Source organism: Tamilnaduibacter salinus, from assembly GCF_003096655.1.
In the GTDB taxonomy this organism is placed as follows: Bacteria; Pseudomonadota; Gammaproteobacteria; order Pseudomonadales; family Oleiphilaceae; genus Tamilnaduibacter; species Tamilnaduibacter salinus.
In genome coordinates this window covers 227,879-276,941 of sequence record NZ_QEKQ01000003.1, presented here as the reverse complement: position 1 = coordinate 276,941, position 49,063 = coordinate 227,879, and the positions used below count along the sequence as shown (strand labels likewise).

48 protein-coding genes and 1 pseudogene (1 of these 49 only partly in view) are annotated in these 49,063 nt (G+C 62.5%); 23 read left to right on the top strand and 26 right to left on the bottom strand.

Features of this window, described 5'->3' with window-relative positions:
• Positions 1-1,064, bottom strand: a 1,064-nt coding sequence (locus tag C8D92_RS15655) for a COG1361 family protein (protein WP_165819239.1), incomplete at its 3' end; no start/stop codon positions are given.
• A 348-nt stretch (positions 1,065-1,412) separates the two neighbouring features.
• On the opposite strand from C8D92_RS15655, the gene C8D92_RS06315 reads away from it, so the two are divergent.
• Entirely contained in the window at positions 1,413-2,126 is a 714-nt protein-coding gene (locus C8D92_RS06315) for a hypothetical protein (RefSeq protein ID WP_116918770.1), read from the top strand.
• 44 nt (positions 2,127-2,170) lie between these two features.
• Here C8D92_RS06315 and C8D92_RS06310 read toward each other — a convergent pair whose 3' ends face one another.
• Positions 2,171-2,914 carry a dienelactone hydrolase family protein gene (locus tag C8D92_RS06310; RefSeq protein WP_116918769.1) on the bottom strand — a complete coding sequence of 248 codons (744 nt, stop codon included), beginning with the start codon at positions 2,912-2,914 and terminating at the stop codon, positions 2,171-2,173.
• Between the two features lie 224 nt (positions 2,915-3,138).
• Here C8D92_RS06310 and dbpA point away from each other — a divergent pair, with 224 nt between their 5' ends.
• Positions 3,139-4,521 (top strand): ATP-dependent RNA helicase DbpA, encoded by a 1,383-nt coding sequence (gene dbpA, locus C8D92_RS06305; protein ID WP_116918843.1) that lies wholly within the window; start codon positions 3,139-3,141, stop codon positions 4,519-4,521.
• A gap of 170 nt (positions 4,522-4,691) precedes the next feature.
• Positions 4,692-5,300 (top strand): PEP-CTERM sorting domain-containing protein, encoded by a 609-nt coding sequence (locus tag C8D92_RS06300; RefSeq protein ID WP_116918768.1) that lies wholly within the window; start codon positions 4,692-4,694, stop codon positions 5,298-5,300.
• Positions 5,301-5,359: 59 nt separating this feature from the next.
• Here the strand turns inward: C8D92_RS06300 and C8D92_RS06295 are convergent, their stop codons facing one another.
• Positions 5,360-5,857: a MarR family winged helix-turn-helix transcriptional regulator gene (locus C8D92_RS06295; protein ID WP_116918767.1), complete on the bottom strand. Its 498-nt coding sequence runs from the start codon at positions 5,855-5,857 to the stop codon at positions 5,360-5,362.
• 109 nt (positions 5,858-5,966) lie between these two features.
• Between C8D92_RS06295 and C8D92_RS06290 the strand changes: the two genes are divergently transcribed.
• From C8D92_RS06290 to C8D92_RS06280, 3 genes are all read left to right on the top strand, one after another.
• Positions 5,967-6,923, top strand: coding sequence for a DMT family transporter (locus tag C8D92_RS06290; protein ID WP_116918766.1), 957 nt, complete (start codon positions 5,967-5,969; stop codon positions 6,921-6,923).
• Positions 6,907-7,542 carry an NAD(P)H-dependent oxidoreductase gene (locus C8D92_RS06285; RefSeq protein ID WP_116918765.1) on the top strand — a complete coding sequence of 212 codons (636 nt, stop codon included), beginning with the start codon at positions 6,907-6,909 and terminating at the stop codon, positions 7,540-7,542. Before C8D92_RS06290 ends, C8D92_RS06285 begins: the two co-directional genes overlap by 17 nt.
• Positions 7,543-7,745: 203 nt before the next feature.
• Positions 7,746-9,335, top strand: coding sequence for a sensor histidine kinase (locus tag C8D92_RS06280; RefSeq protein WP_116918764.1), 1,590 nt, complete (start codon positions 7,746-7,748; stop codon positions 9,333-9,335).
• Positions 9,336-9,357: 22 nt separating this feature from the next.
• On the opposite strand, the gene C8D92_RS06275 is transcribed toward C8D92_RS06280, so the two are convergent.
• The 4 genes from C8D92_RS06275 to C8D92_RS06260 all read right to left on the bottom strand — a co-directional run bounded on the left by C8D92_RS06275 (position 9,358) and on the right by C8D92_RS06260 (position 13,974).
• Entirely contained in the window at positions 9,358-11,493 is a 2,136-nt protein-coding gene (locus C8D92_RS06275; protein ID WP_116918763.1) for a hypothetical protein, read from the bottom strand.
• Positions 11,493-11,999: a hypothetical protein gene (locus tag C8D92_RS06270; protein ID WP_116918762.1), complete on the bottom strand. Its 507-nt coding sequence runs from the start codon at positions 11,997-11,999 to the stop codon at positions 11,493-11,495. Before C8D92_RS06270 ends, C8D92_RS06275 begins: the two co-directional genes overlap by 1 nt.
• Complete coding sequence (locus C8D92_RS06265) at positions 11,996-13,192, bottom strand: hypothetical protein (protein ID WP_133243111.1); 1,197 nt, start codon at positions 13,190-13,192, stop codon at positions 11,996-11,998. Before C8D92_RS06265 ends, C8D92_RS06270 begins: the two co-directional genes overlap by 4 nt.
• A gap of 149 nt (positions 13,193-13,341) precedes the next feature.
• On the bottom strand, positions 13,342-13,974 hold the full coding sequence (locus tag C8D92_RS06260) for a hypothetical protein (protein ID WP_165819238.1): 633 nt from the start codon (positions 13,972-13,974) through the stop codon (positions 13,342-13,344).
• A 531-nt stretch (positions 13,975-14,505) separates the two neighbouring features.
• Between C8D92_RS06260 and C8D92_RS06255 the strand changes: the two genes are divergently transcribed.
• Positions 14,506-15,306, top strand: a complete 801-nt coding sequence (locus C8D92_RS06255) for a substrate-binding periplasmic protein (protein ID WP_095609954.1) — start codon at positions 14,506-14,508, stop codon at positions 15,304-15,306.
• Between the two features lie 25 nt (positions 15,307-15,331).
• On the opposite strand, the gene C8D92_RS06250 is transcribed toward C8D92_RS06255, so the two are convergent.
• Both C8D92_RS06250 and C8D92_RS06245 read right to left on the bottom strand, forming a co-directional pair.
• Positions 15,332-15,898, bottom strand: a complete 567-nt coding sequence (locus tag C8D92_RS06250; protein WP_116918759.1) for a Mut7-C RNAse domain-containing protein — start codon at positions 15,896-15,898, stop codon at positions 15,332-15,334.
• Positions 15,865-16,362, bottom strand: a complete 498-nt coding sequence (locus C8D92_RS06245) for a zinc ribbon-containing protein (protein ID WP_116918758.1) — start codon at positions 16,360-16,362, stop codon at positions 15,865-15,867. The genes C8D92_RS06250 and C8D92_RS06245 overlap by 34 nt, the downstream gene beginning before the upstream one ends.
• 190 nt (positions 16,363-16,552) lie before the next feature.
• On the opposite strand from C8D92_RS06245, the gene C8D92_RS06240 reads away from it, so the two are divergent.
• Both C8D92_RS06240 and C8D92_RS06235 read left to right on the top strand, forming a co-directional pair.
• Complete coding sequence (locus C8D92_RS06240; RefSeq protein ID WP_116918757.1) at positions 16,553-16,774, top strand: TA system antitoxin ParD family protein; 222 nt, start codon at positions 16,553-16,555, stop codon at positions 16,772-16,774.
• Positions 16,767-17,057 (top strand): type II toxin-antitoxin system RelE/ParE family toxin, encoded by a 291-nt coding sequence (locus tag C8D92_RS06235; protein WP_116918756.1) that lies wholly within the window; start codon positions 16,767-16,769, stop codon positions 17,055-17,057. The genes C8D92_RS06240 and C8D92_RS06235 overlap by 8 nt, the downstream gene beginning before the upstream one ends.
• A 12-nt stretch (positions 17,058-17,069) precedes the next feature.
• On the opposite strand, the gene C8D92_RS06230 is transcribed toward C8D92_RS06235, so the two are convergent.
• Together C8D92_RS06230 and C8D92_RS06225 are read right to left on the bottom strand one after the other, a co-directional pair.
• A complete protein-coding gene (locus C8D92_RS06230) occupies positions 17,070-17,573 on the bottom strand; it encodes a GNAT family N-acetyltransferase (RefSeq protein ID WP_116918755.1) in 504 nt (167 codons plus the stop codon).
• Positions 17,527-18,519, bottom strand: coding sequence for a fatty acid desaturase (locus C8D92_RS06225; protein WP_207775125.1), 993 nt, complete (start codon positions 18,517-18,519; stop codon positions 17,527-17,529). Before C8D92_RS06225 ends, C8D92_RS06230 begins: the two co-directional genes overlap by 47 nt.
• A gap of 299 nt (positions 18,520-18,818) precedes the next feature.
• Here C8D92_RS06225 and C8D92_RS06220 point away from each other — a divergent pair, with 299 nt between their 5' ends.
• The 4 genes and pseudogenes from C8D92_RS06220 to C8D92_RS06205 all read left to right on the top strand — a co-directional run bounded on the left by C8D92_RS06220 (position 18,819) and on the right by C8D92_RS06205 (position 22,822).
• Positions 18,819-19,871, top strand: coding sequence for an AraC family transcriptional regulator (locus tag C8D92_RS06220; protein ID WP_116918754.1), 1,053 nt, complete (start codon positions 18,819-18,821; stop codon positions 19,869-19,871).
• A gap of 437 nt (positions 19,872-20,308) precedes the next feature.
• The gene (locus C8D92_RS06215) at positions 20,309-21,019 is read left to right on the top strand and encodes a PAS domain-containing protein (RefSeq protein WP_116918753.1); all 711 of its coding nucleotides are present in this window, start codon (positions 20,309-20,311) and stop codon (positions 21,017-21,019) included.
• Positions 20,980-21,136 (top strand): annotated as a pseudogene (locus tag C8D92_RS06210) (methyl-accepting chemotaxis protein); the annotation flags it as partial. The gene C8D92_RS06215 and the pseudogene C8D92_RS06210, both read left to right, overlap by 40 nt.
• 378 nt (positions 21,137-21,514) lie before the next feature.
• Positions 21,515-22,822 carry an MATE family efflux transporter gene (locus tag C8D92_RS06205; RefSeq protein WP_243402386.1) on the top strand — a complete coding sequence of 436 codons (1,308 nt, stop codon included), beginning with the start codon at positions 21,515-21,517 and terminating at the stop codon, positions 22,820-22,822.
• Here C8D92_RS06205 and C8D92_RS06200 read toward each other — a convergent pair.
• Positions 22,812-23,240, bottom strand: coding sequence for a thioesterase family protein (locus C8D92_RS06200; RefSeq protein WP_095610308.1), 429 nt, complete (start codon positions 23,238-23,240; stop codon positions 22,812-22,814). The two genes, C8D92_RS06205 and C8D92_RS06200, sit on opposite strands and share 11 nt — an antisense overlap.
• 141 nt (positions 23,241-23,381) lie before the next feature.
• Between C8D92_RS06200 and C8D92_RS06195 the strand changes: the two genes are divergently transcribed.
• From C8D92_RS06195 to C8D92_RS06185, 3 genes are read left to right on the top strand one after another with little or no spacing between them, the layout of a single operon-like run.
• Positions 23,382-24,995, top strand: a complete 1,614-nt coding sequence (locus C8D92_RS06195; RefSeq protein WP_116918751.1) for an FAD-binding oxidoreductase — start codon at positions 23,382-23,384, stop codon at positions 24,993-24,995.
• A complete protein-coding gene (locus C8D92_RS06190; RefSeq protein WP_116918750.1) occupies positions 24,992-26,569 on the top strand; it encodes a glycerol-3-phosphate dehydrogenase/oxidase in 1,578 nt (525 codons plus the stop codon). The genes C8D92_RS06195 and C8D92_RS06190 overlap by 4 nt, the downstream gene beginning before the upstream one ends.
• Positions 26,566-28,122 (top strand): FGGY-family carbohydrate kinase, encoded by a 1,557-nt coding sequence (locus C8D92_RS06185; protein ID WP_116918749.1) that lies wholly within the window; start codon positions 26,566-26,568, stop codon positions 28,120-28,122. Before C8D92_RS06190 ends, C8D92_RS06185 begins: the two co-directional genes overlap by 4 nt.
• Positions 28,123-28,263: 141 nt before the next feature.
• On the opposite strand, the gene C8D92_RS06180 is transcribed toward C8D92_RS06185, so the two are convergent.
• Together C8D92_RS06180 and C8D92_RS06175 are read right to left on the bottom strand one after the other, a co-directional pair.
• Positions 28,264-28,743, bottom strand: a complete 480-nt coding sequence (locus C8D92_RS06180; protein ID WP_116918748.1) for a group III truncated hemoglobin — start codon at positions 28,741-28,743, stop codon at positions 28,264-28,266.
• A 40-nt stretch (positions 28,744-28,783) separates the two neighbouring features.
• Positions 28,784-29,329 (bottom strand): macro domain-containing protein, encoded by a 546-nt coding sequence (locus C8D92_RS06175; protein ID WP_116918747.1) that lies wholly within the window; start codon positions 29,327-29,329, stop codon positions 28,784-28,786.
• 43 nt (positions 29,330-29,372) lie between these two features.
• On the opposite strand from C8D92_RS06175, the gene C8D92_RS06170 reads away from it, so the two are divergent.
• The gene (locus C8D92_RS06170; protein ID WP_095610303.1) at positions 29,373-29,747 is read left to right on the top strand and encodes a DUF2784 domain-containing protein; all 375 of its coding nucleotides are present in this window, start codon (positions 29,373-29,375) and stop codon (positions 29,745-29,747) included.
• Positions 29,748-30,035: 288 nt separating this feature from the next.
• Here C8D92_RS06170 and C8D92_RS06165 read toward each other — a convergent pair whose 3' ends face one another.
• Complete coding sequence (locus C8D92_RS06165; protein ID WP_116918746.1) at positions 30,036-32,267, bottom strand: NADP-dependent isocitrate dehydrogenase; 2,232 nt, start codon at positions 32,265-32,267, stop codon at positions 30,036-30,038.
• A gap of 379 nt (positions 32,268-32,646) precedes the next feature.
• On the opposite strand from C8D92_RS06165, the gene C8D92_RS06160 reads away from it, so the two are divergent.
• Positions 32,647-34,065 (top strand): succinylglutamate desuccinylase/aspartoacylase family protein, encoded by a 1,419-nt coding sequence (locus C8D92_RS06160; protein ID WP_116918840.1) that lies wholly within the window; start codon positions 32,647-32,649, stop codon positions 34,063-34,065.
• Between the two features lie 231 nt (positions 34,066-34,296).
• Here C8D92_RS06160 and C8D92_RS06155 read toward each other — a convergent pair whose 3' ends face one another.
• The 4 genes from C8D92_RS06155 to C8D92_RS06140 all read right to left on the bottom strand — a co-directional run bounded on the left by C8D92_RS06155 (position 34,297) and on the right by C8D92_RS06140 (position 37,392).
• Positions 34,297-34,638, bottom strand: coding sequence for a hypothetical protein (locus tag C8D92_RS06155; protein ID WP_116918745.1), 342 nt, complete (start codon positions 34,636-34,638; stop codon positions 34,297-34,299).
• Positions 34,639-34,640: 2 nt separating this feature from the next.
• Entirely contained in the window at positions 34,641-35,207 is a 567-nt protein-coding gene (locus C8D92_RS06150; RefSeq protein ID WP_133243110.1) for a hypothetical protein, read from the bottom strand.
• Positions 35,208-35,338: 131 nt separating this feature from the next.
• Positions 35,339-35,671 carry a DMT family transporter gene (locus C8D92_RS06145; RefSeq protein ID WP_116918744.1) on the bottom strand — a complete coding sequence of 111 codons (333 nt, stop codon included), beginning with the start codon at positions 35,669-35,671 and terminating at the stop codon, positions 35,339-35,341.
• 134 nt (positions 35,672-35,805) lie between these two features.
• On the bottom strand, positions 35,806-37,392 hold the full coding sequence (locus tag C8D92_RS06140; protein ID WP_116918743.1) for a flavin-containing monooxygenase: 1,587 nt from the start codon (positions 37,390-37,392) through the stop codon (positions 35,806-35,808).
• 176 nt (positions 37,393-37,568) lie between these two features.
• On the opposite strand from C8D92_RS06140, the gene C8D92_RS06135 reads away from it, so the two are divergent.
• Positions 37,569-38,204, top strand: a complete 636-nt coding sequence (locus tag C8D92_RS06135; protein ID WP_116918742.1) for a TetR family transcriptional regulator — start codon at positions 37,569-37,571, stop codon at positions 38,202-38,204.
• Complete coding sequence (locus C8D92_RS06130; RefSeq protein WP_095612153.1) at positions 38,191-38,634, top strand: hypothetical protein; 444 nt, start codon at positions 38,191-38,193, stop codon at positions 38,632-38,634. Before C8D92_RS06135 ends, C8D92_RS06130 begins: the two co-directional genes overlap by 14 nt.
• Before the next feature lie 136 nt (positions 38,635-38,770).
• On the opposite strand, the gene C8D92_RS06125 is transcribed toward C8D92_RS06130, so the two are convergent.
• The gene (locus tag C8D92_RS06125) at positions 38,771-39,883 is read right to left on the bottom strand and encodes an NADH:flavin oxidoreductase (RefSeq protein ID WP_116918741.1); all 1,113 of its coding nucleotides are present in this window, start codon (positions 39,881-39,883) and stop codon (positions 38,771-38,773) included.
• 126 nt (positions 39,884-40,009) lie between these two features.
• Here C8D92_RS06125 and C8D92_RS06120 point away from each other — a divergent pair, with 126 nt between their 5' ends.
• Positions 40,010-40,474: a winged helix-turn-helix transcriptional regulator gene (locus tag C8D92_RS06120; RefSeq protein ID WP_116918740.1), complete on the top strand. Its 465-nt coding sequence runs from the start codon at positions 40,010-40,012 to the stop codon at positions 40,472-40,474.
• Between the two features lie 150 nt (positions 40,475-40,624).
• Positions 40,625-41,413: a hypothetical protein gene (locus tag C8D92_RS06115; protein ID WP_133243109.1), complete on the top strand. Its 789-nt coding sequence runs from the start codon at positions 40,625-40,627 to the stop codon at positions 41,411-41,413.
• Here the strand turns inward: C8D92_RS06115 and C8D92_RS06110 are convergent, their stop codons facing one another.
• Positions 41,414-42,748, bottom strand: coding sequence for a Na+/H+ antiporter family protein (locus tag C8D92_RS06110; RefSeq protein WP_116918739.1), 1,335 nt, complete (start codon positions 42,746-42,748; stop codon positions 41,414-41,416).
• Positions 42,749-42,894: 146 nt separating this feature from the next.
• Between C8D92_RS06110 and C8D92_RS06105 the strand changes: the two genes are divergently transcribed.
• Positions 42,895-43,578: a hypothetical protein gene (locus C8D92_RS06105; protein WP_095612158.1), complete on the top strand. Its 684-nt coding sequence runs from the start codon at positions 42,895-42,897 to the stop codon at positions 43,576-43,578.
• 1 nt (position 43,579) lies between these two features.
• Here C8D92_RS06105 and C8D92_RS06100 read toward each other — a convergent pair whose 3' ends face one another.
• From C8D92_RS06100 to C8D92_RS06080, 5 genes are all read right to left on the bottom strand, one after another.
• Positions 43,580-44,875: a DEAD/DEAH box helicase gene (locus tag C8D92_RS06100; RefSeq protein WP_116918839.1), complete on the bottom strand. Its 1,296-nt coding sequence runs from the start codon at positions 44,873-44,875 to the stop codon at positions 43,580-43,582.
• 239 nt (positions 44,876-45,114) lie between these two features.
• Positions 45,115-46,104, bottom strand: coding sequence for a GlxA family transcriptional regulator (locus C8D92_RS06095; protein ID WP_116918738.1), 990 nt, complete (start codon positions 46,102-46,104; stop codon positions 45,115-45,117).
• 8 nt (positions 46,105-46,112) lie between these two features.
• Positions 46,113-46,850 carry a class II aldolase/adducin family protein gene (locus C8D92_RS06090; RefSeq protein WP_207775124.1) on the bottom strand — a complete coding sequence of 246 codons (738 nt, stop codon included), beginning with the start codon at positions 46,848-46,850 and terminating at the stop codon, positions 46,113-46,115.
• Positions 46,851-46,867: 17 nt separating this feature from the next.
• Positions 46,868-48,352 (bottom strand): aldehyde dehydrogenase, encoded by a 1,485-nt coding sequence (locus tag C8D92_RS06085; RefSeq protein WP_095610886.1) that lies wholly within the window; start codon positions 48,350-48,352, stop codon positions 46,868-46,870.
• Between the two features lie 75 nt (positions 48,353-48,427).
• Positions 48,428-49,063, bottom strand: the 3' end of a protein-coding gene (locus tag C8D92_RS06080) for a choline dehydrogenase (protein ID WP_116918737.1). It continues 1,029 nt past the right edge of the window; 636 of the gene's 1,665 nt are visible here — the last part of the coding sequence; its start codon lies beyond the right edge, outside the window; the stop codon is at positions 48,428-48,430.

The following is a 49,063-nucleotide window of genomic DNA, read 5'->3' as shown; positions in this document are numbered from 1 at the left end:
CCAATGGCGAAAGATCCCCACTCGCCCGGCTGGCAGGTGCTGATCGAACAACTCGACGTCGTCACCGGGGCGGTACGAGCCTCCTGGAAGACGGTCCGTTCGGACACCATCATATCCAGCGTGACGTCCGCCAGGTCGGTCACCCCCTTGTTGGCCACAACGTAGCGGTAGTAAATCAGGTCGTCCGGCTGCGAGCGGTCGCCGATCGTGGTGACATCCAGTGTGAGGCCCACATTATTTCTGACAACATTGGACTCCTTCGCCTGGGCCACATCGGAGCCCTCACTGCGCAATACGCTGCTGAAAGCCAGGACAGCGCCATCCTCAAGACCGCCATCGGACGTCACAGTGAAAAAACGTTTGCCCCCGGCATTCGCACTGAGATTGGATAAATCCCAGGTGATCGTGTTCCCGGATAATGTTCCGCCATCACTGGCACTCGCAAAGGTAACGTCTGCGGGCAGCGTGACCGCCACCTCGGCATCCAGCAACGTTGAAGCGCTGATATTGCCAAAACTCACTTCGTATCGTGAGGTCGCTCCGGATTCGATCACCTGCTTCTTCGACGATAGCGAAACCCGAGCGACGGGATCCACTTTCACCGTGGTTGTATAGGTCGCCGACTGGCCAACGCTATCGCCGTCATGAGTCACCGTTGCCGTCAGGGCCAGCTCGGCATCCGCCGGGGCACTGGAAGCCACCCTGAAAGGCACGGTGATGACTTTGCTGTCGCCGTCCGACAGATTACCGAGGTTCCACACGGCCGTTTCGCCAAACTGGCAGGAACTGACGCTGCATGACCCATCCGTCGCCGGCAGGGCATTGGCTTCTGAAAAGAAGCTGTGTTCCGGAACGGGGGCCGTCACCATCACATTGGTGCGATCAGCACCGTCTGTGTTGCCAACAACAATGCGATAGTAAGTAAACCCGTTGGGCGCGACCGGGTTATTAATACCCGAAACATCAATGGATAACGCAAATAGAGGGGTCGAAAAGAGGCACAGCAGCACGAACCACACAAATCTCAAGCGCAAAGACCTCTTCCGTGAAGAAAAAGAAACCATGACATAGCTCCTTTTGTCAGGTTCGGAAGGGATGTGACTGCGCCGCAGATTCAGGCACGAATCGTTCCCCCGCTCCTGGCATGGCACGCTTTCAAGCGGTTACCCGATGACAGCTCCGACGCTCCGGGGTCCGTGTGTAAAGAACATCGACGCACCCACTTGAGGGTCATGTGCTTTAGACGGGCCGATCGAGTTCATGATTGCCATTGCTGAGGCCATCAGCGGGTATACCCCCCAGCCACCAAGCTGACCTTTCGGACTGGCATTCCTTGTCATAGAGCCAAGGATTCAATAGCGTCAGGCCGCTACCATGCGGGCTCTGCCCGCTTCCGTTTTTTGGATAGGCCCATGACCCACGACACTTCGCTCACCGCATTTCTGACGTCCGTAATCCGTGACCAGACGCCCCAGGAAGTCCTCCAGGTCGGCCTCGGCGATTTCGACCTGACGCTGTCGGCCTGTCAGACACTGAACACACTGGACGATGCGGCGATGACGTTGCTGACGGGCACTCGCCTTCAACACGCGGAATTTCTGAAGGCGGTCCGCCAGCGCAATGTGGACGCGTTGATGGACGTGGTGGAGCTGAACTGGACCCCAGCGGATGAGGTGCTGCCGGATCTGTATTTCCAGAACCGGTCCGTGGATCTGGCGATCATCAACGAAGTGGGCCCATACGATCAGGCGTTGGTGTCGCTGTATTACGTGGACAAGATGCTCGCCTCCCGGGGCACTCTGGTGATCCACAACGCCGACACACCGGTGATGAAAACGCTCTGCCAATACCTGGTCAACGAGCGGGAGTACACGGTTCAGCACACATTGGGTGGCAAGCCGGACGACGCCCTCATCCCCCGGCTTCTGCGCCGCCAGTTCCACCGTGCACCCGGGTTTGTGAAGAACACCGTAAAGACCGTGATCCACCCGGACCTGCTCCGGCTGGATGAGGACCCGAGACTACAGGGTTCCATGGTGGTTCTGACCGGACCGGTGGCCGAGGGCGATATCGATATGGATTTCGATACGCTGCTGGAATCGATTCTGGAGGAGGAGCGCCAGTAACGGCCGGACGAGCGTTCGAATGACGCCTCCAGAAAACGCATCGGTTACCCCAACGCATCCGCCAGCAACCGGAATAACTGCCGGTAGTGACGTGCGTCGGCGGTCGCATCATAGGACGGTGCATCGGTGGCGGTGTAGCCGTGGGCCGCGCCCTTGTAGAGCTCGGTGGTGAAGTGCACGCCTGCTGTCGCCAGTGCCTGGTCCATCGCGCCGACCTGCTCGGGCGGCATCAGCTCATCCCGATCCGCGTGCCCGAGATAGACCTGGCCGCGAATGGAATGGACGATGTGGACCGGGCTGTCGGGGTTTTCCGTATCCGCCAGCCGGGCCGAGTGAAAGCCGGCGGCTGCGGCAATCCGGTCCGGATGAGACGCCGCCATCCGCAGGGCGAACCCACCGGTCATGCAGTAGCCGGTGACGCCCAGCGGGCCATCGGCGAAGACCGTCTCATCGTCGATGCCGGCCAACAACGCCTCAAAGTCCCGGGCCTGCGCCTCCGGCGTCAGCTTGCCGGCGTATCCGAGCAGGATTTCGCGCACGTCCTCGTCCCGGAACGACCGGCCTTCAGGCACCACCCGCCCCACTGAATCCCGGTAGTAGATGTTCGGCATCAGGACCGCGTAGCCGCCGTCGGCGATGGTCTGGGCCTTCTCGTGGTAGCAGGGCCGAAGTCCACCGATGTCGGTGAACAGCACCACGCCCGGGAGGAGGCCGGTGGCGTTGTCCGGCGTGTGGATATGGGCGTCGATCACGCCGTCAGCGGACGGAATCTCGATTGCTCGATGCATGGTGGCCTCCCGATTGGTTGCGCCGGGGTATCAAGGCCATGATGTCAGAATTTTCCGGGGCATTGGGCGGTGCGCCCGGGAAGTGTCGGTGCCTGCGTCAGCGCCAGGCGACATCCCGGAATTGATGAATTTGTATCCATCGGCCCCGTTGTGCTTTATCCTTGGCACCCGATCGTCAAGACCCCATTCCCCGGTCATACCCCCTGAATTCCGAGGATCTGATTGTGAGTCACGCCCCGTTTTCGTCTCTGGCAATGCAGCCAGCGCTGCTGGAGAACCTTGCGTCACTGGGTTACACCGCCATGACGCCCATCCAGGCCAGGAGCCTGCCACCCATGCTGGCCGGTCGGGATGTGATCGGTCAGGGCCGCACGGGCTCGGGTAAAACGGCGGCGTTTGGGCTGGGCCTGCTCAACCGGCTCGAACCGTCGCGGTTCCGGGTGCAGACGCTGGTGCTGTGCCCGACGCGGGAACTGGCCGATCAGGTCGCGCGGGAGATTCGCCGGCTGGCCCGGGCCATTGCCAACATCAAGGTGCTGACGCTGTGCGGCGGTCTGCCCATCGGCCCACAGATCGGCTCGCTGGAACATGGCGCCCATGTGGTTGTCGGCACCCCCGGGCGGATTGAGGATCATCTGCGCAAGCGGACGCTGGACCTGAGCCAGGTCGGCACGCTGGTGCTGGACGAGGCGGACCGCATGCTGGAGATGGGGTTTCAGGAGGCGCTCGACGCCATCGTCGAGCAGCTGCCGACACGTCGCCAGACCCTGCTGTTCAGCGCGACCTTCCCCGAGTCGATTCAGACGATGGCCGGGCAGCTCATGGATGACCCGGAGCACATCCACATTCAGGGCGGGCACGATCACAGCAGCATCCGCCAGCACTTCTTCCGGCTGCAGGACAACAAACAACGGCTGGTTGCCGTGCGGCTGCTCCTACTCCAGCAGCGCCCCGAATCCACGGTGGTGTTCTGCAACACCAAGCGTGAGAGCCAGGAAGTGGCCGATGAGCTGTGCGCACACGGCTTTACCGCCCTCGCCCTGCATGGGGATCTCGACCAGAAGCAGCGGGATGAGACGCTGGTGCGCTTCGCCAATAAGAGCGCCTCGGTGCTGGTGGCCACGGACGTCGCAGCACGAGGGCTGGACATCGACGCACTGGATGCGGTGATCAACTACCACATCGGCCGGGACAGCGATGTGCACACCCACCGCATCGGACGCACCGGTCGCGCGGGCAGCAAGGGCGCCGCCTACACGCTCTATACGGGCAAGGAAGAACACAAGGCCGTACGGCTGGAAGCGGATCTGGATCTGAGCATCGAACCCGAGGCGCTGCCGCCGTTCCGCCTTCTGGAACGCCCGGCCGAGCCGCCCGCCATGGTGACGCTGCAGATCGACGGCGGCCGCAAGGAAAAAGTCCGCCCCGGCGACATCCTCGGCGCGCTGACCGGCGAAAACGGCATCGCGGGCAAACAGGTGGGCAAGATCGATCTGTTCGACCACTGCGCCTACGTCGCCGTCGAGCGCAATGCGGCCAAACCGGCCCTGCGCAAACTGCGGGATGGCAAGCTCAAGGGGCGCCGGTTCCGGGTGCGTCGGCTCTGACACATCCACGTCGACATCACGGAGACATACGTCGAAATAATTTACAGATCAGGAATTCAAGACTTTCCGGCAATCGCTAACTGACTCTCTCAAAGGCATTATTTCAACCTGGCACACTCTCTGCTTTAAATCCCAAAGATTCACCACATTCTGCGAAGAGAGAGAGCGTTATGTTGTCCTTCCGTTGTTTCGCCAAGAACAGCCTGCTCGTTGGCGCCCTGGTCTTTAGCGCCGGCTCCGCCCATGCCAACCTCATCACCAATGGCAGTTTTGAGAACCCCGACGTCGATTCCGGCAGCTGGGAGTACTTCACCTCCAGCCAAGTGCCTGGATGGGATGGCGACAACATCGAGATCTGGGACAGCTTCAACGGTGTCAATGCCGTTGACGGTGACCAGTTCGCCGAGCTGAATGCCCACCCGGACCAGATTGATCCCTTCGGCATCTATCAGGACATCACCACCGTCGCCGACCAGTGGTACAACGTGGCATTCGCTTACCGCGCCCGTGCCAACGACAGCGAAGTGTTTGAGTTCGCCGCAGCCGACGAGTCCTGGACGCTGAACGACCACACGACCGGTGAATGGAGCCTGTTCTCCGGTATGTTCAAGGCGGAATCCAACCTGTCACGCATCCAGTTCAAGAGCCTAAGTCCAGACGGCACCATCGGCAACTTCGTGGACGATGTCCGGGTAACCGCCAAGGTTCCGGAGCCCGGCACCCTCGCCCTGCTCGGACTGGGCCTTGCGGGTCTGGGCCTGTCCCGCCGCCGGCGCTAAGCGCCCGCACCGGTCCCATCGCCCCCCGGCCCTGCGCCGGGTGCCGGCGATCTTAACGCTCAGCCGTCACGCTCCACCCACCCGTCGATCAACTTGCCCAGCAGTTCGTTGAGCTGCGCCTGCTCGGACCGGGTCAGGCCGGACAATGCCTGTGCTTCGTTTTCCACATGCAGGGGCACGATGCGGTTGATCAGTGCCAGTCCATCATCGCTGAGCGTCACCATCGTGCTGCGCCGGTCCTCCGGGTGGGGCGAACGGACGATCAGCCCGGCCTTTTCCAGGCGGTCCAACCGATTGGTCATTCCACCGGACGAGACCATCAGCGCTTCAAAAAGCTGCGTCGGCCCCAGCGAATAGGGCTCGCCGGATCGTCTCAGCGTGGCCAGCACATCGAACTCCCCCTGATGCAGGCCATGTGACTTGAAGAACGGCTCCAGATAGTCCCGCGTGACCTGCCGGGCCGCGCTGCCCAGCCGCCCCAGCACTTCCATCGGGAGCAGATCCAGCTCCGGCATTTCCTGCTGCCACTGCTCTGTCGCGAGCTTGACTCGACTCATTGCGCCTCTTTTTATCTTGATGCTAAGATACTTTTATCTTTACGTTAAGATACTTTTTGAAAAGATACTCGCTCAATTTCATCTTGGTGCCAAGAGACAGGAGCCCATCATGGCGAAGCGCATTCCATCGCACAAGGCGACTGGCCGGGAGAAACTCTACGCCCTTGGCTGCCTGTTACTCGTAGGCACCTTTCTGGCGCTATCGCTGATCATGGCCAAACTGGCCGACCAGGCCGGCGCGCCAAGGCTGACGTTCCTGATGACCGGGCTGGCCGGGGCGGGCATCATTCTGGCGTTGCTCACCACCGGAGAGGGCCGTGCCACGCCCCTCAACCGGCGCACCGTGGAGTACGCCCTGGTATCGGGCGTTCTGATGGCCGTTCCGAATGCCATGGGCTTTCTCGCCGTGCGGCACGTCGGGGCGGGGTTCATTTCCCTGAGCTTTGCCTTTCCGATCCTGGTCACCTGGGTGATGGCGGTCGTCCTGGGCATGGAGCGGTTCCAGGGCCTTCGGCTGCTGGGCGTTCTGCTGGCGCTGGCGGGCGGTGTCATCCTGGCCGTTTCCAAGGCGGGCAGCAGTCCCGGTGATCCAATATGGGCGGCACTGGTCCTGGCCATGCCGATCGCGTTGGCGGCAGGCAACATTTACCGGACCTGGCGATGGCCAGCAAACACGTCCCCGATGTTCCTCGCGGCGCTCATGATGTTCGGGGCCGCCCTGAGTCTGCTGCCGCTGTCCCTGATCACTGAAGACGGTGGGGTCCCGGCGCTGTTCCGCTCCCCGACCCTCGTGGGTCTGGTGGGTCTGGAGGTCCTGATCTTCGCCACCCTCTATCACTTCTTCTTCGTTCTTCAGGCCCTGGCCGGTCCGGTCTACCTCAGCCAGATCGGCACGGTGGCCGCTGTGGTGGGGACCGTCATTGCGGTCTTTGCGCTGGGTGAGCCGACACCTCCGAACCTCTCACTGGCCGGCACCCTGGTGGCCGCCGGTCTGATTGTCTTCCATCGATCCGCAAAAACGCATGTCACCAACACGGAGGAACCTCGACATGTCCGTACTGAATGACGCCCTCAACTGGCGCTACGCGGCCAAGCGCATGAACGGCGACACGGTGCCGGCCGACAGGATCGAACGCATCCTGGACGCCATCCACCTCGCCCCATCGTCCTTCGGGCTGCAGCCGTACACGGTTCTGGTCATCGACAGCCCGGCCCTGCGCCAGCGCATTCAGGACCAGGCAGCACAGCAACCCCAGATCACAGAGTGCTCCCACCTGCTGATCTTTGCCGCGTGGGACCCGGTGGAGGAGAGCGCCGTGGACGAATTGATCGGCCGCATTGCGGCGGAACGCGGCGTGCCGTCGGAAGAGCTTGCTGCCTACCGGGACACGATCAAGGGCACGGTGCGAGGCAAAACACCGGAACAGCGGGTGGAATGGGCCGCGCGACAGGCCTACATCGGCCTTGGTCATGCCCTCAGCGCCGCCGCCCTGGAGCAGGTGGATGCCTCCCCCATGGAGGGCTTTGACCCGGCGGAGCTGGACCATCTGCTGGATCTCCAGTCACAAGGGCTGCGCAGCGTCGTGCTGGTGGCACTGGGTTACCGGGATACCGACACGGACTGGCTGGCCGGACTGAAGAAAGTCCGCTGGCCCCGGGAGCGGACGATCCAGTCCGTCGGCTGAATTGCCGGAACCAACGGGATACCGGCAGTCAGGAACATGTAGGCTGTGATGTGCCGAGCTGGCCGCACCCGAAGAGTCGGCGCTGGGCCACGAGAGGGAGGAGGCCGGCGGGCACGCTTCTGCCACGGAATGGCAAGGCGCTCCGCCAGGCTCTGCTAGACTGATGCCAGCCTTGCACAGACTGCGTCAGGACCCCGGAGCCCGTGGCGATACTCTCTTCACTTCGCAACAAACTGCTGGTAGCGGCCCTGATCGGGGTCCTCATCGTCGAGGCCATCATGTGGCCGCTGACGAACGCCATCGAGCACCGGGTTCAGCGTGAGCTTCTGGATGAAGGCGCCAAAATCCGGGCGGAACTCGAAAGCAGCCTGACCCAGGCCATTTACCTTTCCGTCGGCCTCGTTTCGTACATCCAGAGCCAGAACGGTCAACTCGAAGAGGACCGAATCAAGGCATGGCTGAAACGGATGCGGGCCAACTCCAATGCGATCATCAATATCGGCATCGCACCGAACAACCGCATCCAGTTCATCTTCCCCGAGAAAGGCAATGAGTCGGCGCTGGGGTTGTACTACCCGGACCTGCCCACTCAGTGGCCCGACGTCCGGCGCATGATCGAGTCCCAAAAACCGGTGCTCGCCGGTCCGCTGGCGCTGATTCAAGGGGGCAATGGACTGATCTACCGCCACCCGATCTTCATTGACGGCGCGTATTGGGGACTGATCAGCACCGTCATGGACTCCGGGGAATTGCTGGCGCCGTTGACCATGGAGGCCCGGCAGGAAGCACTCAATATCGCGCTCGCCAGGCGAACGGGCGATGGTGACGGGTCGGTCGAACGTATCTGGGGCGAAGCCATTGATGAAGACGGACCTCAGCAGACGATGGGCCTCGAACTCCCCGGAGCCACCTGGCGGCTGACGGTCCAGGGAGAACCCAGCCGTGACATCCTGACCTTCCGGCTGGGACTGTATGCCGCACTCTTCATCATACTTCTGATGATTGCGGCCCTGCTCCGCCACAACGAACGGGAGCGGGCCCGTCGCGACACCATTCGCGCCGAAACCGACCGACTCAAGGACGAGTTCATCGCCACGGTCAGCCATGAGCTTCGCACGCCTCTGACCAACATCCGGGGCACGCTGGGTCTGCTGGAAGGGGGGGCCGCCGGCGAACTGCCCGACAAGGCCCAGGAACTGGTCACCATGGCCCGGCGCAACAGCGACCACCAGACCCAACTGATCAACGAGCTGCTGGATATTGAGAAGATCGTTGCCGGCCGGATGCCCATTCATCTCCAGCCCTGCGCTGTCCAGCCGCAAATCACGTCGGTGGTGGCCGACAATCAGACCCTGGCCGACCGGAGACAGGTTCATCTGCGTGTGAGCGAGATGGACCCGAACGCCTGTGTCATTGCGGACGCCCAGCGCTTGCGTCAGGTGCTGACCAATCTGCTGTCCAACGCCATCAAGTTCTCACCCGCCGGCGGCGAGGTGACGATCTCAGCTCAGCGGGAGGCGGATCAATGGTCTCTCTCCATCGCCGATCAGGGGCCCGGCATTCCGGAATGGTTCCAGCCTCGGCTTTTCGAACGCTTCTCGCAGGCAGACGGCTCCAGCACCCGCGATATGGGAGGGACGGGACTGGGCCTGGCAATCTGCAAGGGCCTGATGACACAGATGAACGGTGATATCCGTTACGACACCTGCTCGGCCGGCACCGTGTTCACGGTGGCGTTGGCAGCCCATACCGGCCTCGCTGACGCCAAACCAACGTCGGGGGCATCGACCTAGTGGCGACGCGCTATCCAACGCCTCAGGGGAGCGCCTGCAGGCTCCAATCATTCTGCTCCGCTGGCGGGAGTTCGTTCGCATAGCGCAGCTCCATTCGGACCACGCCGTCAATGCGGGAAGGAATACCAAACCGCAGCAGACGGCCGTCCAGATCCCACTGGTAGGTCCGGGCGAACTGCCCGGTGGCCAGGCGGCGGCTCAGATCAGGCCCGAAGGCACCCTGATTGATCTGCACATCCGGCGCCCCATACTGCAGGACGAGGTTGCCCAGAATTTCATTGAATACTCGCCGGGCGGATTGCCCATCTCCAATGCCGTCGAACCCGATAATAAGGTTCGTCGACTGGAGCGCATTCCCCCGGAACTCGTACACAAGCTGCTGGCGGCGCTGGATATCGTCCAGAACCGGCGTGTCATAAACAATCAGATCGCCTTCGCCACGAGGGGCTCCCAACCCGCGCCCCTGAAGCCCATCGGTTACCTCGGCCCTGGCGATGCCGGGCTCAAAACCGGTCACACCCACCGCCGTGTCCGGGGCGGCCGGTTGCGGTCGCGACTTCGACGTGGCCGACGGCGCCCGGCTGAACCGGTATTCCCAGAAGACACCGATCCGAGAGGCATAGGTATCACCCATGCCCTCTGGCTGCCGGTCGTAGTACCGGCCCTCCACGCCAAGCCGGTGCTGGTGGTACTGATAGTCGTACTGCAGCGACGCCTGCTGAGTCAGCACGTCCGACCGGCCCGGCTCCCAGACCTCCTGGCGGAGACTGTTATAGGCAAACCGCAGCGCATGATCGCCACGCCGCAGAGACCCGTTGAGAGTTGGGTTCAGATCCCGACTGTCCTGATTGTCGCCCGCCCTTTCGCGGTAGAGCAGCCCCGGGGAGATGGACCCGGTCAGGCCCGCCAGTTGAAAACGGTAGTCTACCGCGGCGCTCACCTGACGGAGGTACTCGGTCGTGCGCGGTACCAGCCGGTCCTCACGGACCTGGCCCAGCAGGCCAACGCGTGTGCTGACGCGTTGGGTGACCGGGAGTGTGACGTTGGCGTTAAGGGTGGCATCGCGGGTGTGGCGATTCCCGGCTTCGTCCTCACTCTCAGTCACGAAACCGTCAATATTGCCGAAAGCCCGGACAGGCCCCCAATCCAGCAACGGACCACCGTAGGTCAGACCCGTGGTACGGGTGTCTGTGGTGTTCCCAGCCTCCACGTTATCGCGGTAATCCAGAAGCCGGGCCCGGAGAAACCGCCCGTTCTGGAATCGCCAGGTGCCACTCGTCTCTACAGCACGCCGGTCGGCACTCACTGCTGCGCCGAACGGCTGATAGTGCTCGCCATAGAGGGAATAGGACGCGCGATAACTCAGAGGCAGATCCCGGCTACGACCGGAGAGCTCCCCGTAATACCCCTGATCCTTTTTGCGTTCCCCAGCCACGTCGCCTTGCAGGTAGGCAAGCTCACTTTCCAGCTGAAGCTCCTGGGCCCAGAGGGAAAAGGGAATTGCGTGGGCAACGGATGCCACCTGCTGGTCACGCGCTTTCTGATTCAGCGGTTCCTGTCGGCCATGGGTGGCATTCAAAGACAGAGCGCCAAAGCGCGCGCTTTCCATCAGCCAGGAGCCACCGGCAAAGGTCGGCTGGGTCCCGTCGAAATCACGATAGGTCGCCGCCTGCTGACCGGCAAACACCTGAATGGAATGATCTGATGCGCCCAGATCAGGCTGGAACTCGGCCTGACCGCCCTTGAGGCTCGTCTGGATCGTGCGCGTCGTCTGATACGCATAGATATCTCCCCCTTCCAATCGCAGGGGAACCGACCCATTGCCTTTCTCCCAGAACACCCGGGCACGCTCCAGATTGCCCCCCTGATACTGGCCCCGGTAAGCCGAGTCATTCGCCACACCACTGAGCGAGACGTTCATCCGTTCAAAGGGGGAGTAGCGCCGGTTCAGGTTGACGCTGAGTTCGTCGTAGGTCTGCCGTCCCTCCTCCGGATAGGGCGAGGCGGCCGCATTCCCGCTGTTGTCATAGTGCTCGGTCTGGAGCCGATTGGTTGCGTCGACTCGCCACTGATCCAGTTCACCAGCGCTGGCGGTCGCACCCAGCACCATCCAGGCCGCCCCACTCACCGCCATTACTGTCAGCCTGAACATCGCCATCAGATCGGTTCACGTATCTCTAGGATGAATTCACTGGTGCTCGGCAGCCGTTGGTAGCCGGTCCGCGGGTCGTTGAACGTCAGCTGCAATCGGACGGTCACCGCGACCCGGCTCACCCGACGATCACCATCACCGGGCTCCGCCACCCGATGCTGACTGATCACGCTGTAACTGCGCATCGACAGCAACACCAGGCGGGCGTCGCGGGGAACCTCGGTCAGGACCGTATCCGACAGCTTCTGGGCATCCACAAAATCCTGCACCAGAATGGTGTCCAGCTGGCCCTGATTCCACGCGGAGAGAATGGCGTTGACGCCCTCAAGCACCAACTCGCGGTCCAGGCGCTGCAACGACTCAATCCGCTCTGCTCCATCCGGCAACGCCGATGGTGTCGGAATCTGGGTGAAGTCGCGAAAGGAACGGGACAACGCGTCCGGAACCACAAGCATGAGCCCAAGCGCCACAACGCTCCCAATCAGCCAGGCTGTTCGCAGACGATCGATCATGGACAGCTCCCCGTGTTGGTGAAGCAATCCCATCCGCTGGCGGAGGACACACTGATATCGCCATCGGAACCGGCCGAGACGTCGGCGGTGACGCGAAAGCGACGACCGTCGGACAGACGGGTCAGATCAAACGAGACCGTCCGGGTTTCGAATCCGGGACCCTCGCTCGCCAGCACGAGGGTGGTTGGGAGCCCCGGACTGGACCACCCCATGCCTGGTTCGAAGGTCAACTCGAAGCCCCCGGTGACGAACTGACCATCGAATCCGAAAGCCGCATCCGACCGAACGGTGTCGTCCGGCCCCTCGGCGACCGACCACTGCTGCGGGTCTGCCGAGGGCACGAAATTGAGGCTGGCCGTGAAGACTCCCCCCGTCGGAACGTTGGTAAAGGCAAGGGCCGCTGGCTCGGGCTCCGGTTCGGGCTGCGGATTTGGCGATGGTGTCGGGGCGGGCGCGACCGGCTTGTCTTCCGGTGTCGTTGCTTTGTCGATGGCGTCGATCACGTCCCGGTCATCGAATGGGTTGATGGCGTTATTCGGATCAAGCGGTGTTACCCGGACCAGCCGGAATTCAACAGACCGCGGCTCTGTCCGACCTGGCGTCACGCCATACCGAAGGGCCGGCAGAGTGACGACCTCATCAGGGGTCGCTTCGACGCCAAACCTCAGTGCGGGCAATGTCGCAATGGCCCGGGGACCGCCTTCGGCACCAAACCGGAGCGCCGGTACGCGCACCGTTGGCGGCCCCGATTGCGGAACGCCAAACCGCAGGGCGCCGGTGCTGACGGTAGCGACCGCTCCCCGGGAGCGACCAAACCGCAACGCCGGGGTCCGAACGACGGGCTTGGCGCCTCCACCGGAGCCAAACCGCAATGCCGGGGTGCGTACCGTCGGCGCTTTTCCCGAGCGTGCCCCAAAACGCAGAACCGGCAGACTCACGACATCGGGCTTGTCCGCCGTACTCCGCAACCCATAACGCAACGGTTGCGTCCGGACTGTGGCGGGCGGGCTGTCAGACGGGCGCATTCCGTACCGGAGAGGCTTTGTGCGAACAACATCCAGAGCCTGGCTGCCCGATGACTGAGTATAGTAAAGCGCCGGGAGCGTTACCTGGGGCGTGGCCTGTGCCAACGACGAGACCGGTGTGCCGGCGATCACAATCGCAGCACACACCGCCACCGAAGCCAGAGGCATCCTGAAAGACCGGGTGCTTCGTCGAGCGTTTGGTCCACGACAACTTGGTTGCATCAGAACCTTCAAAGCTGAGAGTCACAATCACGCAGTGCGGTCCATGGATCCACACAAAATGGGCGCCGCTACGAATAGGCAGCACCCGCGCCACTCTAGAGGATGTCGTTGACGGGTCTGATGAGATCAACCGATGACCGGTAATCAGCGCCGGTTTCCTGAACCTCAACCCGCTGGCCATCCGCCGCGATCAGCTGTAACTCACATGCCGAAGAGCTCCCCGTCACGTTCGGCTGAACATAGACGCCTGCACCGGAGAGTTCTTCTTCAACAACGCCTGAGTACGCGATGCCCATCCGGACCGTGCCGCTGAACGAGTTATCCGGGCCCAGCGTGATCACCTTGGACTTGCGGATCTCGACGATGTCCGGCGTGTCCCAGTCCTTATCGTGGAAATTGAGAAGACAGCTCACCGCGACCTGGCTGTAGCTCTCGCCCTGCCGGCTGCCGTATTCCGGGCCGAAGGTGCCGTCGCCTTGGAACTCAACAGGGATCTCCAGAATGAAGTCACTGTTACTGGCTATCTGATTCAGGCCGGCATTGGGCACGCTCATTACCTGCTGCTGAGCTTTCACCGTTGTCGCTTGCATTCCACCACCGGAGTCTCCGGTGTTCACCGTCGTTGCAGGCATCGGCGTGGCCTGTTTTTTGAGATCCTGCGCAACGACGCCAAAGGACAGAATCATGAGAGAGAGAAGGCACACCGCATTTCGTTGTAAAGACATCACGTGACTGCCCCAGCTTTCTGGTCCATGAATAAGCTGTGTCGGCTGACCACATTGGACGAACACTCCAGCAACAGGCCGACCGACCAACAGATCGCAAAACGAACATTTCGCAAAAACAACCTAAGATTAAGTTTCTGTCATGCCGGGGTCAAATCGAATCGTCCGGGGCCGTGATCGGAGTCAAAAAAAGGGGGATCAGGCAGGACGAGGCATACTCCGACTGCTTCTGACGCCACAGCTCCGGCCTTATCCACACCTCGAGCCGCCGACGCCACGCTGGAGCCCTGGGCCGGGGCGACCACAAATGGACGGCTTCCAGATCGAGCCGACGAGGCCGAGGCCAGCACGGCCGCACCAAGCGAATCACGGGATTGGGTCTGTTCCATGACAGAGGGTCTGTAACGGGCAGAGCGCGTTGTTGCGAAATCTAGAGCGACCTAAGCACAAAACCGCCGCATTGGTACAAACATGGACGCCGTGACCCGACTGGGCCAAACTGATTGTCTTTATCGTTAGCACGCAGTTTTCGACATGAAACGAGTTCTTCTGATCATCCTGCTTGCTCTCCCGTCCTGGGCCTGGAGCGTCACCCTGGTCGTGGGTATGGAAGCCGCCAACAACGCCCCTTTCGAGTATCTGGACGAATCGAACCGTCTGACCGGGTTCCATGTGAAGCTGGTCCGGGCCGTAGCCGAGCGGCTTGGCTGGGAGATCCGGATTCAACGCGAACCCTGGAAGCGCGCCATGATGTCGCTGCGCAAGGGCCGCGTGGATGCGGTGACCTATGTGGCCCGGTCGCCCGATCGAGCCCAGTTCGCCCGCTTCCTGCCGGGTAATCTGCTCCATGTGTCCCGCACCACGCTCTACATTGATCGAGAGCGGTCCGACGAAATCCATTATTCGGAACCGCTGCGGGAGATGGTTCGGACCTGGCACACCGCGGTACCCAACGGCTATCTGATGAGCGATCGGGTCCGGAAACTGATTGATGAGGGAGCCCCCATCAGCCAACCCACCGTCTCCCAGTCGGAACTCTTCCGGATGCTTCTGAACGGGCGTTACGACGCCGTATTCGGGAGCATGCGGGCACTGGAGCTGGCCAGAGAGGAAAGCCCGGAACTCGGCGACCGCATCCAGCAGTTGCCCGCTGCGGCCTTCCCCGGCAAACGCATGTATCTGGCCTTCTCGCTCAAAGGCGACCCGGCCATCGCGGAACAGTTTGCCAACGCCTTCAACGCGTTCCGTGCGGAACCGGCGTATCAGGCGCTGGCTCAGCGCTTCAACGTGCAGGACCGGCTACCGACCGCGCAGGACGTTAACGCGTCACAGTGAGGCCCATCGGTTGTCGAGCCGCACTTCAGTCGCTCCGTGGCTTCCGCCAGCCATTCATCGTCTCCAGCACACCGCGCATCCGCCTCACGTGGTTGCCTTCCCAGAAGAGCTGACGACAGGCAGGACAGGCCCAGACAGTGGTTTGATCCGCGGGTACCGCACCGGGGTGGAAATGAGCGATCTGCCAATCGCTGGCCCGCTCCAGGGGCGTGTTGCATGTTTTACAGCGGCTGAACGGCGCGACACACCAGTCCAGATCCACACGGAGGGTCAGTTCCCGGCGCCGCGATTCCTCGCTATCCGCTGTCAGGTGGATGACGTAAAGGGGCGCGTCCGCGAACTGCAGCAGATCATCATCCGCCGTAATCAGCCAGCGGTTCTCGTCACGGGCCTGTGCCATCAGCTGCCGATCGGGCTGGCCGGGTGCTGGCACCACCGTGTCGTAGCCGGCCACGCGCAGCCACTGGGCAAAGCCGTTCAGCATCTCATCGCAGAGAAAGCGCAGCGGGGCAACCGGGCAAAAGGGGGCCCGTGGCTCGGCCCCGGGCTCGCCGATGACTATCCGACCCGTCGGTATTCCGTCTTGTGGCATTTCGGGCAGGGCGGGATGTGGCCGGCGCTTTTAAAGTGGATTTCCTCATCACAATTCCGGCAGTGGAACACGCCCGGTGCCGCCATCTCACCGGTGTGGTAAACGCCGGTGCTGTTCGCCCAGGTCGACAGCTTTTCCATCAGCTCCTGACCGCCCCTGGCGAAGTGCGACGCCAGCTCCAGGAACCCGGCGGACACACGCGAGGTGGTGGCGTGTTCACGCACCCACTGGCTCCAGCGGTCAAAATCCTTGCCGGTCTCGTTCAGATCCCGTTTGAGGTAGTCCCGGAACTGGCGACTCTCTTCCTGGGTCAGATCCCCTGCTTTTTCGAACGCTTCACGGGCGCCCTCCATCGCCTCCTCCAGCGAGTGGACGGTTTTATCCCGCGATGCTTCGAAGAACGACCGGGTCTTCTCCGCAAACCGTTCGTACGTCTCGGTCCATTTCTTGTCGCTGTCACTCATTACCGGCACCTCCTGTGAATACCGTCAATGTCTAAGATATGCGCAAAACACGCTCACGGCCAGCTGCTTCGTCGTGATCGTACGGCTACCCACGGGCATGGGATCGACAACGGCATCTTGCAAGGTCGATACAAATTGCTTCATTTGTGGCAAATTGCTACACTCAGACGAACTGCAGTGAGGTGACACCATGAGCACGAACAGCATACGCCTGGATAAAGAACTGGTTGAAAAGGCGACGATCATTGCCAAAGCGTTGAATCGGACCACGCCGAAACAGATCGAGCACTGGGCAAAAATCGGCGAAATGATGGAGGACAATCCGGACCTTCCATACGATTTCGTCCGACAAGCCATCATTGCGAAGGCCGAGCAGGAAGCTGGGAAGCTGGAGCCTTACGATTTTGGTTAAGATCGCCCATGTCTTACAGACCCCGACCTTCAGAAAAGCGGTCAAAAAGCTCAATCCAAATCAGAAAAAAGACCTGGACTCGGCCGTCAAGGACCTGATGGCCGATCCAGCCATCGGAGAGCAGAAGAAAGGCGATCTTGCTTTTCTTCGGGTGCATAAATTCAGGATGAACAAACAACCGACATTGCTCGGATACCGATTCGACGACGGAGCGTTGGTCCTTGAGTTGATCGCCCTCGGCTCCCACGAATATTTCTATCGCGACATCAAACGACGCTCATGACGTCGTCACCGGCTACGCCCCTGGCTCACCACGGATCTCATCGACAATCCGAAACCCCCGCGCCTGGTAGTTGGCCAGTGCGCTCGGGTGATCCAGCGAACAGGTATTCACGGTCACCCGTTGAACACCGGGAATGGCCCAGGCCTGGCGCACCGCCTCTGTCAGGAAATACCCGCCAAAGCCCCGGCCAATGAATCCGGGCCCCAGCCCGAAGTAGGCAATGTCCACGTCGCCGTTGTCGGCTTGGAGCAGCTCGAAGTAACCGGCGATGGAGCCCCGATAATAGGCCAGCCAGGTCCGCAGGGCCGGGTCTTCCACATAGGTCCGCCAATCCTCGTCCGTAAAACCCAACTTGTCGGTCCACTGCCAGGGCCCACCGATGTGCTGATAGAGAAACCGGTTCACGGCGTGGTTGTCGATCTCCGCTTCAACCACGGACAGACCGTTGCCCGACCCGACCGGGTTCAGATCAGCGGGACGGGTCATTTCCAGGTAGTAGATGGTCACGTCTGACACGGCAATCGCTCCGGTGGGCTGCTGAACCCGCGATTGTCGGCGTTGTGGGCCCGGTGGTAAAGACACTATCGGGGTCAATCGGTGCGCGGCTGAACAGCCCGAGAACGGGCGTACCCTGCTCGTGCAGGATCGGTTCAATGTCCCGGAACAGGGCGCGGTAGCGATAGAACGGCACGCGCGGGAACAGGTGATGAATGGTGTGAAGATCCTGCCCCATCCAGAACCAGCGAACCGGTGTCATCCAGGCCGGCATCACAAAGCTGTTGGTATTGCGATAGCGCTGCTGCGACGTATAGGGATGGTGGGGTCGGTAAGCAAACCAGTAGACGGTGAACACCACGCCCAGCAGATACCCAACCACCAGCAACACCAGCCCCTCCACCACAGGCACCTGCGTCAGAAACGCGATCCGCCAGCCGACACCGACCACCATCTCCGTCAGATGGCGCACCTTGTCACGACGGGCGACACGCGGCGTCCCGGCGGTCAGAACGTGGGCATGGAGGTGTCGGAGAAAGCGCAGCAACGTGCGAAGCATCTCTCCGTGCCCGATCCGATGAATCAGGTAGTCCGGATCACGCTCGGGGTCGTTGGTGTGACGGTGGTGTGCCATGTGCTCTATCCGGTGGGTCGCGTGCGGGAGCAGCGTGATCTGTGCGGCCAGATACCCACACACATCCTCCAGCCACCGGAAACGCACCTCCCGGCCGCGGATATTGCCGTGAGCCGCCTCGTGCAGCGGCGTATAGGCCAGGTACGTCAGCGCCCCCAGCAGAACCGTCGCCAGCCATAACGGCAACAGACCCGTCGCCCAGGCAAACAGGTTGGCTACGAAGGCCAGGGTGACAACACCCGTGACCATCACGGTCCCGAGCGCCACGTCGCCCCAATAGGCTTTCGATTGGTCAATGGCCTGTTGATTGAGATGTCGCAGATCCGGTTCCACAGTCCTCTCTCCCTGTCGTCAGCTCGTCGACCTCACACGGGCCGACGGTATCGATTTCACCAGGGAACCTCTGAAACAGTCCCTGCTATGGCGAATGTCTTTGTTACGCGGTGGGCGTGCGCGCCCCCGGTCAAGAGCTCACCTGCCAGTCAGGCAGGCCTTGCTTTCTGCGCTCCATGCGCCTCGCATCAGTGACTGTTTCAGAGGTTCCCTAACGCTCACGGTATGAGAGGACGGACTGGACACGATTTTCATTAAATGACTATTCTCTATTCATTTAATGCCACTCGGATTATGGAATGCCGACCGATCACCCCACCAGCAAAACCTACCTGCTGATCCTGCTGAGCCAGTCCTTTGCGCCGGCGGAGCGAATACTGGAGGGAACGGGCCTGGCCCGCCGTGATGTGGATACGCTGGATGCCGTGGATTTCTCCACGGTTCAGACGGTGGTCCGCAATGTGGAGCGATACAGCAACGATCCGGCCTGGCCCGCCAAGCTCGGCTCACGGGTCGGGATCACCAGTCACGGCACGGTCGGCTTTGCCGCGCTGAGCGCGCCCTCCGTCGGGCAGGCACTGACAACTTTCGTGCGGTGGGAGCCGATCCGGACCCCCGGCTACCGGGCCACAACGCGGGAGCAGAACGGGCAGATCGCCATCAGCGTGCGCGACACGACGGGCGATCCGACGTATCACCGGGCTTTCTGCCTGATTTTCCTTCGGGGTCTGGAAACGCTGATCGGGGCCATTATCAATCAGCCGTGCCAAGGGCAAACCACCCTGGCGCTGCCGGGAACACCAGCGAACGCCCGCCGGGCTCTCGCAGAGGAATTCGAGTCAACGCTCGACTTTCCGGAAACGGGGGATTTCACGCTACGCGTTCCGAAACACCTTTGGACCCGTCCGTCTCCCCTCAGCGATCCCGAGGCCCACCGGCTCAACCTCCAGAAATGCGAGCAGATCGTGGCCGAGCGCGACAGCACCGCCACGCTGGACCTGATTCTCCAGACACTGCTGCGTCAGCACTTCGAGCAGAATGTCAGTGACCGTGGCGAGCCAGTACCGCCGCCCACGTCGGGGCAGATGGCGGATCGACTGCACCTGTCGGAACGAACCCTGATCCGGCGGCTGAAATCGCTCGGCACATCCTACCGCGCGCTGATTGAGGAAAGTCGCCAAAACACCGCCGCACACCTGCTGACCGACGCCCGTTACCGCGTCGCTGACATTGCGGACTTGCTGGGCTACCAGACACCGTCCAACTTCTCCCGGGCATTCTCCCGCTGGTTTGGGGTCAGCCCCGGGCGGTTCCGCCTAGTGTCCCGTCGGGCTAATTCCTTAACCCACTGAGCTTCTGAAAAACCGAAGAGCTAGCCCGGATTTCTCACCAAGGGTTCGGATTTTGCGTGTTCCTGGGGAAACAGGTGGGTCAAATGGACCGCCGGGCGTGGCCGTAGCCCCGTCCAAGGGCCATTTGGCCCAGATGTGAAGCCAGGGGCGCGCAAAACCGAACAGATCCAATTTGGATCTCGGGAAACGTGTTAATGAATACCATAACGCCATGGCCCTCAACGGTTTTTTTGACATTCCAGTCGTCCTTGGTGAGAAATGCGGGCTAGGCGTGCTGGTGAAGGTTTGGTGGTTCCAAATCGAGTCACACAACGACAAATAGGTCCCCCGTTGTCGCCTCGAACAAGGCCATCACCTCACGCCACCAGACGTTGGACGGGAATGAGTTCACACTCTAATCTTATTCTTATGCAACATCTGTGTGACAAGGAGAGTGGATGTTTGGGGCAAGCTCGGGAGCCGGGGCGGTTCTGAAGGCGATCAAGTCCACACAGGCCGTCGTTCAATTCAAGCCGGATGGCACCATCATCGACGCGAACACGCTGTTTCTGGATCTGTTGGGGTACCAGAGAGAGGAGGTTGTTGGTCGCCACCACAGCCTCTTTGTGACCGATGCCGAGGCAAACAGCGCCGAATATCGCTCATTCTGGTCCGCATTGGCCGGTGGCAAGGCCCAGACCGCCGAATTCAAACGCATCACCAAAAGCGGGCAGCCTGTCTGGATTCAGGCCTCGTACACGCCGATTGTTGAGCGCGGCAGAGTGACGCGTGTGATCAAATTCGCCTCGGACATCACCGATAAAAAGCTGTCTCAGGCCGATAACGAATCCCAGATCGCCGCCATCCATCGTGCCCAGGCCGTCATCGAGTTCGACCTTGATGGCACCATTCTGACCGCCAATGATAATTTCCTGAATCTCCTGGGCTACCGCCTTGAAGAGGTACAGGGCCAGCACCACCGCATCTTTGTGGATCCGGACGAAGCGCGGAGCCCGGCTTATCGCCAATTCTGGGACGATCTGCGTCAGGGGCGCTTCCAGACCGCAGACTACCGACGCATCACCAAATCCTTGAGTCCGGCAACCGGATCAGTGGCATGGTGTCCAGTATCAATGGCATCGCCGAGCAGACGAATTTGCTGGCACTGAACGCGGCCATCGAAGCCGCACGGGCAGGCGAGCTGGGCCGGGGGTTCGCCGTCGTGGCCGACGAAGTCCGCAATCTTGCGGCCCGCGCCGGGCGGTCCGCAGGGGAAATCAACGACGTCGTCTCCGAGAACCAGTCTCTGATGAAGCAGCTCTCAGACTCTCTGGCGCGTCTGAATGAAGAAGACTGACACCGCACCCAGCACCAGGCTCCCGTTTGGTCATCCATCGGCACGAAAACGTCAAATGGGCCGTATCACGAGAGGGTTGAGCCGCCTGCCTGCGCGACCGGTCGTCTGGCCATCCGAACCCGTCACAGACCGTGAGTAGGCCGTCATTGTCGTAACGATCGGAACCTTCAAATAACGATACGGCCATGCTCTGTTCATTTGGGCCCGGCTGGTAGAATGGCGCCTTTGCGAACCCACCGGACCGCCGGACGACCTTGTGAGCCGCTCCCCAGACCCCAACGCGCCGCTGGCGCCGCAACTGTTCTCCATGGCCTGGCCGATGCTGATCGGCGTGCTGTCGCTGATGAGTTTCCAGCTCATCGACAGTATCTTCATCGGTCAGCTCGGACGGGATCCACTGGCAGCGCAGGGCTTCACCGTGCCCATGCAGCAGCTGATCATCGGGCTGCAGGTGGGTCTGGGAATCGCGACGACGGCCATCATCTCCCGCACGCTCGGTGCCGGGAACACCGACCGGGCCCGGCGACTCGGCGGTCTGGTCGTACTGCTGGGGGGCGCGCTGGTGTTTGTTGTGCTGGCGCTGATCTGGGCACTGCGACAGACGATTCTGGACTGGCTTGGAGCGGAACCGTCGCTGGTGCCGCTGGTGTCGTCCTACTGGCTGGTCTGGCTCGGCGCCGCCTGGCTGGGCGCGGTCCTGTATTTCGGCTACAGCCTGAGCCGGTCCCACGGTGACACCCGCCTGCCCGGGTTCCTGATGGTGCTGACCAGTCTGATCAACATCGGACTCGACCCCCTCTATATCTTTGTCTTCGGCTGGGGCCTGCCCGGGGCGGCGTTTGCGACGGTGACGGCATTCGGCACCGGGTGTCTGATCGTTTATCCGGCGCTGCTCAAACGCGGCTGGCTGCACTTCGGGCTGGGCGACCTGCGGCTGTTCCGGGCCGTCCGCGAGCTGTTCGGCATCATGGCGCCGGCCATGACCAGCCAGCTCATGCCGCCACTGGCGGCGAGTCTCGCCACCGCCATTGTCGCCGGATTCGGCTCGGCCGCGGTGGGGGCCTGGGGCCTGGGCACACGGCTGGAGTTCTTCTCCATCGTCGTGGTACTGGCGCTGACCATGGCGATGCCGCCAATGATCGGTCACATGCTCGGCGCCGGGCACCTGCAACGGGTGCGCGAGCTGATCCGCATCGGTGTGCGCTTCGTGATCGTCTGGCAGCTCGCCATCGGCCTGATCTGGCTGGCTCTGTCGGGCATCGTCTCAGAGATCTTCACAGCGGACCCGTCCGTCACCTCCATCCTGCACGACTACCTGCTGCGCGTCCCGCTCAGCTACAGCGGTCTGGGCGTGTGCATGCTGATGGTCTCGGTCTGCAACGCCCTGGGACTGCCCATGCGTGCCCTGCTCATCTCCGTGCTGCGCCTGTTCGCCTGCTACCTGCCCAGCCTCTGGCTCGGCTCCCGGATCGCCGGCATCCCCGGCCTGCTCACCGGCGCCCTGATTGGCAACCTGCTGGCCGGGGTACAGGCGTATCTGCTGTACCGGTGGGGGATGGGGCGGCTTCAGGCACAGAATATTTCGCCGCGGAAACCGCGGCGAATCAATCACTAAACCGCGCCCGGAAGGCCTCTGGCATGCGCACCACTTTCTTCTCGACGTAGTTGAAGAACACGAAGCCGTACTTGGCCAACGCCACCTGTTGGCCGGTCTCGGCTTTGGTGACGCGGAAGACGAAGTCACCGCCGTATTTGTTGAAATCGGTGAGGCCGACTTCGAAGCGCAGGCGTTCGGGGTAGAAGGACTCGGCTTGGTACATGGTGGCCAGATCGGTCACGATGATGCCTTCGCCCTCGCGGTCGGTCTCCGCCACGCCGTGTTCCACCAGGAACTGGGCGCGGGCTTCAGAAAGCATCGAGATGAGCGCGTCGTTACCCAGATGGTTGGCGCCGTTGATGTCGGTGATGCGCACGGGCAGTTCCGTGGCGAAAATGAAGACCTCATCCGGGTAGGAGAGCTGGATACGCGCCATAATGGGACCTCCGGGAAAAACCGCCATTGTACCGGACACGTGACCTGTCGCCATTTGCCAGAGGGTCTGTCGCTTCAGGACAGGGGCGCCGACCGCATGAGCGCCTAGAATGGCGCCTTTTCAGACAAAGGAGCACACCGCATGCGTCGCTGGAACGGATGGGGAGACGAGCAGTTCAGCCTGTCGCTGCCGGACAGTGGTCAGGATTTTCTCAGCGACCGGATCGGTCCCGGCCGCCAGCTGGGCAATGCCACGCTGGAGGCGGTCTGTGATCAGGTGCCGGCTTCCCGTCTGCCAGAGCATCCCGCCATCCACACCGACGCGGAAACCCGGGTCCGTCACGCCCGCGGTCAGAGCCTGGAAGACTGGCTGGCCATGCGCAGCGGTGATTTTGGCCCGTTCCCGGACGGTGTGGCGTTTCCCGAGTCCGGCGACATGGTGCGCGAACTGCTCGCGTTCGCAAAAGACGAGGACCTTCACGTCATTCCCTACGGCGGCGGCACCAGCGTCGCCGGACACATCAACCCGGTGGATCATGGGCGCCCGGTGCTGACCATCGACATGGGCCGCATGAACCGGCTGCTGGATCTGGACGAGGACAGCCAGATTGCCACCTTCGGTGCCGGCACGCCGGGCCCGCTGGTGGAAAGCCAGCTCAAGCCACTGGGCTACACCCTGGGCCACTTCCCGCAGTCATTCGAACTCTCCACGCTGGGTGGCTGGGTCGCCAGCCGCTCCAGCGGTCAGCAGTCGCTGCGCTATGGGCGCATTGAGCAACTGTTTGCTGGCGGCACGGTGGAATCCCCCGAAGGCACACTGACACTGCCGACCATTCCCGCCTCCTCCGCCGGACCGGATGTGCGCGAAATGGTGCTGGGCTCGGAGGGGCATCTGGGGCTGATCACCGAGGTAAAAGTACGCGTCACGCCCATTGCCGAGAGGGAGCAGTTCCACGTGCTGTTCTTCCCGGACTGGGAGCAGGCGCGCACCGCCGCCCGTCGGCTGGTGCAGCAGAAGATCCAGCTCTCCATGCTGCGCCTGAGTAACGCCACCGAAACCGAAACCCAGCTGGCGCTCGCCGGGCACCCGAAACAGATCGGCCTGCTGGAAACGTTCCTGGGCTGGCGCGGCGTCGCGGACGGCAAGTGCATGATGACGCTGGGCCTGACCGGCTCCAAAGCGCAGTACAGCGCCGCCCTGAAACAACTCAAGGCGCTCACCAAATCGTACGGCGGCGTCTACACCGGCACCTATCTGGGCAACAAGTGGGCCGAGAAACGCTTCACCATGCCCTACCTGCGCGAGGCCCTCTGGGACGAGGGCTATGCGGTGGACACGCTGGAGACGGCCACCGACTGGAACAACGTCGATCATCTGATGCACACCATCGAATCGACGCTGCGGGACGGCCTGGCAGACGAGGGCAAGCGGGTGCATGTATTCACTCACCTGAGCCACGTCTATTCCCAGGGCTGCAGCATCTACACCACCTATGTGTTCGCCAATGGTGACGATCACGACACCACGCGCCGCCAGTGGCAAAGGCTCAAGCAGAGCGCCTCGGAGCAGATCGTCCACAACGGCGGCACCATCAGTCATCAGCATGGCGTCGGAAAGGACCACGCCCCCTATCTGCCAGTGGAAAAAGGCGCGCTGGGCATGGCCCTGATCCGCGGACTGGGCCGGACGCTGGACCCGGACCAGCGTCTGAGCCCGGACACGCTGTACGCCTGGAACGACAAGGAGTCCTCATGAACACCGCCCTGCCGGTCACACAGCTGGCCGAGAAACAATGGGACCTGATCGTGATCGGCGGCGGCATCACTGGTGCGGGCATCGCCCGGATTGCCGCTGACCGGGGCCTGGCCACCCTGCTGGTGGAACAGCAGGATTTTGCCTGGGGCACCTCGAGCCGCTCGTCCAAGATGGTTCACGGCGGGCTGCGGTATCTGGGCAGTGGCCAGTACCGGCTCACCCGCGACGCGGTGCGCGAACGCCAGCGCATGCTGGAGGAAGCGCCCGGACTGGTGGAGCCACTGCACTACATCATGCCCCACTACCAGCGCCAGTTCCCCGGGCCCCGGATCTTCGGCCTGCTGCTGTGGCTCTATGACAAGATCGCCGGGCGGCGCAATCACGACTTTCTGCCGGGCGACCGGGTGCTGGACTGGATACCGGGCCTGCGCCGGGAACGGCTCAAGGGCGGCACCCGCTTTGCCGATGCCGGGACGGATGACGCCCGGCTGGTCCTGCGCCTGATCCACGAGGCGGACACCGACGGGGCCACCATCCGCAACTACGTGCGCGCGACCCATGTGCGTCAGGGCGCCCCCGCGAGCGTGACACTGGAAGACCGGGAAACCGGGGAGACCGCCACGGCCCGTGCGCGGCTGGTGGTCAGCGCCACCGGCGCCTGGACGGATGCGCTGCGCCAGCATCTGGGGGCCGACAGGACCATCCGTCCGCTGCGCGGCAGTCATCTGGTCGTGCCCTTCTGGCGTCTGCCGGTCGCCTCCTCGGTGACCCTCATGCACCCGGAGGATGGGCGCGCCATGTTCATCTTCCCCTGGGAAGGCATGACGGTCATCGGCACCACCGATCTGGACCACGAGGGCGACCTGAACGACGAGCCGGTGGTCACCGAACCGGAATACCGCTACATGCTGACGCTGGCCGATCACTACTTCCCGGACCATCAGGTGACCCGGGACAGCATCGTCGCAAGCTGGTCCGGGGTACGGCCCGTCGTGAGCACCAATCACGACGTGGCGCCGTCCGATGAGAGCCGCGAACACGAGATCTGGGACGACAGTGGCGTGGTCAGCGTCGCCGGCGGTAAGCTCACCACCTTCCGGCTGATCGCCGAGGAAGTGCTGGCCACTGGCGCCCCCTATCTGGCGGACCCGGAGGTGGTGCGTGGCCCCGGTCCGGACCATGTCTTCCGGCCCGCCCCGGAGACCGACCGCCCACCTGGCCTCAGCAGCCGTCAGTGGCACCGGCTCAAGGGCTACTATGGGCCGGATCTGCCGGACGTCCTCAGCGCCGGCCCGCTGACCCGTATTGCCACCACCGACACGCTCTGGGCGGAACTGGTCTGGGCCGCCGGGCATGAAGGCGTGCGCCATCTGGACGACCTGCTGCTACGCCGTACCCGCATCGGCATGCTGCTGCCCGAAGGCGGGCGAGACTGGCTGGACGCCATCGAGACCGCCTGCGCGCCGGTCATGACCTGGTCCGCCGACGACTGGGGCCGGGAGAAGGCCCGCTACCTGACCATCTGGCGCCAGGCGTACTACCTGCCCCGGGAGGACGCGGAGTCCGGCGCATGAGCGAGCGGCTGATCCTCACCATCGACAATGGCACCCAGAGTGTCCGGGCCCTGCTGTTCAACCTCGACGGCGATCTGGTGGGTAAGGGCAAGCGGGAAATCGAACCCTATGTCTCGCCCCATCCCGGTTGGGCGGAGCAATCCGCTGAGTACTACTGGGAGAGCCTGGGCGAGGCCTGCCGGCAGTTGTGGGCAGACACCGACGCCACACCGGAACAGGTCGCAGGGATCGCCGTCACCACCCAGCGCGGCACCGTCGTGGCGCTGGACGAACATGGGGAGCCGGTGCGCCCGGCCATCACCTGGCTCGACCAGCGCAGCGCCCGGGTCGAAGGGAAAGTGGGGTTTCCGTGGGACCCACTGTTTGCCGTGCTGGGCCTGAACGAGACCATTCACCGGTTCCGGGAAAACACCCAGGCCACCTGGCTGGCGCAGAACGAGCCCGAGCACTGGCAACGGACCCGGCACTTCGTGCTGCTGTCCGGCTTTCTCAATTACCGGCTCACCGGCCAGTACCGGGATTCAGCGGGCAGTCAGGTGGGCTACATCCCGTTCGACTACCGCCGCCAGCAGTGGGCCGGTCCCAGGGACTTCAAATGGAAGGTCATGCCGTTGCGCCGGGACATGCTCCCGGAACTGGTGGCTCCGGGCGAGCGACTTGGCGAACTGACCGGCCCGGCCGCCGATCATCTCGGACTGCCCGCCGGCCTGCCCGTCATGGCGGCCGCCTCGGACAAGGCCTGCGAAATTCTCGGTGCGGGGAGCCACCGGGAAACGGTCGGCTGCATGAGCTACGGCACCACCGCCACCATCAACCTCACCAGCCACCGCTACATCGAGCCGATCCGCTTCATGCCGCCCTATCCCTCGGCGATTCCGAATCATTACTGCAGCGAGGTGATGATCTACCGGGGGTTCTGGATGGTGAGCTGGTTCAAGAAGCAGTTCGGCCTGCGCGAGCAACACATCGCCGAAGAGCGGGGCATCGCGCCTGAAGCGCTGTTCGATGAACTGGTCCGGGATGTGCCGCCCGGCGCCATGGGCCTGATGCTGCAACCCTACTGGTCGCCGGGCGTGCCCCAGCCGGGCCCGGAAGCGAAAGGCGCCATCATCGGCTTTGGCGATGTGCACACCCGCGCCCACCTGTATCGGGCGATTCTCGAAGGACTGGCCTACGCGCTGCGCGAAGGCAAGGAGCGACTGGAGAAACGCGGCAAGGTGCGGATGGACCGGCTCCGGGTCGCGGGTGGCGGCTCCCAGAGCGACGTGGCCATGCAGCTCACCGCCGACATCTTCGGCCTGCCCTCCGAGCGCCCCCACACCTACGAAACCTCCGGCCTCGGCGCGGCCATCGACGCCGCCGTCGGACTGGGCCTGCACCCGGACTTCGACACCGCCATCGACCGCATGACCCGCGTCGGCGACCGCTTCGAACCCGATCCGGAGACTCACCGACTCTACGATCGCCTCTACCAGGAAGTGTACTGCCGGATGTATGACCGGCTGCAACCGTTGTATCAGAGCATCCGGGAGATTACCGGCTATCCGGAGTAGGGAGATTCACCGCGGAAAATGATGGGTTAGCCACGGAAAGACACGAAGAGCACTGAAAAAGAAAGAGTGACGAGTTCAAAGTTACATGAGGGGCTTTTCATGCTCAGCCCTAAAACGACACTCATCTTTTCTTGCAACTTGTTATTTTTCCTCGCCCGAAGGGCGCTTTCCGTGTTCTTCCGTGTCTTTCCGTGGCAAATATCCATCTTTCTCAGTTGTGTCCAAGTTCCGATTCCTGTCCCGCTCGTGCAGCCATTTCATGAGGTTGGCCAGGATGCGCGTGGCGAGGTATTCGGCGCGGTCGGCGTAGGGGCCTTCGAACTCGGAATCGAGGGTCGCGGTGAAGTGGCGGTACCAGTGGTCGGCGTGGACGGCCTGTAGCGGCATGCGGTCGTGCACTTTCTCGTGCTGGGCGACCATGTTGCGTTGATAGGCGTCCTTCTCGCCGAGCAGCATCTTGCGCCAATACGCTTCGATCGTCGGCAAATGGGCGTCCAGATCCACGCCAGCCACTTCGGTGAACACCGGCGCCATGACCGGGTCGTTGAGCAGCCGACCGTAGAAAGTCTGTACCAGATGGTGGATGGCTTCGGGGTGATCGAGATCAGGTTTCGGCTCCATGCCCTCAGGGTAACGCAGCCCACGCCGGGCCGGAACAATCTCAGTCCACCGACCCGATCAGTCGTTTCAATACCTGTTCGTGGAGCGCCCGGTCGGAGTCACTAAACAGCACAAAGCGCACAACCTTCACCGACCGGAGCCGGTCACACGCCCTGGTCACGGCGCCGAAGGCCACCTCGGCGGCCTCCTCCATGGGATACCCGAACGCGCCGGTCGACAGCGCCGGGAATCCGATCGAACGCAGGCCTTCCTGATCCGCCAGCGTCAGCGCCCGTTCGTAGGCCCGCGCCAGAAGTTCGTCGGAGGGCTGGTCGATGCCGTAGACCGGTCCGAGGCAGTGAATGACATGGGCATTGGGCAGGTCATGAGCCCCCGTGATGACGGCGTCCCCCGGACGGATCGGGGCCAGCGGTTCGCACTCGGCCACCAGATCGGGGCCGGCCGCACGGTGGATCGCGCCCGCCACGCCACCACCGGTCCGGAGCTGGGCGTTGGCGGCGTTGACGATGGCATCGAGATCCGCCTGTCGGGTGATGTCCCCCTGGGTGCATTCGATGCGGACGCCGTGGTGCGTATACTCGGACATGATCTGTCACCTCCTGAGAGTCAATCGTGGAAAGGGGCTGAGAATGGTCTGGCAACTGGCTGCCGAGGCGGTGCTGGTCGTTCACCTGCTGTTCATCATTTTCGCCGTGTTCGGCGGTCTGTTGGGCCTCTGGCGCCGCTGGCTGATCGTGCTGCACCTGCCCGCCGTCGCCTGGGCGTCGCTACTGATGATCAACGGCTGGCTCTGCCCACTCACCCCGCTGGAAATCACCCTGCGCCAGTGGGCCGGCCAGACCGGCTTCGAGGGCAGCTTCATCGGCCACTACCTCGTCTCTGTGATCTATCCTAGTGGATTGACCCGGACCTTGCAGACGCTGCTGGGGGTTGGGGTGGGGGTGTTTAATGTGGGGGTTTACGGAGTGATTGGGTGGCGGGGCTGGCGTAAAGATAACCTTTAGCCACGGAAAAACACGGAAGGGCACGGAAAAAAGAGAATGAACCGTAGGTTGGGCTGACGGAGGAAGCCCAACAGATCACCGGGCATGGCAACCTCGTTTGTTGGGCTTCCTCCGTCAGCCCAACCTACCCGTTTTTGTCACCTTTCAACGCCCGTAGGGCGTTTTCCGTGCTTTTCGTGTTTTTCCGTGGCCACCCCATCTTTTCCGCGGTTTCCGCGGCGAATTCCCACAACACAAAAAAGGGGCGCGACTGACGCCGCGCCCCTTTTGTGACTCCGCCGCTGTCGATCAGCTGACGAATTCGTCGATGATGGCGTTGAACGTCTCGCTCGGACGCATCGCCTGGTTCATCTTCGCCGCATCCGGGTAGTAGTAGCCGCCGATGTCGACGGACTGCCCCTGGATGTCGATCAGCTCCTGCAGGATGCTGTCGGCGTTGTCTTCCAGTTTCTTCGACAGCTTCTGGAAATGCTCCTTGAGCTGCGGATTCTCGTCCTGATTCGCCAGCGCCTGGGCCCAGTAGCGGGCCAGCCAGAAGTGGCTGCCGCGGTTATCCAGCTCGCCGGACTTGCGGGACGGAGAGCGGTCCTCTTCCAGGAACTTCGCGGTCGCTTCGTCCAACGTGCGGGACAGCACGGCCGCCTCGGCATTGCCCTGTTTGTCGCCCATGTGCTCCAGCGAGACCATCATGGCCAGGAACTCGCCCATGGAATCCCAGCGCAGGTGGTTTTCTTCCAGGAACTGCTGGACGTGCTTCGGCGCGGAGCCGCCAGCACCGGTTTCGAACAGGCCACCGCCCTTGAGCAGCGGTACGACGGAGAGCATCTTGGCGCTGGTGCCCAGCTCGATGATCGGGAACAGGTCTGTGAGGTAGTCACGCAGCACGTTGCCGGTCACGGAGATGGTGTCCTTGCCGCGGATCATGCGCTCCATGGTCCAGCGGATGGCGCGGTCGTAGGACATGATGGAGATGTCCAGACCCTCGGTGTCGTGCTCCTTCAGGTAGTGCTCGACCTTCCTGATCAGCTGCTGATCGTGGGCCCGCTCCGGGTCCAGCCAGAACACGGCCGGCATGCCACTGACGCGGGAGCGCTCGACCGCCAGACGGACCCAGTCGCGCACCGGCTCGTCCTTGGTCTGGCACATGCGCCAGATGTCGCCTTCCTCGACCTGGTGCTCGAAGATCACCGCATCGTTCTCGTCCACGACCTGCACGATGCCGTCTTCCGGCAGCTCGAAGGTCTTGTCGTGGGAACCGTATTCTTCGGCCTTCTGCGCCATCAGGCCCACGTTCGGAACGGTGCCGATGGTGCTCGGATCAAAGGCATCGTGGTGCTTACAGAAGTTGATCACTTCCTGATAGATGGTCGCGTAGGTGCTCTCCGGGATAACGGCCTTGGTGTCCTTCATCTTGCCATCGGTGCCCCACATCTTGCCGCCGGCACGGATCATGGCCGGCATGGAGGCGTCCACGATCACGTCACTGGGCGTATGCAGGTTGGAGATGCCCCGGTCGGAGTCGACCATCGCCATTTCCGGACGATTGATGAAACAGTCCCGGATGTCCTCTTCGATCTCGGACCGCTCGGAGAACGACAGGTCCTTGATCTTCTGATAGAGGTGGCTCATGCCGTCGTTCGGGTTCACCCCGATGCGCTCGAACAGTTCCTTATGCTTCTCGAACACATCCTTGAAGTAGACGGTGACCGCATGGCCGAAGACGATCGGATGCGAGATCTTCATCATCGTCGCCTTCACGTGCAGGGAGAACAGCAGGCCGGCCCGGCGGGCGCCCTCAATTTCTTCTTCGAGGAACTTGCGAAGCAGACGGACGTTCATGCACATGCCGTCGATGACTTCGCCTTTCTGGACAGCCACTTCCTTCAGCGTGGTCGTCTTACCGGACTCCTTGCCAACGAGCTGGATACGGACGGTGGTATCCCGGTCCATGATCGTGGACTGCTCGCTGTGGTAGAAATCGCCGTGGCGCATGTGGGCCACGTGGGTGCGGGACGCCTGACTCCACTTGCCCATCGAATGCGGGTGTTTCTTGGCGTATTCCTTGACCGCGTTGGACGAGCGGCGGTCGGAGTTGCCCTGACGCAGGACCGGGTTGACGTTGCTGCCCAGTACTTTGGCGTAACGCTCGTTCAGCGCCTTTTCGTCATCCGTCTTGGGATTCTCCGGGTACTCCGGCAGGTCGTAGCCCTTCTCCTGCAGCTCCTTGATGGCGGCACGGAGCTGCGGCACAGACGCGCTGATGTTCGGCGTCTTGATGATGTTGGCGTCGGGATTGCCTGTCAGCTCGCCGAGCTGGGCGAGGGAATCCGGCACCTGCTTGTCGTCCGGCAGGTAATCCGGGAACTGCGCCAGGATGCGCGATGCGAGGGAAATGTCAGAGGATTCAACCGTGATGCCGGCGGGTGAAACAAACGCCCGGACAATCGGCAGGAACGAATAGGTCGCCAGCGCGGGCGCCTCATCGGTTTCGGTATACGTGATGGTTGGTCTGTCTGTCATGAGTGCCTCTGCGATTCTAAATGGGGCATTGTAACGCGTCATTGCGTCTGGAATCGTCCGACCTTGGTCGAAACTGGTCGCCGGCGGCGCCCGGACAGGTCAGGAATAGAACGGATGCCGACGGTGGCAATGACGTTGTGACGGCCTATGATGAAGAGAGGCCGTGACACGAACGTGACTCTCCGGGGACACCATTACCTTACCGGATCATGTCGTTACGTGCACGGAACGACACGCGTTCATCAGCGATCATCCCGGTATGACCGCCTCGGCCGTGAGTCCCCGCGGGGCCGTGACGTTTAAGGAACCTTAATGGCGACAGGCGGGGCCATCCCCCACAATGGGCCCGTTCGATCGTCACCGGAGCAGTGAGTTCAGCATGGTCCGCACCGTTTCCATCGCCACCATCCTCGCACTCGGCGCATCGCTTCCCGCCTGGGCGGACACACAGCCCAAAGGTGAGGCCGATACCGAGCCCGCCAAGCCGGCACCTGCCGCGGCCAGCGATGAGGGCACGCCGAAAACCGGCGCCAACGGACCAGCCCCCAGCCAAACCGCCGAAACCGGTGGTGAGGAGCGCGAAAACGCCACGGTCGTTGCGCCCGATGTGGATCTCAAGGACGTCGCCCCCGATCCGGCCGCACCGACCTCGTCCGCCTCAGCGCAGGGCAAGGGCGACGATGACGACACGACAGCGAAGGCGGACGGCGACGACAATGCCCCGGGAACCTCAACAACGGAAGCATCCACCGAGCCCGACTCGGACCCCACGCTGTTGCCGGAGGGCGGTGAGCCCGAACTGGTGCTGATCGACCCGGTGGAAGCGCCGAAAGCCGAATCACTGGTCATGCTCGGCGCCGAGGTGCGTCCGGGCACCTCCACCCGCCTGACCTGGCAGCCGGACACCACCATGGCCGGTCTGACGACGCCGACGCCGGTTCTGGTCCTGAACGGTGCCCAGCCGGGCCCGAACCTGTGCCTGACCGCAGCGGTGCACGGCGACGAGCTCAACGGCATCGAGATCGTGCGGCGGGTGATGTACACCATCGAGCCGGAGAACCTGAGCGGGCGCATCATCGGTGTGCCCATCGTCAACGTGCAGGGCTTCCGCCGCGGCTCACGCTATCTGGCGGACCGCCGGGACCTGAACCGCCACTTCCCCGGCGACCCGGACGGCAGCCTGGCCTCGCGCATTGCCCATTCGCTGTTCACCGACGTCATCCAGACGTGCGACATGCTGGTGGACATTCACACCGGCTCACTCAAGCGCACCAATCTGCCGCAGATGCGGGCCGACATGAACCGGCCGGAGGTGGCCACGTTCAGTCGCGGGTTCGATGAGATGGCCGTCGTGCACAGCCCGGGCAGCGAGGGCATGCTGCGGGTCGCGGCCTCCAACGCCGGCATCACCGCCATCACCATGGAGGCCGGTGAATCCACGCGCTTCCAGCAGCACCAGATCGAGGCGGGCGTGAATGCCATCAACAGCCTGTTGGAGAAGCAGAACATGCTGAACCGGCTGTTTGTCTGGGGCGAGCCGGAGCCGGTATATTACGACTCCAGCTGGGTGCGCGCGAACCACGGTGGCATCCTGAACAGCGACGTGGATCTGGGGGATGACGTCGTGGCCGGCCAGCCGCTCGGCACCGTCACCGATCCGATCACCAACGCCCAGCACACGATCAGGGCCGACGAGGATGGCCGGGTGATCGGCATGGCTGTCGATCAGGTCGTCATGGCCGGCTTTGCCGCCTATCACCTCGGCACGGCGGCGCAGGCGCCGGAGGTGGCGGAATAAGTTGCCGCTGGCAATGTAGCCGATGTCTCCGACTTCGGAGTCCACCGATAGGGCGACCGATATCTGTCCTCAACCATGGGGCTGGGGACCGGCTGGCGGTCATTGCCTACGCTGCATTTGATGGTCGTCCCTGACGCCAAATGCGACCGCGACATCCCTGTCGCTCCTCCGGCAATGACCGCCAGCCGATCCCGATCAGACAACGGAGTGACCGCCTGTAATACGGTCCGCCTATTGGAGAGTCAGAACAATAGGCGTACGCCAATTGTTCACCGTGAATACCTTGCACGCATACCCATCGAACTGAATCCGTCCCGATTCAAGCTCTTTTCTGAGCCGGCTTACAATTTCACGGAGCCAACCTTTTACAAGTACGCTTGCTCCACCAAGAAGACCGGTAACAAGACGCCTCATGTTGTCGTTGCAACGCACCATTGTTTCCAGCGCATCTTCTGCCGCCGCCATAGTTCTTTCATTAAAGCGGTTTACCCTGGAGTGGATTGCCGTATCGTGACCAAACACGATTTCAAGAATTCCCGCAAGATCCTGCTTCTCCGTCGACGATAGCGCCATGATTAAATCACTCCTTTGATTATCATGTCTTCGATGGTTTGCTCTGGAAGGCCTGTCACGTTGATCAGAGTGATGCTCGACCGATTATCCTCCTCGGTCAGAACAATCAGAGATTTTTCTTCACCAAATGCCCAGAATCCTTTGCCAGTCGACGTCGAAAAGACGCGCACCACGTCCGGATTGATCTGTTTATCAACTCCAAACCGTTTGGTTTTCAGAAGATCTCTGATAAACGCGTTACTGCTCTCCGTTCCGTCCTTTAAGCCAAACACATAGACCGGCCACTGACGCATATCCGCATCCGGATAACCGGACTGTTCTGCCGTCACCGTTTCGACGTAAAAGTGAGCCTGGTTTGGATAGAGGAAACTCAGCCCCTTCCCACCAATGATGGTCATCTTCTTCAGATGCTCCGTCGGGAGACGCAGCGGTCCACCTGCACCCGTCGAAAAACGAGTTATTTCCGTCGTTTCCCGGGGTTCATAATCGACATGGGAAACGGGAGCAGCAGAAGCGCTCAGGCTCCCTAGAAAAAGCCAAGGGGCCAGGAGAAGCATCGTCCTGATCATAAAACAATCCTTTGCAATCGGTGATCGTGACGAAGTAAAGCTTACGTTGACAGAATTATGGAAACAAACGGTCGCTTCTTGCGACACGCAGCAATTCGAATCTATCGACTCAGCAGCGAGACGGATGTCGGTCAGTGACCACCCGCCGACGAGTAGATGTTGAGGACGAAGACCCCGGCGACGATCAGGAGGATGCCGACAATGCCGGGCACATCCAGTCGCTGGCCGTAGACCAGCCAGCCCACCAGCGCCATCAAGGCCACGCCGGTGCCGGCCCAGACGGCGTAGGCGATGCCCACGGGAATGGTGCGCAGGACCAGAGCGAGGCAGTAGAAGGCGAGTCCGTAGCCCACGACAACCATTATGGACGGCCAGAGCCGGGTGAAGCCGTCCGAGGATTTCAGGGCGGAGGTGCCGACCACTTCCGAGACAATGGCGAGACTGAGTAGCAACCAGGCCTGCATGGCACCCCTCCGTTATTCCGGCAATCAGTGATTCCCCATTCGGGATCACTTCTTTAGCAAGCGCGCTATTCTCGCACACAAAAAAAGGGGCCGGAACTCCGGCCCCTTTCCTGTTTCTTTGTGGTTAACCGTCGTTATGCAGTGGCCGGTTCCGGCGCCGCCGTAATCGGTGTCTCGGCCGGCTCGCAGTGGTATTGCGCGGCGTCGAACCGGCTGGTCAGATGCCGGAAGTGCCACGTGAAGCTGGGCCACAGCGTGGTGTTCTTGCCATTCTCGTCGATGTACCAGCTGTTGCAGCCACCGTCCTGCCAGACGGAACCGTCCAGACGGGACTGGATGTCCTCGTTGAATTCACGCTGCACCTCCGGCTGCACGTCCACGCTCTGCCAGCCGTTCTGGCGCATCTTGGTGATGGCATCGAGGATGTACTCGATCTGGCATTCGATCATGTAGACCAGTGACGTGTGTGCCAGGCCGGTGTTCGGCCCCACCATCATGAAGAAGTTGGGGAAGCCGGTGACGGTCGTGCCCTTGTAGGCTTCGGCACCATCGCGCCAGGCGTGAATGAGATCCTGACCGCCCCGTCCGAAGACCATGCCCTCGGGCAGCGGTTCAGTGGCGCGGAAGCCGGTGCCGTAGATCAGCGCGTCGATCTCCCGTTCTTTCCCGGTCTTGTCGATGATGCTGTGCGGGCGGACTTCCTGGATGCCATCGGTGATGACGTCGACATTGTCCTGCGCCAGCGCGGGGTAGTAGTTGTTGGACATCAGGATACGTTTGCAGCCGATGGTGTAATCCGGCGTGACCTTCTTCCGCAGGACCGGATCCTTGATCTGCTTGCGGATCAGGCGCCGGGCGTCCAGCTCCGCCACTTTCATCAGTCGCGGGCTCAGCGCGAACGCAACGACACGGGCTTCGAGCTTCCAGTAGATACTCTGGCGCAGCGTGTTCAGCGCGCCCGGCACGTGACGGAACGCGGTGCGCTCGAGCTTGCTGAACGGCCGGTCCGGCTTTTCCATGATCCAGGGCGGCGTGCGCTGGTAAAGATCGAGCTGCGCGGCGTCCTTCGCCACTTCCGGGACAAACTGGATGGCGCTGGCGCCGGTACCGATCACCGCCACGCGCTTGCCCTTGAGATCGTAATCGTGGTCCCAGTTCTGGGAGTGAAAGCTCTTGCCCTCAAAGCGCTCCACACCCGGGATGTTCGGATAGGCCGGCGTGCTCAGCCCGCCCATGCCGGAAATCAGGATGTTGGTGCGCAGGGACTGGTATTCGGGCTTCTCCGGGTCGTTGCGGTCAATGGCATCGCCCGGATTGAGTCCTTTCTTCGCCATGTAGTCCCACATGGCCGGGGCATTGGCCGTCTCCACCGTCCAGGTCTGGCTGGCCTCGTCAAACCGGGCGCCCGCCACCTGCTGGTGGAAGCGGATGTGGGGGTACAGATCGTACTTGCGGGCACAGTACTTGAGGTAGTCCAGGATTTCTTCCTGCTCCGCAAAGGTCCGTGACCAGTTCGGGTTCTGCTCGAATGAGAAGGAATAGAGGGCGGACTGCACGTCACACGCGCACCCCGGATACTGATTGTCACGCCAGGTACCGCCCACTTCGTCGGCCTGTTCGAGAATCACGAAGTCGTGAAACCCCGCTTCCTTGAGCTTGATGCCCATACCGAGACCGGCAAACCCGGTACCGATGATCGTGATGGGAGTGGTATCGCTCATAGTCACCTCTTTAAGGACCGTCGCGCCCTGTCTTGTTGTTGGCAATGTAGACACTCGTCTACCGTGTTGTAGACAACTGTATACGCTTTAAGTAGACGTGTGTATACTTTTCAAAGCACAGACGGGGCGATGGCCCCTGATGACAACACCTCGTCCCCGACAGAGAGGCGGCGCCAATGATCACGCTGACCGGCGGCAAACTGAAACTGGTCGAAGCAGCCCTGCGACTCTGCACCAAGAGCCGGAGCCTGACGTCATTGAGTCTGCGGGAAGTGGCCCGGGAGGCGGGGCTGAACCCCAACACCTTCTATCGTCACTTCAGGAACCTGGACGATTTTGGACTGGTGGTGCTCGGCCATCTGGCCGGAGAGATGAAACAGGCGGTGCGGGAACTGCGCCAGTCGGCCCAGACCCACGATCAGGCAGCGCACGATACAGTCCGCTGGGTGTTCGGCTACTTCCAGGAAAATCCGGCGGCGACGACTGTAGCGGTGCGGGAGCTGAACGGCCCGTCGTCGGTCCTGCGCCGGGCCCTGGAAAACCAGCTTGAAGCCAGCGCCCGGGAGATGGCCGAAGACATTATCGAGAGGGATCTCGTGCCCGGTCTCGACACCGCTACCATCCACGAGATCTCCCAGATGACCATTCGATACATCCTGTTCCGGGCGCTCGAGTACGTCGAGAAACCGGAGCAGCGCGAGCGCATCCAGGGCGAGACCGAACGCTTCATCAACCGGCAGTTCCGGGGGGCGCTGGTCGAGTCGACCCCACTGGAAACACTGGCTTCAGGTGTGCCCAATGAGTCTCGCTGAGAAGCTTTGCGTCACGGCAGCGGTCGTGTTCTTCATGACGGGCCTGATGACCGGGATCTGGAAGTATGCCTGCATGGCCAACTCGGAGCGGGCGACGGCACCCCGCTACGTGGATGTCGCCCACCGCAGCTCCCTGCTCTACAGCTTTGCCGCTGTGCTGCTGGGCTGGCTGGCGGCACTGAGTGCCTTTCCCGACTGGCTCGACGCCCTGGCCGCCGCCGCAGCGCTGTCCTTTTTCGCCCTGGCGATCGCCACGTACATCATCCACGGCTGGCTACGCGACACCGCCAACCAGCTCCGCAAACCCCACCAGCTCGGACGCCGGGACGTCCCGCCCGCCCTGGTGACCGCCTTCATGGCCGCACTGATCATCGCCGAAGTCGGCGGCTCGGCCATCCTCGGTATCGGTGCGTTGATCACGATCTGGTGAGCGCTCAGGCCGCTCCGGGAAGAATCAGCCCCGGAGGTTGGGCTGACAACGGAAGCCCAACAACCGGCCAGAACGGGATTCCAGACACGAAAAAGCCACCCCTTGGGACGGCTCCTTCAGACCCGTCACGTCCAGCTCAGTAGAGTTCTTTCAACGAGGCCTTTGCGAACGCGTCGATCTCGTCCGAGCGGCCGTCTTTCATCTTGTTCAGCCATTGCGGGTCCTGCAGCAGGGCGCGGCCGACGGCAATGAGATCGAATTCGCCGGCGTTCATGCGCTCAACCAGCTCGTCGATGCCGGACTGCTCAACGGCGGCCTGCTTACTGGCAAAGGTGCCGCTGATGAAGTCCTGGGTCAGGCCGACGCTGCCGACGGACATGGCCGGCTTGCCGGTGAGCTTTTTGGTCCAGCCGGCAAGGTTGAGGGACGAACCGTCGAATTCCGGCTCCCAGAAGCGGCGCGTCGAGGCGTGGAAGATGTCCACACCGGCCTCGGACAGTGGCGCGAGGAACTGCTCCAGTTCCTCCGGCGTGCGCGCCAGCTTCGCCTCATAGTCCTGCATTTTCCACTGGGAATAGCGCAGCATGATCGGGAAGTCCGGGCCCACGCGCTCGCGCACCGCTTCAATGATCTCGATGGCGAAGCGCTGGCGTTTCGCCATGCTGCCGCCGTACGCATCCTCGCGGTTATTGGTGCCCTCCCAGAAGAACTGGTCGATCAGGTAACCGTGGGCGCCATGGATCTCGACGCCATCAAAGCCCAGCGCCTTGGCATCCTGCGCCGCGTCGGCAAAGGCGGTGACCACATCGGCAATGTCGCTCTCGGTCATCGCCCGGCCGTTGGGCTTGCCCGGTGCATAGAGGCCAGAAGGGCTGAAGCCGGGCACGGACGGGTCCGGCTCCATCCCTTCGCGGCGCACCGCGCCCACGTGCCAGAGCTGCGGGAAAATGGCGCCACCCGCTTCGTGAACCGCATCCACCACCGCTTTCCAGCCCGCCAGGCTGTCTTCGCCGTGGAAGAACGGCACGTTTTCGTAGCCGTTGGCTCCGGCGTGATTGACGGTGGTGCCTTCGGTGATCAGAAGGCCCACGCCGCCTTCGGCACGACGACGGTAGTAATCGACGACCTTCTCGTTGGGGACGTTGCCTGGCGAGAAACTGCGCGTCATCGGCGCCATGGCGACCCGGTTGCGCAGGGTCAGGTTGTGTAGCTGGAACGGCTCGAACAGCGGACCAAGGTTCAGGCTCATATCGAAGTCTCCTCATCACGGCGGTCGCACCGGTCCATCGGTTCGCAACCTTCTCAATTCGGTTTCATAACGAAACCCTATCGGGTCTGGTTTTTTAACGCAACCGGATTCGGTAGAATTCCGGATATGGCCCGTAAACGATTCGATAATGCCAACTGCTCCGTTGCCCGCGCGCTCAATGAGGTGGGCGACTGGTGGTCCCTGCTGGTGGTGCTGCACGCGATGTATGGCACCCGCCGGTTCGTGGACTTCCAGCGCGAGCTGGGCATTGCCCGCAACATCCTCTGTGATCGGCTGGCGCGGTTGGTGGAGCACGGCGTGCTGAAAAAGGTGGACGTGGGCGAGCACGGTTCCCGCCACGAATACCGGCTGACGGACAAGGGGCGCGACCTGTTTCCCGTGGTGATGGCGCTGCGCCAGTGGGGCGACCGCTGGACGCCAGCGCAGGAACACGCACCTCTCGACCTGCGGGACAGGGCCACTGGCCGTCCGGTCCGGCCCATGGTGGTTCAGGATGCCGATGGTCGGGATCTCAGCATCCGGGATGTGATGCTCAAGGATGACGAATCACACACGGTGGGTCTAGACTAAGGGTCGGCCCTCAGGATCCGGGCCCGCCATCCCGACCCATGGAAAGCGGTTATTGAAGACTGGGGGTCAAGTATCGTGCGCCACTGTCGATGTCTCCTGACAGCCCTGCTGCTTTGGATTCCGTTTGCAACACAGGCGGTGGAGTTCCGTGTGGGCCTTCTGCACGGTGATGCGGACATCTTCGATTATGAGTTGTCAGTGGTTCGACTTGCCCTGGAGCATGCCCCCGGCGATCACACCCTCCGGATCGTTCCCCTTGAGGGTATGACCCAGCAGCGCATTCTCACCACCCTGGAAACCCCGAACCCGCGCATCAATGTGTTCTTCAGCGGCTACAGTCCGGTGCGCGAAGACCGATTCCTGCAGGTGGACGTTCCACTGACCCGGGGATTGCTTGGATATCGACTTCTGGTCACGCCACGAAAGGCTTTAAAGGAGCGCGCACCGCTAGCGGACATTAAAGACCTGAGACCGTTCCGGATCGGTTCCGGGATTGGCTGGCCCGACACCCGGATTCTCAGCAACAACGGACTCAAAGTCATTACCAGTACCTACGACAACCTCTGGCGGATGCTGGAATACGGCCGTTTCGAGTTCTTCCACCGGGGCATTCAGGAAGTGTTCACCGAGCTGGCCAGAGACAATCGGCAACTGCTGACAGTCGAGCCCCGAATTGCCCTGGTATGGCGCTACGACTACTTCCTCTACGTCTCACGCGAACGATCCGAGTTACACGACATTCTGACAACCGGATTGCTGAACGCCTACCGGTCCGGCGCTTTCATGGACCATTTCCGGCAGCATCCCACGATCCAGAAAGCGCTCAGGCAAGCCCGACTCACGGATCGCACACTGATCCGGCTGGCCTTGCCGGACGCCTTCAAGTCCCTCAATACCATCCCGGACCGGTTCTGGCACCGCCCCGGAGAAGACGGTTAATCACAGCACCATCGCGGCGACCCAGCCAAACACCAACAGCGGAATGTTGTAGTGGATGAACGTCGGCACGACGCTGTCCCAGATGTGATTGTGCTGGCCATCCGCATTCAGTCCGGAGGTGGGCCCGAGCGTTGAATCCGAAGCCGGTGAGCCGGCATCCCCCAGCGCCCCGGCGGTGCCGACCAGTGCGACGGTCGCCATGGGCGAGAAGCCGAAATTCATCGCGAGCGGCACGTAGAGCGAGGCGATGATCGGGATCGTCGAGAAGGACGACCCAATGCCCATGGTAATGAACAGCCCGACCAACAGCATGATGAACGCCGCCAGCGCCTGGTTGTCGCCGATCAGGTCCGTGGACTGGCTGACCAGAGCCTCCACTTCACCGCTGGCCTGCATCACACCCGCGAAGCCGTTGGCCGCGATCATGATGAAGCCCACGAGCGCCATCATCCGCATGCCTTCGGTGAAGATGTCGTCCTGCTCGTTCCAGTGGAACACACCACTCAGCGACAGCACCGCGAAACCGAAAATGCCGCCCATGACCATGGAACCGGTCCAGAGCTGAACGCCAACGGTCCCCACAAGCGCCAGTGCCAGCACGATCATCTGCCAGGGTTGGAGTTTGGCGGCGGCCTCGTCCGGCGTCTCATCGCCGTGGGAGAGGGCCACGTCCGCATACTGGCGACGGCCGCGATAACTGACGGTGACGGCGACAATCAGGCCCAGCGCCATGCCACCGATCGGAATCAGCATCGCCATGGGAACCTGACTTCGGCTGATCGACAGCCCCGCCTCGGTGACATTACTGAGCAGGATGTCGTTCAGGAAGATGGAACCAAAGCCCACCGGCAGCAGCATATAGGGGGCGGTAATCCCGAAGGTGATCACGCAGGCGACGGCCCGGCGATCCAGTTCCAGATGGTTCATCAGCGCCAGCAGCGGTGGCACCAGCACCGGAATGAACGCAATGTGCACGGGGATCAGATTCTGGGAGCTGACCGCAAACGCCAAGAGCACGGCCAGCAGACTGTAAAGGACGAAAGAACGTTTCTGACCGCCCCCGTCGCGTTTCAGCGTCCGGATGGCGCGGCGCGACAGCGACTGCGTGATCCCGGAACGGGACAGTGCCACGGCGAACGCCCCCAACACGGCATAGGACAGGGCCACCTTGGCGCCATTGCCCAACCCATCATGGAACGCGGTCAGCAACTCCGGCATCGCCATGCCGGCCCAAAGACCACCAACCAGCGTCGCGACGATCAACGATGCAACGACCGACACACCAAACAGACACAGGGTCACCATCACCAGGATGGCCAGCACAACCGCGTTCATCAAGCTTCCTCAGTTCGAACAGTGGCGGGTCCCGGCAGGGCCCCGATCGACAAAGCGGCGCATGGTATCGCAGTTGGATGATTCGTCGCCAATTCCGTGCATACGGTTATACTGACAGCGACCACGTTCGATCAGAGAGACCGACCATGGTTGAGAAAGCACGTTCCATCCCGCTCTGGTGGCTGGCGCTGACGGCGGCGCTGGTGCCGATGATCACCATTCACCTGACGTTCCTGGTTTCTGTTCTGGAAAACCATGTGCCCTGGTGCATTCCCTACTGGGACAGCTGCACCAGCATCAGCCGCACAGGGCGCTACGGCACGTCCTACTTCCTCTTCAAGGGCACGATGCTGCCCGGCGCACTGCTGGGTATCGGGATGTGGACGCTGAACCGGTTCTGGCTGGAGTCACTGGGCGGGCATGGCCGGGGGCGACTCTGGCTGCCCTGGCTGGGTCTGGTGGCCGGGGTATCGCTTGCCGGCTATACGGTGGCGCTCGGCCATGAGGGGGAGGGATTCAACCTGATCCGCCGGATTGGCGTGGTGCTGTACTTTTCTCTGAGTTTCATCGCCGAGCTGCTGATCAGCGCCCAGCTCCGGGCCATTCCGGGCTGGCGGAAGACCGGCCAGCGCCTGCTCTGGCTCTGTGAGCTGACGCTGGCCGTGGGCATTCTGTCCGTGATCCTCCACGGCACCGTTTACGAGTTCTACAGTACCGTGGACGACGCCTTCGAGTGGGTGCTGGCGTTACTGATCAACGCGCACGCCCTCTGGCTGGCCCTGCTGTGGCGCCGCAGCGGTTTCCGCGCGACGCTCACCTCCGGCCACTGAATCAGGCCGAACGGCGGGCCGGACCACTGGAGCGACCCCGGCCCGGCTGGCCGCGCCCGCGGGATCCACCACCGCCACCACGCCCCGGCCGGGCATTGCGGTTACCACCTTTCGGGCCACCAGAGCGACCACCGGGCTTCCCGCCTTTGGCACGCACGTTCAGCGCCCGGCTCGGCTCGAAGCCATCGATGGTCTCACGCGGAATCTCCCGGCTGATCAGCTTCTCAATGCCGCCCAGCATCGGTGCTTCGTCCGGGCTAACCAGAGACACGGCGTGACCGGTTTCACCGGCGCGACCGGTCCGACCAATGCGGTGGACGTAGTCCTCAGGCACCTGCGGCAGCTCAAAGTTCACCACCTGTGGAAGCTGCTTGATATCCAGCCCCCGCGCGGCGATGTCGGTGGCGACCAGTACCCGGACGCGGCCATCCTTGAAGCCTTTGAGCGCTTTGGTGCGCGCGCCCTGAGACTTGTTGCCGTGGATGGCGGCGGCGCTGATGCCGTCCTTTTCCAGACGGGTGGTCAGCTTGTTGGCGCCATGCTTGGTGCGGGTGAACACCAGCACCTGTTCCCAGCGCTTGTCCGCCACCAATTGGGTGAGCAGGTCCGCCTTGCGCCCCTGGTCCACCGGGTGGACCGACTGCTGAACTGTTTCGGCCGCGGTGTTGCGCGGCGCCACGTCGATTTCCACCGGATTGTTGAGCATGCTGCCCGCCAGCTTGCGGATCTCACCGGAGAAGGTGGCGGAGAACATCAGGTTCTGGCGCTCTTTCGGCAGCAGCGACAGGATCCGGCGGATGTCACGGATGAAGCCCATGTCGAGCATGCGGTCCGCTTCGTCCATGATCAGGGTTTCCAGCGCGTCGAACTCCACCGCGCCCTGCTGGTACAGGTCCAGCAGTCGGCCGGGCGTGGCCACCAGCACGTCGACGCCGCGACGCAGCTTGTTGATCTGGGGATTGATCTTCACCCCGCCGAACACGACGGTGGAGCGGATCTTCGCGTAGCGACCGTACAGATGAACGCTGTCATGGACCTGCGCCGCCAGCTCACGGGTCGGTGTCAGGACCAGGGCACGCACGCCACGCCCATTGCGCGGGCGAGCGCCGAGACGCTGGAGCAGGGGCAGCGTGAAACCGGCAGTCTTGCCCGTGCCGGTCTGGGCCGCGGCCATGACATCGCGTCCGGACAGGACCGCGGGAATGGCTTCGGACTGGATCTTCGTGGGGGTATCGTACTTCTGCTCGGACGTGGCACGAACGAGCTGCTCGGACAGGCCGAGATCGGAAAAACGCATCATTGGAATACTCTTGGACACCCGGTCATTCGTCGGTTATTGGCGACGAGCCGTCGGGCGCGTGAACAATCACGATTGAATAAACGACTACGGCGCGCGTCCCGATTCGGCGGGTGGGCCGTCCTCTGAAAGGTCGTATCGAAGTGGTTTCGCCAGCGTGTGGCGAGATCCCTCGAGGCAGGATGGTGGCTATCCTAACAGGCGCGGCGGAAAAAGGCGACGCCGTTTTTCGTCCAACGCTACAGACGCTGCACCGGCAGTACCGGGGCATCTCGGGACTGAACCCGGTCCTCACTCGGCGCACAGTCGAAAAATCGCCGATAGGTCCTGGAAAAATGCTCCAGCGAGGCGAAGCCGGCACTGGTCGCCACGTCGGACACACTCAAATCCGTCTGCTGCAATAAACGATGGGCCCGGTTGATCCGCAGCTGCAGATAATACCGCTTCGGGGAGAGGCCGACCTCTGAACGAAAACGGCGCTCCAACTGACGGACCGACAATCCCACCGCCTCGGCCAGCGCCTCGGCACTCAACGGGGACTCGAGGGTCTGGTGCATCAGCCGGACGAGGCGCCTCATCTGGGCGGAGATCGCCACCTGGTGCTCTGGCGCGTGGGACAGCTGCTGCAGATTCGCCGGGCGCTGGCGACGCTCCAGCAGGTGATCCCGCAGCGTATCGGTGAGCGGCGCTTCCAGTCGTGTCGACAGCCAGGCCATCACCATATCCAGAACCGCCGTACCGCCGGCACACGTCATGCGATTCTCCGAGAGAGTGTACAACTCGCTCACCGCATGAATGTGCGGGTAAAGCTCCTGAAAGCCCTCCAGATTGTCCCAGTGAACCGCCGCCCGATGTCCCTCCAGTTGCCCCGCTGCCGCCAGGACGTCAACACCCATTTCCACACCGGCAAGCCGGACGCCCGCCGCGTCACAGTGTCGCAGCCACATGCGAACCTGACGGTCATTGCGCAGGGACTTGGTTTCGAAACTGGCCAGCACAAACACAGTGTCCAGATCCGTGGGTGCCGGCCATTCCGTTTCCACTGCCAACGGGACGCCGTTGGAGGCGCGGACACTGGCTTCCGGCCCCAGAAGGTGCCACTCGAAGCGCGCTTCCTGGGCCAGCCAGTTGGCAATGAAAAGCGGATCCAAAAGCGCCCCGAGCCCGGAAAAGGGAAACTCCGGCAACAGCAGAATACCGATCCGGTGGGTGGGGCTTGTCAGGGGCATGGGCGATATCAGCTCCGGTAGTCGTCCTGTTCCCGGTCCAGAACCCGCATCAGGGCAGCGAAGTGGGCCTGGGGCGCCCCCATCTTCGCATACTCGTCCCATTGCGCGGCCGTACGGCGCGCCACCTCTGCGGACACGGGCCGAAGCGGTAGGCCACTGGCTCGGGCCACCAGATAGTAACGGCAGGCGCGCTCAAAGTAGTAGAGGTTATCAAACGCCGTCGCCACGTCCGGGCCGGTGGCAATCACTCCGTGGTTGCCCAGCAGCAGAATGGGCGCGTCGCCGTCCGCCATGGACGCCAGCCGCTCCGCCTCATCACCCAGACCCATCCCCTCGAAGCCGTGATCGATACGGAGACGTTCGAAAAAACGCATGGCATTCTGCTCAATCGGCGGCAACTCCGGGTTGGCCAGACAGGCCAGCGCCGTCGCATAGAGACTGTGGCAGTGCAGGATGCATCCCACGTCGCGGCCTCGACGGTGCATGGCGCCGTGAATGGCCCAGGCAGTGGGGTCCAGATCGGCGGGCGCCGCCTCCGCATCGGCCGCGACCTCCAGAAGGTCACTCGCCCGAATCTCCGAAAAATGCCGACCCGCCGGATTGATCAGAAATCGACCGCCCCCGGGCTCGCTCACCACACTGCAGTGGTTCGCAGCCGCTTCGTGCAGTTCCAGACGCGCCATCCAGCGAAAGGCGCAGGCCAACTGCTCCCGGAGCGTGCCGTGGTCATCCGGGTTCGCCATCATGATGTCACCTCCCGCTCTCAGTAGTGAATCCAGCGTGTTTTCAGCGCCATGTACTTCTGCATCCCGGCAAGGCCGTAGTCCCGACCGATGCCCGACTGTTTCATGCCGCCAAATGGGGTCTGCGGGCTGACCGCGTCAACACCGTTCACCGTGATGGTGCCCGCCTGGAGCGCATCGCAAAGACGATGAGCACGACTGAGCAGCAGCGTCCACAGGGAGGCGGCCAGTCCGTAGCAGCTGTCGTTGGCCAGGGCCACGGCCTCGTTTTCGTCCTGGAAACGGGTCACCGTCAGTACCGGGCCAAAAACCTCCTCCCGGAAGATGCGGTGCTGAGGCGTCACCTCGGTGAACACGGTGGGTTCGACGAACAGCGCGCCACCGCTGGCGGTCCGGGCCTCGCCGCCTGTCAGCAGACTCGCCTCCTGCCGGCCCACTTCGAGGTAGCTCATGACCTGTTCAAACTGGGCGCGACTGACGATTGGGCCAAGTGTCGTGGCCGGGTCCAGCGGATCCCCCGGAGTCAGCTGCGCGACCCGTTCCTGAAGCGCGTCAAGGAAATCATCCGCGATGCTGTCCTGAATCAACAGCCGCGAGTGCGCCGAACAGACCTGCCCGGCGTTCGTGAAAATACCGCCGATCACCGCATCCACCGCGGCATCGAGATCCGGGCAGTCATCGAACACGAGGTGGGGGCTCTTGCCACCGCACTCCAGCCAGACCGGCTTCATGTTCGATTCCCCGGCATAGACCTGGAACCGCTTTCCAATCTCGGTGGAGCCGGTAAAGCCGATGGCGTCCACGTCCGGGTGGCGCCCCAGTGCCTCGCCCGTCACATGGCCGTGACCGGGCAGAACATGCAGAACACCGGTCGGCAGTCCCGCGGCCTCGCACAACTCGGCCAGTCGCAACGCCGACAACGAGGACTCCTCGGCAGGCTTGAGAATCACACTGTTGCCCGCTGCGAGGGCTGGCGCCAGCTTGACGGCCGCGTTATGCAGCGGGTAGTTCCAGGGAACGATGGCGCCAATGACGCCCAGCGGCTCATGGACAACGGTCGCCTGGACCCCGGCCGGCGAGGCGGCCACCTGATCGTAGAGTTTGTCCTGCAGCTCGCCGTACCAGTCAAACAGGACCGCCGACTCCTCCACATCCTCAAGCGCTTCACTGATGCATTTGCCGACCTCAAGACAGTCCAACAACGCCAGCTCTTCCTGATGGGCGCGGAGTTCCCGGGCAATGCGCTTCATGATTGATCGCCGGTCCAGAGGGTCCAGGCCCGACCAGCTCCTGCTTGCAAAGGCGGCCCGGGCCGAAGTGACCGCCCGGTCAACGTCCTCGCTGGTGGTCGCGGCAACGTGGGCCAGCGGCTGCTCGGTCATTGGGTTGATGGAGGCCAGAGTCGCTCCATCGCTGGACGGGCGGCGCGCACCCTCGATCCAGGCGTTGCCGTTAAGGCTCAATCCGGCGGCACGGGACTGCCAGTCTTGGTATGTCAGGGGCATATCAGCTCCTCATTGTCGAATAGGACTGTTGCAAAACAGGGAGGCTTGCCCGCCTCTGCGGAGGCGGGCGTGGTGTTAACGTTGCTGTCCCTGCCAGTCCGGGTGAATCCAGGTGGGCGCATCGGAAGGCGGCAGCGGAGGCCGGCCGAGAATCAGGTCGGCGGCTTTCTCCGCAATCATCACCGTGGGGGCATTGGTGTTGCCGCTGACGATGACCGGCATGATGGAGGCATCGACGACGCGCAGGCCCTCAACCCCGTAGACCCTGAGATCAGGGTCGACAACCGCCTCCGCGTCGTCGCCCGGCCCCATCCTGCAGGTTCCCGCCGCGTGATAGCCGGTTTCGGTGGTCTGGCGCGCCCAGGCATCAAGCGCCTCATCGCTCTGGCAGTCGGGCCCGGGGGTTATTTCCTCACCCCGATAGGGAGCAAACGCCGGCTGCGCGACCAGCTCACGGACCAGCCGGACGGCGGCGCGCATATCGGCCCGGTCACGCTCGGTACCGAGGTAGTTGAAGACGATGTCCGGAGGCCGGGCGGGATCCGTGCCGTTCAACCGTAGCCGTCCCAGACTTGTTGGGCGCATCAGATCAATATGGATCTGGAAGGCATGATCTTTGAGCGTCTCGACGGTACCCGGCTCCACGGCCAGCGACATGAACGTGAGCTGAATGTCGGGATGCTCCACACCCGCCCGCGAGCGAATGAAGGC

Excerpts from the sequence above, each read along its gene's own strand:
- C8D92_RS06300 (WP_116918768.1), top strand. The coding sequence starts at position 4,692 with ATGTTGTCCTTCCGTTGTTTCGCCAAGAACAGCCTGCTCGTTGGCGCC.
- C8D92_RS06110 (WP_116918739.1), bottom strand. The coding sequence starts at position 42,748 with ATGAACGCGGTTGTGCTGGCCATCCTGGTGATGGTGACCCTGTGTCTG.
- C8D92_RS06215 (WP_116918753.1), top strand. The coding sequence starts at position 20,309 with ATGTTTGGGGCAAGCTCGGGAGCCGGGGCGGTTCTGAAGGCGATCAAG.
- C8D92_RS06315 (WP_116918770.1), top strand. The coding sequence starts at position 1,413 with ATGACCCACGACACTTCGCTCACCGCATTTCTGACGTCCGTAATCCGT.
- C8D92_RS06255 (WP_095609954.1), top strand. The coding sequence starts at position 14,506 with ATGAAACGAGTTCTTCTGATCATCCTGCTTGCTCTCCCGTCCTGGGCC.
- C8D92_RS06245 (WP_116918758.1), bottom strand. The coding sequence starts at position 16,362 with ATGAGTGACAGCGACAAGAAATGGACCGAGACGTACGAACGGTTTGCG.
- C8D92_RS06120 (WP_116918740.1), top strand. The coding sequence starts at position 40,010 with ATGGCCCGTAAACGATTCGATAATGCCAACTGCTCCGTTGCCCGCGCG.
- C8D92_RS06285 (WP_116918765.1), top strand. The coding sequence starts at position 6,907 with ATGTCCGTACTGAATGACGCCCTCAACTGGCGCTACGCGGCCAAGCGC.
- C8D92_RS06240 (WP_116918757.1), top strand. The coding sequence starts at position 16,553 with ATGAGCACGAACAGCATACGCCTGGATAAAGAACTGGTTGAAAAGGCG.
- C8D92_RS06140 (WP_116918743.1), bottom strand. The coding sequence starts at position 37,392 with ATGAGCGATACCACTCCCATCACGATCATCGGTACCGGGTTTGCCGGT.
- C8D92_RS06290 (WP_116918766.1), top strand. The coding sequence starts at position 5,967 with ATGGCGAAGCGCATTCCATCGCACAAGGCGACTGGCCGGGAGAAACTC.
- C8D92_RS06105 (WP_095612158.1), top strand. The coding sequence starts at position 42,895 with ATGGTTGAGAAAGCACGTTCCATCCCGCTCTGGTGGCTGGCGCTGACG.
- C8D92_RS06220 (WP_116918754.1), top strand. The coding sequence starts at position 18,819 with ATGCCGACCGATCACCCCACCAGCAAAACCTACCTGCTGATCCTGCTG.
- C8D92_RS06100 (WP_116918839.1), bottom strand. The coding sequence starts at position 44,875 with ATGCGTTTTTCCGATCTCGGCCTGTCCGAGCAGCTCGTTCGTGCCACG.
- C8D92_RS06090 (WP_207775124.1), bottom strand. The coding sequence starts at position 46,850 with ATGATGGCGAACCCGGATGACCACGGCACGCTCCGGGAGCAGTTGGCC.
- C8D92_RS06190 (WP_116918750.1), top strand. The coding sequence starts at position 24,992 with ATGAACACCGCCCTGCCGGTCACACAGCTGGCCGAGAAACAATGGGAC.
- C8D92_RS06085 (WP_095610886.1), bottom strand. The coding sequence starts at position 48,352 with ATGCCCCTGACATACCAAGACTGGCAGTCCCGTGCCGCCGGATTGAGC.
- C8D92_RS06175 (WP_116918747.1), bottom strand. The coding sequence starts at position 29,329 with ATGTCCGAGTATACGCACCACGGCGTCCGCATCGAATGCACCCAGGGG.
- C8D92_RS06195 (WP_116918751.1), top strand. The coding sequence starts at position 23,382 with ATGCGTCGCTGGAACGGATGGGGAGACGAGCAGTTCAGCCTGTCGCTG.
- C8D92_RS06170 (WP_095610303.1), top strand. The coding sequence starts at position 29,373 with ATGGTCTGGCAACTGGCTGCCGAGGCGGTGCTGGTCGTTCACCTGCTG.
- C8D92_RS06205 (WP_243402386.1), top strand. The coding sequence starts at position 21,515 with ATGGCCTGGCCGATGCTGATCGGCGTGCTGTCGCTGATGAGTTTCCAG.
- C8D92_RS06250 (WP_116918759.1), bottom strand. The coding sequence starts at position 15,898 with ATGCCACAAGACGGAATACCGACGGGTCGGATAGTCATCGGCGAGCCC.
- C8D92_RS06155 (WP_116918745.1), bottom strand. The coding sequence starts at position 34,638 with ATGGCGCTATCGTCGACGGAGAAGCAGGATCTTGCGGGAATTCTTGAA.
- C8D92_RS06180 (WP_116918748.1), bottom strand. The coding sequence starts at position 28,743 with ATGGAGCCGAAACCTGATCTCGATCACCCCGAAGCCATCCACCATCTG.
- C8D92_RS06145 (WP_116918744.1), bottom strand. The coding sequence starts at position 35,671 with ATGCAGGCCTGGTTGCTACTCAGTCTCGCCATTGTCTCGGAAGTGGTC.
- C8D92_RS06310 (WP_116918769.1), bottom strand. The coding sequence starts at position 2,914 with ATGCATCGAGCAATCGAGATTCCGTCCGCTGACGGCGTGATCGACGCC.
- C8D92_RS06265 (WP_133243111.1), bottom strand. The coding sequence starts at position 13,192 with ATGCCTCTGGCTTCGGTGGCGGTGTGTGCTGCGATTGTGATCGCCGGC.
- C8D92_RS06150 (WP_133243110.1), bottom strand. The coding sequence starts at position 35,207 with ATGATCAGGACGATGCTTCTCCTGGCCCCTTGGCTTTTTCTAGGGAGC.
- C8D92_RS06185 (WP_116918749.1), top strand. The coding sequence starts at position 26,566 with ATGAGCGAGCGGCTGATCCTCACCATCGACAATGGCACCCAGAGTGTC.
- C8D92_RS06200 (WP_095610308.1), bottom strand. The coding sequence starts at position 23,240 with ATGGCGCGTATCCAGCTCTCCTACCCGGATGAGGTCTTCATTTTCGCC.
- C8D92_RS06125 (WP_116918741.1), bottom strand. The coding sequence starts at position 39,883 with ATGAGCCTGAACCTTGGTCCGCTGTTCGAGCCGTTCCAGCTACACAAC.
- C8D92_RS06270 (WP_116918762.1), bottom strand. The coding sequence starts at position 11,999 with ATGATCGATCGTCTGCGAACAGCCTGGCTGATTGGGAGCGTTGTGGCG.
- C8D92_RS06135 (WP_116918742.1), top strand. The coding sequence starts at position 37,569 with ATGATCACGCTGACCGGCGGCAAACTGAAACTGGTCGAAGCAGCCCTG.
- C8D92_RS06165 (WP_116918746.1), bottom strand. The coding sequence starts at position 32,267 with ATGACAGACAGACCAACCATCACGTATACCGAAACCGATGAGGCGCCC.
- C8D92_RS06160 (WP_116918840.1), top strand. The coding sequence starts at position 32,647 with ATGGTCCGCACCGTTTCCATCGCCACCATCCTCGCACTCGGCGCATCG.
- C8D92_RS06095 (WP_116918738.1), bottom strand. The coding sequence starts at position 46,104 with ATGCCCCTGACAAGCCCCACCCACCGGATCGGTATTCTGCTGTTGCCG.
- C8D92_RS06275 (WP_116918763.1), bottom strand. The coding sequence starts at position 11,493 with ATGGCGATGTTCAGGCTGACAGTAATGGCGGTGAGTGGGGCGGCCTGG.
- C8D92_RS06295 (WP_116918767.1), bottom strand. The coding sequence starts at position 5,857 with ATGAGTCGAGTCAAGCTCGCGACAGAGCAGTGGCAGCAGGAAATGCCG.
- C8D92_RS06130 (WP_095612153.1), top strand. The coding sequence starts at position 38,191 with ATGAGTCTCGCTGAGAAGCTTTGCGTCACGGCAGCGGTCGTGTTCTTC.